Source organism: Rhodocyclus purpureus (genome assembly GCF_016653115.1).
Classification (GTDB): Bacteria; Pseudomonadota; Gammaproteobacteria; order Burkholderiales; family Rhodocyclaceae; genus Rhodocyclus; species Rhodocyclus purpureus.
Genome location: NZ_NHRX01000068.1, coordinates 1 through 55,334 on the forward strand (window position 1 = coordinate 1; position 55,334 = coordinate 55,334).

The 55,334-nt window shown below is 67.5% G+C and carries 46 protein-coding genes and 2 pseudogenes; 24 read left to right on the forward strand and 24 right to left on the reverse strand.

The window, feature by feature from the left end; genetic code table 11:
• The 7 genes and pseudogenes from CCR84_RS16655 to purM all read right to left on the reverse strand — a co-directional run.
• Nucleotides 1-545, reverse strand: a pseudogene (locus tag CCR84_RS16655) (IS1634 family transposase); the annotation flags it as partial.
• A gap of 75 nt (nt 546-620) precedes the next feature.
• A pseudogene (locus tag CCR84_RS16660) lies at nt 621-1,214 on the reverse strand (zinc-binding metallopeptidase family protein); the annotation flags it as partial.
• Nucleotides 1,215-1,404: 190 nt separating this feature from the next.
• Complete coding sequence (locus CCR84_RS15795; RefSeq protein WP_201214467.1) at nt 1,405-2,652, reverse strand: HipA domain-containing protein; 1,248 nt, start codon at nt 2,650-2,652, stop codon at nt 1,405-1,407.
• Nucleotides 2,649-3,029, reverse strand: a complete 381-nt coding sequence (locus CCR84_RS15800) for an XRE family transcriptional regulator (protein ID WP_201214468.1) — start codon at nt 3,027-3,029, stop codon at nt 2,649-2,651. The genes CCR84_RS15795 and CCR84_RS15800 overlap by 4 nt, the downstream gene beginning before the upstream one ends.
• Nucleotides 3,030-3,642: 613 nt before the next feature.
• Complete coding sequence (locus CCR84_RS15805; protein WP_201214469.1) at nt 3,643-6,681, reverse strand: efflux RND transporter permease subunit; 3,039 nt, start codon at nt 6,679-6,681, stop codon at nt 3,643-3,645.
• Nucleotides 6,678-7,901 (reverse strand): efflux RND transporter periplasmic adaptor subunit, encoded by a 1,224-nt coding sequence (locus CCR84_RS15810; RefSeq protein ID WP_338052635.1) that lies wholly within the window; start codon nt 7,899-7,901, stop codon nt 6,678-6,680. Before CCR84_RS15810 ends, CCR84_RS15805 begins: the two co-directional genes overlap by 4 nt.
• 128 nt (nt 7,902-8,029) lie before the next feature.
• Entirely contained in the window at nt 8,030-9,115 is a 1,086-nt protein-coding gene (gene purM / locus CCR84_RS15815; RefSeq protein ID WP_201214477.1) for a phosphoribosylformylglycinamidine cyclo-ligase, read from the reverse strand.
• A 185-nt stretch (nt 9,116-9,300) separates the two neighbouring features.
• Here purM and hda point away from each other — a divergent pair, with 185 nt between their 5' ends.
• From hda to panD, 8 genes are all read left to right on the forward strand, one after another.
• Entirely contained in the window at nt 9,301-9,963 is a 663-nt protein-coding gene (gene hda / locus CCR84_RS15820) for a DnaA regulatory inactivator Hda (protein WP_201214478.1), read from the forward strand.
• A 49-nt stretch (nt 9,964-10,012) separates the two neighbouring features.
• On the forward strand, nt 10,013-10,714 hold the full coding sequence (locus CCR84_RS15825; RefSeq protein ID WP_201214479.1) for a histidinol-phosphatase: 702 nt from the start codon (nt 10,013-10,015) through the stop codon (nt 10,712-10,714).
• 59 nt (nt 10,715-10,773) lie between these two features.
• Nucleotides 10,774-12,135 carry a polynucleotide adenylyltransferase PcnB gene (gene pcnB / locus CCR84_RS15830; RefSeq protein WP_201214484.1) on the forward strand — a complete coding sequence of 454 codons (1,362 nt, stop codon included), beginning with the start codon at nt 10,774-10,776 and terminating at the stop codon, nt 12,133-12,135.
• Between the two features lie 59 nt (nt 12,136-12,194).
• Nucleotides 12,195-12,701: a 2-amino-4-hydroxy-6-hydroxymethyldihydropteridine diphosphokinase gene (folK, locus tag CCR84_RS15835; protein WP_201214486.1), complete on the forward strand. Its 507-nt coding sequence runs from the start codon at nt 12,195-12,197 to the stop codon at nt 12,699-12,701.
• A complete protein-coding gene (locus CCR84_RS15840) occupies nt 12,698-13,045 on the forward strand; it encodes a DMT family protein (RefSeq protein ID WP_338052636.1) in 348 nt (115 codons plus the stop codon). The genes folK and CCR84_RS15840 overlap by 4 nt, the downstream gene beginning before the upstream one ends.
• A gap of 108 nt (nt 13,046-13,153) precedes the next feature.
• Nucleotides 13,154-13,978: a 3-methyl-2-oxobutanoate hydroxymethyltransferase gene (panB, locus tag CCR84_RS15845; RefSeq protein WP_201214488.1), complete on the forward strand. Its 825-nt coding sequence runs from the start codon at nt 13,154-13,156 to the stop codon at nt 13,976-13,978.
• 28 nt (nt 13,979-14,006) lie between these two features.
• The gene (gene panC, locus CCR84_RS15850) at nt 14,007-14,834 is read left to right on the forward strand and encodes a pantoate--beta-alanine ligase (RefSeq protein WP_201214490.1); all 828 of its coding nucleotides are present in this window, start codon (nt 14,007-14,009) and stop codon (nt 14,832-14,834) included.
• A gap of 322 nt (nt 14,835-15,156) precedes the next feature.
• Nucleotides 15,157-15,537, forward strand: a complete 381-nt coding sequence (gene panD, locus CCR84_RS15855) for an aspartate 1-decarboxylase (RefSeq protein ID WP_201214495.1) — start codon at nt 15,157-15,159, stop codon at nt 15,535-15,537.
• A gap of 88 nt (nt 15,538-15,625) precedes the next feature.
• On the opposite strand, the gene CCR84_RS15860 is transcribed toward panD, so the two are convergent.
• The 5 genes from CCR84_RS15860 to CCR84_RS15880 are packed head-to-tail and all read right to left on the reverse strand — an operon-like array spanning nt 15,626 to nt 21,512.
• Nucleotides 15,626-17,218 (reverse strand): NYN domain-containing protein, encoded by a 1,593-nt coding sequence (locus CCR84_RS15860; protein WP_201214510.1) that lies wholly within the window; start codon nt 17,216-17,218, stop codon nt 15,626-15,628.
• 32 nt (nt 17,219-17,250) lie between these two features.
• Nucleotides 17,251-18,429 carry an ABC transporter permease gene (locus CCR84_RS15865; protein WP_201214512.1) on the reverse strand — a complete coding sequence of 393 codons (1,179 nt, stop codon included), beginning with the start codon at nt 18,427-18,429 and terminating at the stop codon, nt 17,251-17,253.
• Entirely contained in the window at nt 18,429-19,583 is a 1,155-nt protein-coding gene (locus tag CCR84_RS15870) for an ABC transporter permease (protein WP_201214514.1), read from the reverse strand. The genes CCR84_RS15865 and CCR84_RS15870 overlap by 1 nt, the downstream gene beginning before the upstream one ends.
• 40 nt (nt 19,584-19,623) lie before the next feature.
• Nucleotides 19,624-20,355: an ABC transporter ATP-binding protein gene (locus CCR84_RS15875; RefSeq protein ID WP_201214516.1), complete on the reverse strand. Its 732-nt coding sequence runs from the start codon at nt 20,353-20,355 to the stop codon at nt 19,624-19,626.
• The gene (locus CCR84_RS15880) at nt 20,352-21,512 is read right to left on the reverse strand and encodes an efflux RND transporter periplasmic adaptor subunit (protein WP_201214518.1); all 1,161 of its coding nucleotides are present in this window, start codon (nt 21,510-21,512) and stop codon (nt 20,352-20,354) included. The genes CCR84_RS15875 and CCR84_RS15880 overlap by 4 nt, the downstream gene beginning before the upstream one ends.
• 168 nt (nt 21,513-21,680) lie before the next feature.
• On the opposite strand from CCR84_RS15880, the gene CCR84_RS15885 reads away from it, so the two are divergent.
• The 3 genes from CCR84_RS15885 to sixA all read left to right on the forward strand — a co-directional run bounded on the left by CCR84_RS15885 (nt 21,681) and on the right by sixA (nt 24,556).
• Nucleotides 21,681-22,373, forward strand: coding sequence for a Crp/Fnr family transcriptional regulator (locus CCR84_RS15885; RefSeq protein ID WP_201214520.1), 693 nt, complete (start codon nt 21,681-21,683; stop codon nt 22,371-22,373).
• Nucleotides 22,374-22,484: 111 nt separating this feature from the next.
• Complete coding sequence (locus CCR84_RS15890) at nt 22,485-24,044, forward strand: CYTH and CHAD domain-containing protein (protein ID WP_201214523.1); 1,560 nt, start codon at nt 22,485-22,487, stop codon at nt 24,042-24,044.
• A 14-nt stretch (nt 24,045-24,058) separates the two neighbouring features.
• The gene (gene sixA / locus CCR84_RS15895) at nt 24,059-24,556 is read left to right on the forward strand and encodes a phosphohistidine phosphatase SixA (RefSeq protein WP_201214582.1); all 498 of its coding nucleotides are present in this window, start codon (nt 24,059-24,061) and stop codon (nt 24,554-24,556) included.
• A 53-nt stretch (nt 24,557-24,609) separates the two neighbouring features.
• Here sixA and CCR84_RS15900 read toward each other — a convergent pair whose 3' ends face one another.
• Both CCR84_RS15900 and apbC read right to left on the reverse strand, forming a co-directional pair.
• The gene (locus CCR84_RS15900) at nt 24,610-25,314 is read right to left on the reverse strand and encodes a TerC family protein (RefSeq protein ID WP_201214526.1); all 705 of its coding nucleotides are present in this window, start codon (nt 25,312-25,314) and stop codon (nt 24,610-24,612) included.
• Between the two features lie 173 nt (nt 25,315-25,487).
• Nucleotides 25,488-26,579 carry an iron-sulfur cluster carrier protein ApbC gene (gene apbC, locus CCR84_RS15905; protein WP_201214528.1) on the reverse strand — a complete coding sequence of 364 codons (1,092 nt, stop codon included), beginning with the start codon at nt 26,577-26,579 and terminating at the stop codon, nt 25,488-25,490.
• A 185-nt stretch (nt 26,580-26,764) separates the two neighbouring features.
• On the opposite strand from apbC, the gene metG reads away from it, so the two are divergent.
• From metG to CCR84_RS15945, 8 genes are all read left to right on the forward strand, one after another.
• Nucleotides 26,765-28,918, forward strand: coding sequence for a methionine--tRNA ligase (gene metG / locus CCR84_RS15910; protein ID WP_201214535.1), 2,154 nt, complete (start codon nt 26,765-26,767; stop codon nt 28,916-28,918).
• Nucleotides 28,919-29,136: 218 nt separating this feature from the next.
• Nucleotides 29,137-31,143: a hydrogenase 4 subunit B gene (hyfB, locus tag CCR84_RS15915; RefSeq protein WP_201214538.1), complete on the forward strand. Its 2,007-nt coding sequence runs from the start codon at nt 29,137-29,139 to the stop codon at nt 31,141-31,143.
• The gene (locus CCR84_RS15920) at nt 31,143-32,108 is read left to right on the forward strand and encodes a respiratory chain complex I subunit 1 family protein (RefSeq protein WP_201214541.1); all 966 of its coding nucleotides are present in this window, start codon (nt 31,143-31,145) and stop codon (nt 32,106-32,108) included. The genes hyfB and CCR84_RS15920 overlap by 1 nt, the downstream gene beginning before the upstream one ends.
• The gene (locus CCR84_RS15925; RefSeq protein ID WP_201214544.1) at nt 32,105-32,794 is read left to right on the forward strand and encodes a formate hydrogenlyase; all 690 of its coding nucleotides are present in this window, start codon (nt 32,105-32,107) and stop codon (nt 32,792-32,794) included. The genes CCR84_RS15920 and CCR84_RS15925 overlap by 4 nt, the downstream gene beginning before the upstream one ends.
• Nucleotides 32,794-34,263, forward strand: coding sequence for a hydrogenase 4 subunit F (locus CCR84_RS15930; RefSeq protein WP_201214547.1), 1,470 nt, complete (start codon nt 32,794-32,796; stop codon nt 34,261-34,263). Before CCR84_RS15925 ends, CCR84_RS15930 begins: the two co-directional genes overlap by 1 nt.
• 31 nt (nt 34,264-34,294) lie before the next feature.
• Nucleotides 34,295-35,920, forward strand: coding sequence for a hydrogenase large subunit (locus tag CCR84_RS15935; RefSeq protein WP_201214550.1), 1,626 nt, complete (start codon nt 34,295-34,297; stop codon nt 35,918-35,920).
• A complete protein-coding gene (locus CCR84_RS15940) occupies nt 35,917-36,504 on the forward strand; it encodes an NADH-quinone oxidoreductase subunit B family protein (RefSeq protein ID WP_201214552.1) in 588 nt (195 codons plus the stop codon). The genes CCR84_RS15935 and CCR84_RS15940 overlap by 4 nt, the downstream gene beginning before the upstream one ends.
• Nucleotides 36,501-36,809 carry an acylphosphatase gene (locus tag CCR84_RS15945; protein WP_201214555.1) on the forward strand — a complete coding sequence of 103 codons (309 nt, stop codon included), beginning with the start codon at nt 36,501-36,503 and terminating at the stop codon, nt 36,807-36,809. Before CCR84_RS15940 ends, CCR84_RS15945 begins: the two co-directional genes overlap by 4 nt.
• Nucleotides 36,810-36,976: 167 nt before the next feature.
• Here the strand turns inward: CCR84_RS15945 and CCR84_RS15950 are convergent, their stop codons facing one another.
• Nucleotides 36,977-38,584, reverse strand: a complete 1,608-nt coding sequence (locus CCR84_RS15950) for a Fic family protein (protein ID WP_242508784.1) — start codon at nt 38,582-38,584, stop codon at nt 36,977-36,979.
• Here CCR84_RS15950 and CCR84_RS15955 point away from each other — a divergent pair.
• Nucleotides 38,583-38,843, forward strand: a complete 261-nt coding sequence (locus CCR84_RS15955; RefSeq protein WP_201214556.1) for a type II toxin-antitoxin system Y4mF family antitoxin — start codon at nt 38,583-38,585, stop codon at nt 38,841-38,843. The genes CCR84_RS15950 and CCR84_RS15955 overlap by 2 nt on opposite strands.
• A gap of 198 nt (nt 38,844-39,041) precedes the next feature.
• On the opposite strand, the gene CCR84_RS15960 is transcribed toward CCR84_RS15955, so the two are convergent.
• From CCR84_RS15960 to aceE, 6 genes are all read right to left on the reverse strand, one after another.
• Entirely contained in the window at nt 39,042-40,229 is a 1,188-nt protein-coding gene (locus CCR84_RS15960; RefSeq protein WP_201214557.1) for a trypsin-like serine peptidase, read from the reverse strand.
• A gap of 291 nt (nt 40,230-40,520) precedes the next feature.
• Entirely contained in the window at nt 40,521-43,964 is a 3,444-nt protein-coding gene (locus tag CCR84_RS15965) for a pyruvate carboxylase (RefSeq protein WP_338052637.1), read from the reverse strand.
• 159 nt (nt 43,965-44,123) lie between these two features.
• On the reverse strand, nt 44,124-44,363 hold the full coding sequence (locus CCR84_RS15970) for a hypothetical protein (RefSeq protein WP_201214559.1): 240 nt from the start codon (nt 44,361-44,363) through the stop codon (nt 44,124-44,126).
• 501 nt (nt 44,364-44,864) lie between these two features.
• Nucleotides 44,865-46,394: a dihydrolipoyl dehydrogenase gene (gene lpdA / locus CCR84_RS15975; protein ID WP_201214560.1), complete on the reverse strand. Its 1,530-nt coding sequence runs from the start codon at nt 46,392-46,394 to the stop codon at nt 44,865-44,867.
• Between the two features lie 10 nt (nt 46,395-46,404).
• Nucleotides 46,405-47,754, reverse strand: a complete 1,350-nt coding sequence (locus tag CCR84_RS15980) for a dihydrolipoyllysine-residue acetyltransferase (RefSeq protein WP_201214561.1) — start codon at nt 47,752-47,754, stop codon at nt 46,405-46,407.
• A 13-nt stretch (nt 47,755-47,767) separates the two neighbouring features.
• Entirely contained in the window at nt 47,768-50,446 is a 2,679-nt protein-coding gene (gene aceE, locus CCR84_RS15985) for a pyruvate dehydrogenase (acetyl-transferring), homodimeric type (RefSeq protein WP_201214564.1), read from the reverse strand.
• 295 nt (nt 50,447-50,741) lie between these two features.
• Here aceE and CCR84_RS15990 point away from each other — a divergent pair, with 295 nt between their 5' ends.
• The 4 genes from CCR84_RS15990 to CCR84_RS16005 all read left to right on the forward strand — a co-directional run bounded on the left by CCR84_RS15990 (nt 50,742) and on the right by CCR84_RS16005 (nt 53,995).
• Nucleotides 50,742-51,965, forward strand: a complete 1,224-nt coding sequence (locus tag CCR84_RS15990; protein ID WP_201214567.1) for a 2Fe-2S iron-sulfur cluster-binding protein — start codon at nt 50,742-50,744, stop codon at nt 51,963-51,965.
• A complete protein-coding gene (locus CCR84_RS15995) occupies nt 51,966-52,544 on the forward strand; it encodes a hypothetical protein (protein WP_201214570.1) in 579 nt (192 codons plus the stop codon).
• Complete coding sequence (locus CCR84_RS16000) at nt 52,541-53,281, forward strand: hypothetical protein (protein WP_201214571.1); 741 nt, start codon at nt 52,541-52,543, stop codon at nt 53,279-53,281. Before CCR84_RS15995 ends, CCR84_RS16000 begins: the two co-directional genes overlap by 4 nt.
• 111 nt (nt 53,282-53,392) lie before the next feature.
• On the forward strand, nt 53,393-53,995 hold the full coding sequence (locus tag CCR84_RS16005) for a peroxiredoxin (RefSeq protein ID WP_201214573.1): 603 nt from the start codon (nt 53,393-53,395) through the stop codon (nt 53,993-53,995).
• 20 nt (nt 53,996-54,015) lie between these two features.
• On the opposite strand, the gene CCR84_RS16010 is transcribed toward CCR84_RS16005, so the two are convergent.
• The 3 genes from CCR84_RS16010 to CCR84_RS16955 all read right to left on the reverse strand — a co-directional run.
• Entirely contained in the window at nt 54,016-54,870 is an 855-nt protein-coding gene (locus CCR84_RS16010) for an EamA family transporter (protein ID WP_201214575.1), read from the reverse strand.
• Nucleotides 54,871-54,903: 33 nt separating this feature from the next.
• Nucleotides 54,904-55,197 (reverse strand): hypothetical protein, encoded by a 294-nt coding sequence (locus CCR84_RS16015; RefSeq protein ID WP_201214577.1) that lies wholly within the window; start codon nt 55,195-55,197, stop codon nt 54,904-54,906.
• A 28-nt stretch (nt 55,198-55,225) separates the two neighbouring features.
• The coding region (locus CCR84_RS16955) for an IS4 family transposase (RefSeq protein WP_201211599.1) at nt 55,226-55,334 on the reverse strand (109 nt) is incomplete at its 5' end.

Genomic DNA, 55,334 nt, shown 5'->3' on the forward strand with positions numbered 1-55,334 from the left:
TCGCCAAAGACCTCTATGGAAGCCTTGCGGCACTGCGCACGATCGAAAGGCTCCAGTAGTTCGGCGAACTCGTAGTAGCGCCGGCCCGGTACTGCGAGGATGAATTCAAGCGGCGCGCCGTGTTCCAGGCGCATGGCCGAAAGGGCTTCGAGGTTGTCCAGACTGAGCAGTCCGCGGTCGGCGATCAGAACGACGCGTCGGATGCTCGGATAGCGTTCGAGAATCTTGGTGACGGTCGGCATCAAGGTGTGCGTCTCGCTCGCGTTGCCCTCGAAGACCTCATGGAACAGGGGCAAGCCTTCCGCCGTCTGGACGAGGCCGAGCATGAATTGCCGGGCAATCAGACCTTCCTTGGCCATCCCGAACTGCCGAACATCATCCTTTTGCTCGCTCTGACCTTCGGCCCGGATCGTGGCCATGTCATAAAACAGCACGGAAAGATCCTGATCGATCAGGGGGCAAAGCAGTTCAGCGACGAGCTTTTCGACGGCTTCGCGACGATCGATGAGCGCATCCATGGCGCGAAGCAGGTGGTCGTGACTGACTTGGCTGGCATTGAGGCCGGCGAGGATCAGCGGCAGCTCGGTCTGCTTGTCGAGCTTCAGACCCTTCTCGTTCACCTCGCGGTTCATGTGGATGGCGAGGTTCGGCAGGCGCAGCAAGGGCTGGTCGAAGCGCAGCAGCCGCGTCCGTGGACCGGCTTCCGAGTTCACGACGACCCGCCCGGCGAGGCTGAGATCGCGGTCGGTGAAGGTCGCGATGATCGGCCCGCCATAGACCTCGACCGCCAGCCGGAGCAGCACGTCGCCACCGAGCGCCGGGCGCGGCTTGACGCGCAGCCCCGGCGAATCGGTGTGCGCACCGACGATGCGGAAGCCCTGCTCCACCAGCGGCTCGCTGCCGACGACGAAGGCGATGATCGACGCACCGCCGCGCACGACGTAATGGCGGCTGCCCGGATTGAGCTGCCAGCGCTCGCCCTCGTCGAGCCGCACGAAGCCCTGTGCCGACAGGCGCTGCGCGCAGCTGGCGACGGCGTGCCACGGGCTCGGGCTCGCGTCGATGAAGTCGATCAGATCAAGCGCGGCGGCGCGGGCGGGCGGGCAGAGGGGACATGGGGGACTCGCGGGAGTTTTGAAGCTGAAAGTTGACCACGAAATGCACGAAAAAACACGCACGAAAAAACACGCACGAAAAAACACGAAATCATTCATCGGCTTCGACGCCGACGGGTTGGACAGCGAGCGACCGCCCCACTGTCTCGTTTCGTGACTTTCGTGTTTTTCGTGGATGAAGTTTTAAGCTTGTATCGAGAGGCAGCGGAGGCAGGACATTATCAGCGCCGCGGCGTTCAGGCGGAAGGGCGCCAACGCTCCTGCACTCGCCGGACCCGGCGGCGTCGCCTCACGCCCACGCACGTCGCTGGTCGAGCAGCGCCGGCCGGTCGATCTGCTGCGCGAGCGCATCGATGTCGGCAGCGCTCACCCCAGCCTCCCTGAAGCGCTGGCGCCAGTGCCCGACGACACCGGCGACGAGCCGGACGTCCTGCTCGGCCTCCTTCATCGTCAAGCCGAACTGCCCGCACTCGGACAAGGCGTTGGCCAGGGTCGAGTCGGCCCCGTCGCTGCCGACGCGCATCTGCTGGTAGCCGAGTGCCTGCCCCGCGGGGAGCACGTCGAAGGCCGGCGACAACTCGTACTCGCCCCGGTCGTTCATCAGCAGCGCATGGTTCTTTTCGTGGTCGTCGGTGTTGTCGATCAGGATGTTGAACAGCATCCGGCGAAACAGCTCGCGTCGCTGCAGCCGGCTGACGCCGCCGGCCACGGGTCCGCGCCGGCGCAAGAGTTGTGCGAGTTCCGGATAGCCCATCTCTTCGCCGGCAGCTTTCAGCGCGACGCAGGCAGAAAGCGCGTGCCGGCGCCGCCCATCTGCGCGATCGAAACGCCTGATGGCGACGGCGTGCCCGCGACCCAGATCGATCGGCCGGGTCGCGGCGACGCGGATTGAACATTCCGCGGCAAGGCGCATCGTCGCGTGCTCGATCAGCGGGCTGTCGGTCGTGTCGCCCTCCTCGCCGAACTTGAGCACCCACTGTGCCCCGTCCATGTCGAGCAAGGCCTTGGGCCGTGCCCCGCCCATGGTGACGCCGGGAGCGACCAGGCGCGCGAGCGCCGGCGCCACCGCTTCGCCGGCAATGACGCTGCGCACGACGCCCTCGATCGCCGTGACATCCCCGAGTTTGGGCAGCGATCCGACCCGCCGCGGCAGGTAGCGGTCGCGCGCGAGCGAAACACCGAGCGCGCCGAAGCGCTCGTCGCCGGCGAAATACAGGTACTCCATCAGCGACAGGCGCGCCGGTCGGTCGAGGTAGCGGATCACTCGCTCGCCCCAACGGTCAGGCCTGGCGTCGTCGACCGCGCCGGCGGCGACATCCTTTTCCGTGGGGATGAACTCGTGATCGAGCAGCGGCAGATCCTCGCTGAGCGGAAATCCTGCGGCGAGCCAGGTGGGCGAGTAGCGCAGCGAAACGCCACGCAGCGACCGCACCAGATGCAGGTCGCCGATGAGGACGGGCGCATCGGGTTGCCCCAGCCACCAGAGGTACAAGGTGTCGCGCGCTTCGTACGCGGCCTGATTCGGCGCCTCGCTCACGGCTCGTCCTTTCCTGGCGATGCCGCCGCCCGGCGCATCCGCTCTTCGATCGACGCCGGCTTGCGCACCGAGCGCAAGCGGGCGGCGCGGACATCGTTCTCCAGCGCGCCACGGTCGAATTCCGGCGCGGCGAGTTCGGCGATCGCCTGCGCGCGGCCGATCAGCCAGAGGGCCGTCGCATAGGTGCCGAAGGCCACCGAAGGATCGCCCTTTTCCATTCGCGCCAGCGTCGGCTCGGTGACGCCGATGCGCTCGGCCCACAGCCGCCGTGCCTCCTTGCGCCGCTTGCGCGCGATGGCCAGGTTCTCGCCCAACTGCTTCAGTTGCGCGAGCACCAGCGGCGGCATCGAGCTGAGCGAGCGGGACTGTTTCGGCATAAGTAGATGCTAGCAAAAAGCCGAAAAATATAAATCTATTTTCTTTCAGTGATCCAGGCTTGATTCACTCCCTTACGCTCGGGCTGAGCCTGTCGAAGCCCTATCGACGCCCGCTGTCGCCAATGCCCTTCGACAAGCAGAGGGCGCAGGGAAGATCAATATTCAAGGGCCGGGCTAACGGTCATGGCGAGTTGCGCCGCCCCGGAGCACTAAACGCGCTGATCAGCTGCCGTCATTGCGAGGCGCGCAGCGCCGTGGCAATCCAGTTCGTTTTCTGTCTCCTCGTCCTTGCCGGCCACCCTATACCAGCCCTACGCACTGGATCGCCACGCCCTACGGGCTCGCGATGACGGTTACGGTCTCAGCCTCTCCGCATGCCCCCCCTGGCACTGCCGACATTGCGAGGCGCGTAGCGCCGTGGCAATCCAGTTCGTTCTTCCGTCTCCTCGCCCTTGCCGGCTACCCTATACCAGCCCTACGCACTGGATCGCCACGCCCTGCGGGCTCGCGATGACGGGCTGCTGCTCCGGGGCCGCGCCTTTGCTTCCCTTCGCAGCTTCACCTTATCCGAAGTCAGCACGGACCGACGCCTGCCGACGGCGGGCGCCGGCCATCAGGCCTGCGCCACACCCTTGCGCTGCGCCAGCAAGGTATACACCGTCGGCACGACGAAGAGCGTGAACAGGGTGCCGAGCACAAGTCCGCCGACGATCACCCAACCGATCGGCTGCCGGCTTTCGGCGCCGGCGCCCTGCGCGAAGGCAAGCGGCAGGGCACCGAGGACCATCGCGCCGGTGGTCATCAGGATCGGGCGCAGGCGCAGCGCCGCCGCTTCCGCCACCGCCTCACGCAGCTCGCGCCCCTGCTCCTGCAGCTGGTTCGCGAAGTCGACGATCAGGATGCCGTGCTTGGTGATCAGGCCGACCAGGGTCACCAGTCCGATCTCGCTGTAGACGTTGAGCGTGCCGCCGGAGAGGAAGAGCGCGAGCAGCGCGCCGGTGATCGACAGCGGCACCGTCAGCATGATGATCAGCGGATCACGGAAGCTCTCGAACTGCGCGGCGAGGACGAGGTAGATGAAGGCGAGCGCGAGCGTGAAGGCGATCGCGAGCGACGAGGACGACAACTTGAACTCGCGCGACTGGCCGGCGTAGTCGACCGCGTAGCCCGGCGGCAGCACGCGCGCGGCGATCTCCTCCATCGCCTGCAAGGCCTCGCCGAGCGTGTAGCCGGGTGCCAGGTTGGCGGTGATCAGCACCGCGCGGCGCTGGGCGAAGTGGTTGAGTTCGCGCGGGCTGACCGTCTCGTCGACCTGCACGAGGCTGGCGAGCGGCGTCATGCTGCCGTCGCGCGCGCGCACCTGGATGTCGCGCAGGTCGGCCGGCGTCACCCGCCCGGCGTCGGCGACCTGGACGATCACGTCGTACTGCTCGCCATCGCGCTTGAAGCGGGTCACCTGGCGGCCACCGAGCATCGTCTCCAGCGTCTGCCCGACCGTGTCGATGTCGACGCCGCTCGCCGAGGCCTTGTCGCGGTCGACGGCGACGGCGACTTCGGGCTTGTTGAGCTTGAGATCGGTGTCGAGGTTGGCGAGTCCAGGGTTCTTTGCCGCCTCGGCGACGATTTTCGCCGCGATCTCCTGCATTTCCGCGTACGGCGCCGAAGACAGGATGACGAAGCTCACCGGCCGCTCGCGCGCTGAGAGGCCGAGCGAAGGCGGCTGCACCGGGAAGGCGAGCACGCCGGGGATGGCCATGAACTTCGGAAACATCTCTTTGACGATCGCCGGCGCCTTGCGCTCGCGCTGGTCCCAGTCGGCGAGGCCGACGAAGGAAATCCCCTGGGTCACCGTCGGACTGCCGACCACCATGTTGTAGCGCTCGACCTCGGGCGTGGCGGCGTAGATCGCCTCCAACCGGCGCGCGTACCTGTCGCTGTAGTCGATGGTCGCGCCTTCAGGGCCGTTGAAGATGCCGATCAGGATGCCGCGGTCCTCGACCGGCGCCAGCTCCGACTTGAGCGACTTGAAGAGGAAGACGCTGGCAGCCGCGACCAGCGCGAAGACGAGCATGACCAGCCAGCGCCGGTCGAGCGCACGCGCCAGCACGCGGCGGTAGCCCTCGCCGAGCCAGCCGAGGAAGTTCTCGACCGCGCCCCAGGCGCGGCCGTGGCCCTGCTCGTGGCGCAGCAGGGCCGCGCACATCATCGGCGACAGGGTCAGCGCGACGAAGCCGGAGACGAGCACGGCACCCGCCAGGGTCAGCGCGAACTCGACGAACAGCTTGCCGGTGCGCCCGGTCATGAACGCCACCGGCGCATAGACCGCAGCCAGCGTGATCGTCATCGCGACGACGGCATACGAGATTTCCTTCGCCCCCTGCAGCGCCGCCTGCAGGCGCGGCATGCCTTCCTCGATGTGGCGGTAGATGTTCTCGAGCACGACGATGGCGTCGTCGACGACGAGGCCGATCGCCAGCACCAGCGCCAGCAGCGTCAGCGTGTTGATCGAGAAACCGAGCGCATACATGAGCGCGCAGGCACCGATTAGCGAGACCGGGATCGTCACCAGCGGGATCAGCGTCGCGCGCAGGTTGCGCAGGAAGAAGAAGATGATTGCCAGCACCAGCAGCACGGCCTCGCCGATGGTCGCAAACACCGACTTGATCGAGCGGTCGATGAACACCGACGAATCGTAGGAGATGTCGGCGCGCATGCCCTCGGGCAGCTGCTTGACGATGGTAGGCAGTTCGGCGCGCAGCGCCTTCGACAGTTCGAGCGGGTTCGCCGTCGCCTGCTTGACGACGCCGAGCGAGACCGCCGACTTGCCGTTGAAGCGGACGATGCTGCGTTCGGACTCGGCGCCGATGTCGACGCGCGCCAGGTCGCGCAGGCGCACCGGGTAGCCAGCCGCCTCCTTGACGATGATGTCGCGGAACTGCTCGGCGTCGTTGAGATCGGTATGCGCGGTGACCGAGAACTCGCGCTGCGCGCTCTCGATCCGCCCGGCCGGCAGTTCGACATTCTGCCGCCGGAGCGCCGCCTCGATGTCCTGCACCGTCAGCGCGTAGGCGGCCAGCCGCTCGCGGTCGAGCCAGACACGCATCGCGTAGCGACGCTCACCGTCGACGCGGACGTCGGCGGCACCGGGCAGCGTCTGCAGGCGCGGCTTGACGATGCGGTTGGCGAAGTCGGTGACCTCGAGCGCCGAGTGCCGGTCGGAAGAGAAGGCGACGCGGATGATCGGATTGGCATCGGCCTCGACCTTGGCGATCACCGGCTCGTCGACGTCGGCAGGCAACTTCTTGCGCACGCGCGAGACGCGGTCGCGCACGTCGGCGGCCGCCGAGTCGGGGTCGCGCTCGAGCTTGAAGCGCACCGTGATCTGGCTGCTCTCTTGGCGCGAGATCGAGGTGATGACGTCTACGCCCTCGATGCCGGCGAGCGAGTCCTCGAGCGGCTTGGAGACGCGCGACTCGATGATCTCGGCCGAGGCGCCACGGTAGCTGGTCGACACATTGACCACCGGCTCGTCGATCTTCGGGTACTCGCGCACCGAGAGGCGCGTCCACGAGACGAGGCCGATCAGGACGACCAGGAGCGACAGCACGGTCGCGAAGACCGGGCGGCGGATGCACAGCTCGGAGACGATCATCGGCCCGACCCGGCCGCGTCGCGCGCCTTTCCGCCCTCCCCGCCGGCCGGCCTGGCGCTCCCGTCGCCGAGCACGCGCACCGGCACACCGTCACGCAACTTGAGCTGTCCGGCGGTGACGACCTCGTCACCTGCCTTGAGAGAGGACACTGCTTCGGCCACCGATCCTGCCTCCGCTCCGGCACCGGATCCGGGTTCCAATCCGCCGACGATCTCGACCAGCCCGTCGCGGCGCAGTCCGGTCCGTACCGGCGTGCGCAGCGCCTTGCCCTCGACGACGCGATAGACGAAAGGTGTTCGCGCGTCGGGGACGATCGCTTCCTCAGGGACGAGCAGCGCGTCCTGGCGCTCGCCCAGTTCGAGCCTGACGCGCGCGAACAGCCCCGGCCGCAACTTGCCGCCGCGGTTGTCGAGCTGCGCGCGGCAGGAGAGCGAGCGGCCGCTCGCCTCGATCAGCGGATCGATCGCGGCGAGCGTTGCCGTGAAGCGCTGGCCGGGCAGCGCGTCGCTGGTCACGGCCAGCGTCTGCCCGCGCCGGACCTGGCCGAGATAGGCGTCGGGCAGGCGGAAGTCCACCTTCAGCGCAGAGATGTCCTCGACATTGACGAGGTCCTGCCCTTCCTTGACGTAATCGCCGACGCTGATCTTGCCGATGCCGACGACGCCGGCAAACGGCGCGCGAATGCGAGTCTGCTCGAACTTCGCCTGCGCCAGCGCCAGCGCGGCCTCCTGCACGGCGAGACTCGCTGCGGCGGAATCGAGTGCCTGCCGGCTGATGAAATTCCTGGCGAAGAGCTCCTGCTGCCGTTTGAAGGTCAGCTGCGCGAGGCCGAGGTTGGCCTTCGCCTGCGCGAGTTCGGCTTCCTGCAGCGACGCTTCGAGGCTGATCAGCAACTCGCCGCGACGCACGACGGCGCCGTCACGGAAGTGGATGGCGGCGATCCTGCCGGCCGTCTCCGGGCGCAGGATCACCGACTCGTTGGCGCGCAGCGAAGCGACCGCGCTCGCCACCAAGGGCAGATCGATCGCCTGCGCGCGCGCCGTCTCCACCGCAACGGGCATGCCGCCCGGGCGTCCTGCTACCGGAGGTCCGCCGGCAGGCTTGTCGCCCACCGTCTGGCCGGCCGGGCCGGGAGGTCCCGAGGGCGCCGCGGGGCCGGCATCGCGCAAGGCGTAGTGCGCGACGAAGCCGAGAGCGAACAGACCGAGGCCAGCGAGCACGCTGACCCATGCACGGCCGCGCCGGGGCCGCAGTGCCGGGACCGCTGGCGTGCTGCTGAGTTCGTCCGCACCCGGCATCAACGAGTCCCCGCCAGCACTCGCGGAATCCGACGAGAATCAGACGAGAATCAGACGACGATCGTCGCCGCTTCGCCTTCGCTGCGCGCCTCGATGCGGCCGATCAGCTGCGAGGGCTGGCCGGCGGCGGCGAGCACGGCCTGCGCCTCCGCCGCCTGCTCGGGGCTGACGATGACGACCATGCCGATACCGCAGTTGAAGACGCGGTGCATTTCGGCGTCGGCAACCTGGCCCTCGCGCTGCAGCCAGTCGAACAGCTTCGGGCGCTGCCAGGTCGAGCTGTCGATCACCGCCTTCACCGCCTCCGGCAGCACGCGCGGAACGTTCTCGGTGAGACCACCACCGGTGATGTGCGCCATGCCCTTGACCGGCATGGCTGCCATCAGCGCCAGCAGCGGCTTCACGTAGATCTTCGTCGGCGCCATCACCGCGTCGGCGAGCGTGCGCGGCTGGCCATCGACTTCGTCGAAAGGCGCGTCGAGGTCGGGCTGCGAACGTGCGATGATCTTGCGTACCAGCGAATAGCCGTTCGAGTGCGCGCCCGACGAGGGCAGGCCGAGGACGAGGTCACCGGCGACGATGTCGCGGCCGGTGATGATCGCCGACTTCTCGACGGCACCGACGGCGAAGCCGGCCAGGTCGTACTCGCCTTCCGGATACATGCCGGGCATCTCGGCGGTTTCGCCGCCGATCAGCGCGCAGCCGGCGTCCTCGCAGCCGCGCGCGATGCCACCGACGACTGCGGCCGCGGTGGCAACGTCGAGCTTGCCGCAGGCGAAGTAGTCGAGGAAAAAGAGCGGCTCGGCGCCCTGCACCAGGATGTCGTTCACGCTCATCGCGACGAGGTCGATGCCGACCGTGTCGTGGCGGTTCAGCTCGAAGGCCAGGCGCAGCTTGGTGCCGACACCGTCGGTGCCGGAGACGAGCACCGGCTCGCGGTAGCGCTTGGGCACCTCGAACAGCGCGCCGAAGCCGCCGATACCGCCGAGGACACCTTCGCGCAGGGTCTTCCTGGCGAGCGGCTTGATGCGTTCGACGAGTTCGTCACCGGCGTCGATATCGACACCGGCATCACGGTAGGAGAGCGATTGAGGAGCGGAGCCCGCTTGCGCAGCGGATTGGAATTCCTGGGTCATCGTGGGAGGCGTCCCGAGCAAGGCTGGCGAGTGATAGAATGCTGCCGCACACGCCGTGGCGGTTGAAGGCAGGCTGCAAACCTGCGATTCTAGCCCAAATGCGCCGCCGCGCCGAGGGCGACACCGCCGCCCATGAACCCTGCCACTCACTCGTCTTTGCAAACCTTCGCCGCCGACCGCGCCCGATGCGCCAACTGATCCTCGAACTGCTGCCCGAAGCTGCGCCCGGCCTCGACAATTTTGTCGCCGGCAGCAATGACGAGGTCATCGCCGGCCTGCGCCGCTGGCTGCAACCGGGCAATGGCGAGACCTGCCTGTTCCTGTGGGGCGACGCCGGCGCCGGCAAGACGCACCTCCTGCGCGCGAGCGGCGCCCACTACATCGACTCGGCCGCGGACCCGGCGCTGGCGACGCTGGCCGAAGACGACACGCGCAGCGGTGGCAGGATCGCCATCGACAACGTCGAAGCGCTCGATGGCAGCGGCCAGATCGCGCTCTTCAACGCCTTCAACCGCCTGCGCGCGAGCGGCGGCGCCCTGCTCGCTGCCGGTAACGAACCGCCGCTGCGCCTCAAGTTGCGCGAGGACCTGCGCACGCGCCTGGGTTCCGGGCTGATGTTCCGCGTGCATGCGCTGACCGACGCCGAGAAGATCGCCGCGCTGGCGGCGCAGGCCAAGGCGCGCGGACTGCGCCTGCCACCGGAAGCCTTCCCCTACATCCTGGCGCGCGCCCCGCGCGACATGCGCAGCCTCGCTGCCATCCTGGTCGCGCTCGACCGCCTCTCGCTCGAACAGAAGCGGCCGATCACGCTGCCGCTCCTGCGTGAAGTGCTGCAGGGACCGCGCTGATGCCGACCCATGCCCGCCTTGCGGGGCGCCTACCTACTGCCGAAAAAAGATGACCGCACTCCAGCACCTGACTCCTGTCGAAGGCCGCGAACTCGCCCTCTTCGACCTCGACAACACCCTGCTCGCCGGCGACAGCGATTTCGAATGGGCCCAGTTCCTGATCGGGCGCGGCAGCCTCGACGGCGAGCTGCACGCCGCGCGCAACCGCGACTTCTACCAGCAGTACGTCGACGGCACCCTCGACATCTTCGAGTTCCTCGAATTCCAGTTGGCGCCGCTGTCGCGTCACGACCGCGCCCAACTCGACGCCTGGCACCGCGAGTTCGTCGCCACGCGCATTCGTCCGATCATGAGCGAGCGGGCACGCGAACTGGTGCGCATGCATGTCGAACGCGGCGCCCTGTGCGCGCTGGTCACCGCGACCAACAGCTTCGTCACCGGACCGATCGCCCACGAGTTCGGCATCCCGCACCTGATCGCGACGGTTCCGGCGCACAGCCACGGCCGCTTCACCGGCAAGCCGCGCGGCGAACCTTCGTTCCGCGAAGGCAAGGTGCAACGCGTCGAAGCCTGGCTCGAGTCGCTCGGCCTGTGGCGTGGCAGCTTCACGAAGAGCTGGTTCTACAGCGACTCGCACAACGACCTGCCGCTGCTGGCCTGGGTCAGCGACCCGGTCGCGGTCGATCCCGACGCGCGCCTCGCCGAGGCCGCGCGCAGCAACGGCTGGCCGACCATCAGCCTGCGCGGCTGATCGCCTGGCCGCTCCAGCGCGTGGCACCAGCCCTCACGCGCATTACCGTCGGACCCATCATGATTCGCAAACTGATCCATCGTGTTTTCGGCGCGCGGGCGGCCAAGCCCGCGCCGGCCGCGCCTGCTCCCGAAGGGCCGGCGCTGATCCAGGCCGCCCGCCACGGCGTCCATCGCGAACGCATCTCCAGCGGCGCCCGCCGCACCGTCGAGACCCTGCAGCAGCACGGCTACAAGGCCTATGTGGTCGGCGGCGCGGTGCGCGACCTGCTCGCCGGCATCCCGCCCAAGGACTACGACGTCGCCACCGACGCCACCCCGGAGCAGGTGCGCCAGTGCTTCCGGCGCGCGCGCCTGATCGGGCGCCGTTTCCAGATCGTGCATGTGCTGATGGGCGCCGAGACGATCGAGGTCGCCACCTTCCGTGCGCCGCACGACGAGGACACGCAGACCGACGCACATGGCCGCGTGCTGCGCGACAACGTCTTCGGCACGCACGCCGAGGACGCCGCGCGGCGCGACTTCACCGCCAACGCGCTCTACTACGACCCGGTCGCCGAGACGATCGTCGACTTCCACCACGGCGTCGCCGACATCGAGCAGAAGACGCTGCGCATGATCGGCGACCCGCTGACGCGCTACCGCGAGGACCCGGTGCGCATGCTGCGCGCAGTGCGCCTGGCTGCCAAGCTCGGCCTCACGATTGACCCGGAAGCGCGGCGGCCGATCCGCGACCTGGCGCCGCTGCTCGAAAACGTACCGCCGGCGCGGCTGTTCGACGAGATGCTGAAGCTCTTGAGTTCGGGGCACGCCCTGCGCTGCCTGAAGCAACTGCGCGAGGAAGGACTGCACCACGGCGTGCTGCCACTGCTCGACGTCGTGCTCGAACAACCGCTCGGCCAGCGCTTCGTCGTCCTCGCACTGGAAAACACCGACCAGCGCGTGCGCGAGGGCAAGGGCATCTCGCCGGGCTTCCTGTTCGCCACCCTGCTCTGGCACCAGACGCTGGCGCGCTGGAAAAAGATCGAGGCCGCCGGCGAGCGTCCGATCCCGGCGCTGTTCCAGGCCATGGACGAGGTGCTCGACGCGCAGTCGGAGAAGCTCGCGATCACCCGCCGCGTCGCCGGCGACATCAAGGACATCTGGGCGCTGCAGCCGCGCTTCGAGCAGCGCTCGGGCAAGCGCCCCTACGCCCTGCTCGAACACGAGCGTTTCCGCGCCGGCTGGGACTTCCTGCAGTTGCGCAGCGCCGCCGGCGAGATCGACCGCGAGATCACCGACTGGTGGGAAGCCTTCCTCGCCGCCGACGGCGACGAACGCGCAGCGCTCCTGCAGCCACCGCGCGCCGACGAGGCGAAGAAGCGCCGCCGTCGCCGGCGCAAACCGGCGGCCGGTGCGCCAGCCGCGCCCGTCGCCGATTGACCCACAGCGCGCATCAACCGGGCGCCGGCATCGAGCAGCGCCCCGCCACAGGCAGCACCATGACCGACACGCATCGCCCCCACCGCGCCTTCGTCGCCCTCGGCGCCAACCTCGACGAGCCCGCGGCGCAGGTGAAGGCAGCAGCCGCCGCGCTCGCCGCGCTGCCGGGGAGCCGCCTGCTGCGCCTCTCCTCGCTCTACCGCAGCGCACCGGTCGGCGTCGGCGCCGAGGCGCAGCCCGACTACGTCAATGCGGTCGCCGAGCTGGCGACCGGACTCGGCGCGCATGAACTGCTGGCGGAGCTGTTCGCCATCGAGCAGCGCTTCGGCCGCCGGCGTTCGACACGCAACGCGGCGCGCACGCTCGACCTCGACCTCCTGCTCTTCGACGGGCAGTGCATCGACGACGCCGTCCTCACCCTGCCGCACCCGCGCCTGCACCTGCGCGCCTTCGTCGTCCAGCCGCTGGTCGAGATCGCACCGGAACTTTCGATTCCGCGCCGTGGGCTGGCCGCCGCGTGGCTGCCGGCGGTCGCCAGCCAGCGCATCGAGAGGATGCGCGGGTGAAGCTGCCGATCCTCTGGCAGACGGCGCTGCTGCTCGCCGCGTCGAACGTGTTCATGACCTTAGCCTGGTACGCGCACCTGAAGAACCTCGCCGACCGGCCGTGGTGGATCGCCGCGCTGATCTCCTGGGGAATCGCGCTGTTCGAGTACATGCTGCAGGTGCCCGCCAACCGCATCGGTTCGAGCGAACTGTCGCTCGCGCAGCTGAAGATCATGCAGGAAGTGATCACGCTGACCGTGTTCATTCCCTTCGTCGTCTTCTACATGCAGCAACCGCTGAAGCTTGACTATCTATGGGCGGCTCTGTGTATCCTTGGCGCCGTCTATTTCATTTTCCGCTCGTGAAACGCCCGCCACCGCCCGCCGTGGCAACGACAGGAGCGCCGAGCGCCGCTGCGCAGCGCCCCGGGATAACCCGGCGGCCTGCGCATCACTGATCAGGGGAGCCCACCCATGTCCGTTCACCCTCCGGCCGACGCGCCGGTCCGCCGCCTCACCCACGTCGACCTCGCGCGCATGCATGCTGCCGGCGAGAAGATCGCCATGCTCACCTGCTACGACGCCGGTTTCGCCCGCGCCTGTGAGGTTGCCGGCGTCGATTCGCTGCTCATCGGCGACTCGCTCGGCATGGTCGTGCAGGGGCACGACTCGACCCTGCCGGTGACCGTCGCCGACATCGCCTACCATGTGGCGGCGGTCGCGCGCGGCAGCCGCAGGCCGCTGATCGTCGCCGACATGCCCTTCGCCAGCTACCAGGAGAGCCCGCAGCAGGCTTACCGCAACGCGGCGACGCTGATGATCGCCGGCGCGCAGATGGTCAAGATCGAGGGCGGGGTCGACATGGCAGAGACGACGCGCTTCCTCGCCACGCGCGGCATTCCGGTCTGCGCCCACATCGGCCTGACACCGCAGTGGGTGCACCAGTTCGGTGGCTACCGCATCCAGGGCCGCGACGAGGCCGGTGCCGCACAGGTGCTCGCCGACGCGCTCGCGCACCAGGAGGCCGGTGCCACGCTGGTCCTCATCGAGGGCGTGCCGGCGGCGCTCGCCGCTGCCACCGCACGCCAGCTGCGCGTGCCGACCATCGGCATCGGCGCCAGCCCCGAATGTTCGGGCCAGGTGCTGGTCCTGCACGACATGCTCGACGTCGCGCCGGGCAAGAAGGCACGCTTCGTCAAGAACTTCATGGCCGGACGCGACTCGATCGTCGACGCCATCTCCGCCTACGTCGCCGCGGTCCGCGACGGCAGCTTCCCCGCCCCCGAACACTGTTACTGAACCGGCGCCTCCCAGGACACCACCGACCATGCAAGTCATCACCTCGATTTCCGCACTGCGCGCAGCCCTCGCCGGACGCCGCGTCGCCTTCGTCCCGACCATGGGTTCGCTGCACGCCGGCCACATCTCGCTGATGGAGGCGGCGCGCCGCCACCCGGCCGCCGACACCGTCGTCGCCAGCATCTTCGTGAACCGCCTGCAGTTCGGCCCCAACGAGGACTTCGACCGCTACCCGCGCAGCCTGGAGGCCGACTGCGCCAAGCTCGCCGCTGCCGGCGTCGATTTCGTGTTCGCACCGGACGAGGCCGAGCTCTACCCCGAGCCGCAGGCCTACAAGGTCGAACCGCCGGCGATGGGCAACGAGATCGAAGGCGAATTCCGCCCCGGCTTCTTCCGCGGCGTATGCACCGTCGTCCTCAAGCTGTTCAACATCGTCCAGCCGAAGGTCGCGCTGTTCGGCAAGAAGGACTACCAGCAGCTCGCGATCGTGCACGGCATGGTCCGGCAGCTCGCGCTGCCGATCGAGATCGTCGGCGTCGACACCCTGCGCGCCGACGATGGCCTCGCGCTCTCCTCGCGCAACCTCTACCTGTCGCCGGCCGAACGCATCGAGGCGACGCAGCTCCACCAGTCGCTGTGCGCGCTGCGCGACGCGATCGGTGCAGGCCAGCGCAACTTCGCCGAACTCGAACGCAGCGCCGCCGCCGCGCTCGACGCACGCGGCTGGAAGACCGACTATTTCGCGATCCGCCGCCGCGTCGACCTGCAGGTACCGCAGGGCGCCGACGACGCGCTGGTGATCCTCGCCGCCAGCCGCCTGGGAACGACCCGGCTGATCGACAACCTCGAGGTCTGAACGGATTACGTGCCCCCCGCGGCAGCGCCGGACGGAAACGCATCGCATGGATCAAGGGCGTGCCCTGCGCCGACAAGAAAGCGCCGCAGAGGGGCAAAGCGACGCACGCAGGCGGCGAAAAAAGACCGAAAAAAGCCGTTGACAGCGGCGGATCAGGGGATAAAATGCGACACCCTACGGCGGGCCGGGCGCAAGTCCGGTCTTTTCACGTGGAAATTCCGCATGAATGGCACCCCTACGGCGCTGGCGGAAACTTACCGATCACTTTTCATGTTTTTCTAACGGCGCCGGAGCCACGGGCGTCCGCGCAGAGGAATCCAGCATGTACAGAACGATGCTCAAGTCGAAGTTGCACCGCGTGACGACGACGCACGCCGACCTTCACTACGAAGGCTCGTGCGCCATCGACGAGGATCTGCTTGAAGCCGCCGACATCTACGAGAACGAGCAGATCGACATCTGGAACGTCAACAACGGCGAGCGCTTCACGACCTACGCGATCCGCGCCGAGCGCGGCTCGGGCATCATCTCGGTCAATGGCTCGGCCGCACGCCGCGCCGCGCCCGGCGACATCCTGATCATCGCCACCTTCGGCAACTTCGATGAAGCCGAAATCGCCAAGCACGACCCGAAGCTGATCTATGTCGACGCGAAGAACCGCATCGTCCGCCGCGGGCATCGCGTTCCGCTGCAGCTCGCCTGACACTGCCGATCAGGCCCGGTCTAACCAGACCCGGCGCCCGCAACAGCTGACAAAAAAGCCGCGTTCGACGCGGCTTTTTTTGTTGCTGTCAAGCGGTGTCCTTCTTTGCCGTAGCGCGCGGTCGCCGCGGGCGCGACGATGCTGCCTTCTTCTTCGCCGCTGCCGGCTCCTCGCCGGCGCTGCCGGCCTCCGCGACCGGCGGCGCGACGGGCGCCGTCTCGCCGCTCGCTGCAGCGGCATCGCCGGTATCGGCTGCCGGCGGCGCGTCCTGAGCGGCCTTGCCGCCCTTGCGCTGACGACCCTTGCCGGACCCCTGAGCTTCTTCCTGGCCAGCGCTCTTGCTCGCGCCCTTGCCCGAGCTCTTCCTGCCCGCCGACTTGCGCGCCTTGCCGGCGACCTCCAGCGGGCGTTCGGTCGTCGACGCGAGCGCCGTGCCACCCTCTTCGACGCCGGCAGCCTCGATTTCACTCTGCAGTGCGGCCGGAGTTTCATCCTGGACCGCGACCGGGCTCGCCGGCAGCTGCGCGGCCGGTTCGGGCACGCGCTCGACGGCTGGCGACTCCGCAGGTGGCGACGCCTCGGCCGCGAACGGCGCTGACGCCAGTTCCGGGACCGTCCCCGCTGCCGGGGATAGTGCTACTGCGGCGGCTTCGGCATCCGGCTCGCTGCGCTGCCCCTTGCGTCCGCGACCGCGGCCACGACCCGGAGTGCGTGCGCTCGCGCCGGCTTCGGCAGCGTCAGCAACAGGTTCCGGCGCTGCTCTCGTCGCGCCGCTTGCCGCATCCGCCGCGGGTGCAGCCTCGGCGACCTCGGCGACAGGCGCTTCGACCTTCGCCGGAGCGGCTTCAGCCGACACTTCCGGACGCTGCGCGCGGCTGACCCAGTTGCCGGACTTCTCGTCGCGGCCGATCTCGAAGAAGCCGCGCAGCTGTGCTTCCTCGAGCAGGTTGCCGAAGGCTCGGAAACCGTAGTAGGACTCGTTGAAGTCCGGCTTGCGCCGCTTGATCGCGTCCTTCAACTGCGAGGCCCAGATCTTGCCGCTGTCGCCGCGTTCGGCGATCAAGGCGTCGAAGGTCGCCACCGCCAGGTCGATCGCCTTGGTCTTGCGCGCGTCCTGCTCTTCCTTGCGCTTCTTGTCCTCCTCGCTCGAACGGCGGCCGTTGCCCGGCGCCTCGCGCGCCTCGCGCTTCGCGTTGGCACGCTGCGTGTCGCGGACAAGGTCGTCGTAGAAGATGAACTCGTCGCAGTTGGCGATCAGGAGGTCGGAACACGACTGCTTGACGCCGACGCCGATCACGCGCTTGGCGTTCTCGCGCAGCTTGGAGACGAGTGGCGAGAAGTCCGAGTCGCCGCTGATGATGACGAAGGTGTCAACGTGCGCCTTGGTGTAGCAGAGATCGAGCGCGTCGACGACCATGCGGATGTCGGCCGAATTCTTGCCCGACTGGCGCACGTGCGGGATTTCGATCAGTTCGAAGTTGGCCTCGTGCATGGTCGCCTTGAAAGCCTTGTAGCGATCCCAGTCGCAGTAGGCCTTCTTGACGACGATGCCGCCCTTGAGCAGGAGGCGTTCGAGGACCGGCTTGATGTCGAACTTCTCGTAATTCGCGTCACGCACGCCGATGGCGACGTTCTCGAAGTCGCAGAAGACGGCCATGCTCGGCGTATCGGCAAAAGCCATGCGGGTTTCTCCGGAAAAAAGATGATGGAAGTCTAGACCGAACGCAGCGCGTCGACGATGTTCATTCGCGCCGCGCGGACAGCCGGCAGCACGCCGCCGACGAAGCCCATCGCCAGCGCGAAGAGCAGACTCTGGACGACGATCGCGGGCGTCATGCTGAAGCCGAAGGCGAGTTCGGAGAAGGACTTGAAGTTGGTCGTCGACAGCGTCACCAGTTGCAGCAAGGAAGCGGCAAGGATGCCGGCGCCGCCGCCGAGCAGCGCCAGGAACAGCGATTCGAGCATGAAGGCGACGAGGATGCTGCGCCGGCGGAAGCCGAGCGCGCGCAGGGTGCCGATCTCGGCGGTACGGTTGGCGACCGACGCGTACATGGTGATCATCGCGCCGATGATCGCCGCCAGCGAGAAGACCACCGACAGCGACAGCCCGAGGATGCGAATGAACGCCGACAGCGTCTCCGACTGCTCGGCATAGAAATCGCGCTCGCGCAGGGCTTCGAGCATCAGGCGCGGATCGCTCTCGATGGCCTCCTTGGCCTCCGCGAACGCGGATGGGTCGGCCAGACGGAAGATCAGCGACGAGTAGACCTGGCGGCGGAAGGACTGCATCAACTGCTCGGCGTCGCCCCAGATTTCCGAATCGAAGCCCGATTCACCGGCGTCGAAGAGGCCGACGATCCGCCACTCGCGACCACCGAAGCGCAAGGACTCGCCGAGGCCCGCGCTCTCGAAGCGCTGGGCGATGCTGCGGGCGACGACGATCTCGGCGACGCCTGGCCGGAACATGCGTCCGGCGACGATCTTCACCTGCGGGCGCAGGTACAGGCCCATCGCGTCGACGCCGCGGATGATGACGTTCGACGGGCGCGGCGCTTGGCCTTCGGCGACGCGCTTGTTGAGCGTGATCAGGACGACCGACTCCTTCGAGATCAGCGGCTGGCCGCCGGCGCCCAATGCCACCTGCGGCAGGCTCTCGACGATCGCCGCCGGGACGCGCTCGACGTTGCTCGCCACCTCGCTGCCCGCCGAGCGACGGATGACGACGACGTTGTCGTCCTCGCCGGTATCGACCAGCGTCTGCTTCAGCCCCGCGTCGAGCATCAGCACCGCGGCGAAGACGAAGACGACCAGCGCCATGCCGCCGGCGGTCAGCGCCGTCGTCATCTTGCGCACCGCGAGGTTGCGCAGCGAGTAGCCGAGCGGTACCTGCATCAGCCGATGCTCCGCAGGCCGTCGACGATCTTCACGCGCGCCGCGCGCCGCGCCGGAAAGAAGGCCGAGACGAGACCGACCGCCAGCGCGCACAGCGCCTGCAGCGCGACCGTGGTGTTGGCGACTTCGAATACGGCGAAGAACTTGCCGAGCGTCGCGGCGAAGGCCGCCGCTGCCGGGAAGGTGGCGGCGATGCCGAGGAGGCCGCCGAGCGCGGCGATCGCCAGCGACTCGCCGTAGATGAGCAGCATCACGAACAGCGGCGCGAAGCCGAGCGCCTTCAGCGTCGCGTATTCGGCGGTGCGCTCGCGCACGGTCATCGCCATGGTGTTGGCCATCACCGCGAGGATGATGAAGATGACGAGGTAGGAGACGATGCGCACGGCGACGACGATAGACTCGGTGCGCGAGACGAAGCCGAGCTGGAAGGCGCGGTCGGTCTCGGTCAGCGTCTCGGCCATGCTGTTCATGAACTGGACGTCGATGGCGCGGCTGATCTCGGCAGCGCGCGCCGGATCGGCGATATCGACGACGTAGGCGCCGACTTCATTGACCCGCGCAGGCGCGCGCTTCTTCATCGTCTCGTTGACGTAATCCCAGTGGAACAGCATCTGGCCGACATCGGTCCTCGCGTCGCGTCCGGTGTAGATGCCGCGAATGACGAAATCCCACTGCCCCGGATAGAGCCTGCCGGACAAGGTGATCGTGTCGCCGACCTTGAAGCCGTAGGTCCGGGCGAGCTTGGCACCGACGATGCAGGCCTTGCGGTCGCGCAGGAACTCGCGCCGCTCGGCGTCGGTGAGACGGTACTCCCGGTAGATGTCGAGGTAGCTCTCCGCCTCGATCGCGAACTGCGGAAAGAAGTTCTTCGGCTCCTTGTACACGCCGCCGAACCAGTTGGTGACGGTCACCGCGCGCACGCCGTCGACCTGGCGGATCTTTTCCCGGTAGGTAAGCGGCAGCGGGAAGATCAGCGAGGTCGAGTTGCGCGTGATCAGCCGCGCCTGCGATGCCCCTTCGGCGCCGGCGTACCAGGCGCTGATGACTGTCGACAGGAGGCCGAAGGCGAGAACGGCGACGGCGAGCCCGGCGATCGTCAGCAGCGTGCGCAGCCGGTGACGGAAGGTGTTGCGCAGGATCAGCGAGAACAGCATGCGGGGTGATCAGCGCCGGCCAGAGCGCGAGGAGAGCGGCTCAGGCACGGACTTCCTCGCGTGCCGAGAGCTCGCCCTTCTCCAGGTGCATGATCGCGTGCGCGTGTTGCGCGGCGCGGCTGTCGTGCGTGACCATGACGATCGTCTTGCCGATCTCGTCGTTCAGCCGCTGCATCAGGCGCAGGATGTCGCTTGCCGATTCGCGGTCGAGGTCGCCGGTCGGCTCGTCGGCGACGATCAGCGTCGGGTCGGTGATCAGCGCGCGCGCGATGGCGACGCGCTGCTGCTGGCCGCCAGACAGTTCGGAGGGCGCGTGCTCGGCACGCTCGGCGAGGCCGACCATTTCCAGCGCCAAGAGGGCGCGCTCACGGCGCTCGCGCTTCCCCATGTCCTTCAGCAGCAGCGGCAGTTCGACGTTCTCGAGCGCCGACAGCACCGGCATCAGGTTGTAGAACTGGAAGATGAAGCCGACGTTGCGCGCGCGCCAGTCGGCGAGTTCGGCTTCGTCGAGCTGGCCGATATCCTCGCCGGCGACGATCAGCTGGCCGGAATCGGGGCGGTCGATGCCGGCGATCAGGTTGAGCAGCGTGCTCTTGCCCGACCCCGACGGCCCCATCAGCGCGAGGAACTCGCCCTTGCCGATGTCGAAACTGATGCCGCCGAGGACCGGGACCTGCTGCTGGCCACGCCGGTAGGTCTTGACGATGTCGCGCAGCGAAATCAGCGGCGAGGCGAGCGCAGCAACGCCGGGAAACGCGAGCGGAGCGCTCATTTCTGCTCCACGCGCACCCGGTCGCCGTCCTGCAGGCCTTCGGCCGGGCGCAGGATCGCCTTGTCGCCCGGCTTGACGCCGCTGACGACGACGAGCTCGTTGATCGTCTGGCCGACCTCGACCGGAACCAGCCTGGCACGGCCGTCGCTGACCAGGAACAGCGCACGCAGCCCGCCGCGCTCGACCAGCGCATCCTGCGCGACCGCGATCAGCGGCTTGCGCTCGTCGGCGGCGGGCTCCTTGTCGAGGAAGGCGATCTTGGCGCTCATCTCCGGCAGCACGTCGGGGTCGCGGTCGAGGAAGCGGACCTTGACCAGCACGCTCGCCTTGCTGCGATCCACCGTCGGCACGGTACGGCTGACGACGCCGCGCAAACGACGGTCGGGGAAGGCGTCGAGCTGGATCTCGCACGGCTGGCCGACGCTGATCTTCGAAAGATTCACTTCGGAGACGTCGGCTTCGACTTCGAGCGTGTCCATGTCGGCCATCGTCACTACCGCCCCCTTGCTTTCCAAAGCCGAGGAGAAGGGCGTGATCACGTCGCCGACGTTGGCCGACTTGGTCAGCACGACGCCGTCGAAGGGCGCACGGATCTGCGTCTGGTCGACCGACACCTGCGCCGCGCGCTGGTTGGCCTGGGCCACGGCGAGTGCCGCACGCGCCTTGTCGAGCCGCGCCTGCGCCGAATCGAGCGCCGACCCGGAGACGTAGTTCTGCGCGGCGAGGTCGCGCGCACGCTGGTAGGCGCGTTCGGCATCGGCGAGTTCGGCGCGCGCCGAGAGCACGTTCGCCGCCGCCTGCTCGACCTGCGCGACCATGTCGCGATTCTCGACGCGGGCGATCAGCTGTCCCTTGCGCACGCGGCTGCCTTCGACGACGCCGAGCCATTCCAGGCGCCCGGTCGCCTTCGACGCGACCGACGCCTTGCGCTGCGCGACGACGTAGCCGGCGGCATTCAACAGCGTCGACGCCTGATACGGATAGGCGGTGGTGACGCTGACCGTGTCGACAGTCTTCTCGCCGGACACGTAAGTCATCGCCACAGCGACCGCGGCGAGCACGGCCGCCCCGATCGCCCATGGCTGCCAGTTGAAGCGACGGGTCCGCACAGGCGAATTGCGGTCGATGGTCAGACGGGAAATATCCGTTTCGGACATGGGTGAGCGATCACTCTGAGGCAGGATTGCACGATTATACGCTAGTGCCCATGGGCATTTCCGCGGCCGGCCAATCGCTGCCGGGGAGGCCCGCAGCTTGCCCAGGCCCCCGCGCTGGTGCGAAGATTGGCTGCCCGCTTCCCATCATGCCCACCAAGGAAGGCCCGCATGCACGGACACCGTCCTGCCATCAACATCGAGGCGCTGCTCGCGCACGTACCGCTGTTCAAGGGGCTCTCGCCCGAAGAAATCTCCCGCCTCGCCCGCGGCACGCGCGACCTCTCCGTCTTGCGTGGCGAACTGCTGTTCAACAAGGGCGACATCCCGACCGGCATGCACCTCGTCGTCTATGGGCAGGTCAAGCTCGCCTTCACCTCGCCGCAAGGCGGCGAGAAAGTCGTCGAGATCCTGGGCCAGGGCGAGACCTTCGGCGAGGCGGTGATGTTCATGGACAAGCCCTACATCGTGCACGCGCAGGCCCTGTGCGACTCGCTGCTGCTGCACGTGTCCAAGTCCGCGATCCTCGACGAGATGGACAAGGACCCCGGGCTCGCGCGCAAGATGATCGCCGGACTGTCGCTGCGCCTGCATCAGGTGATCAGCGACGTCGAGTCCTTCTCGCTGCAGTCGGCGCGCCAGCGGATCATCGGCTACCTGCTGCGCGACGTCGCCGACGACGCGACGGAGACGGCGACGATCACGCTGCCGACGCAGAAGGGGGTCATCGCCTCGCGCCTGAACGTCACCCACGAGCACTTCTCGCGCATCCTGCAGGAACTGTCGCAGCAAGGCCTGCTCAAGGTCGACGGCCGCCGCATCGACATCGCCAACGTCGCCGCCCTGCGCCGCTACGAAGGATGATTGCGGCCAGTCTATACTTGATGAATCCCTATCTTCCGGACAAGCGCGGTGCCGGATCTGTCACGTCGGCGAGGTGACGGCAAGAGCCTCTCTTTGGTTAGAATCGCGCGCATGGCACTCGAAACCGAAATCAAGCTCGCGCTGCCGCCGCGCGCCGCAACCCGGCTGCTGCGCCACCCGCTGCTCGCCGCGACGACGCCGCGGCGGCAACGGCTGGACAACGTCTATTACGACACCCCCGAGCTCGCACTGCTCAAGGCGCTGGTCGCCGTCCGCCATCGCCGGCAGGGGCGCCAGCACCTGCTGACGGTGAAGAGCGCCGCGCCCGCGGTCGGCGGTCTCGCCCGGCGCAACGAATGGGAGGCGCCCTGCACCCCCGGCGAATTCGACTTCGGCGGGATCGACGTCCCCGAACTGCGGCAACGGCTCGAAGCGCTGCGCGAGTCGCTGCTGCCGGCCTTCCGCACCGACTTCACCCGGCTGGCCTGGATCGTCGAACCGCGTCCCGGCGCGCGCGTCGAGATCGCCTTCGACCGCGGCGACATCCGTGCAGGCGACCGCCGCGAGGCGATCTGCGAACTCGAACTCGAATTGCTCGACGGCGAGGTCGCCGACCTGTTCACGCTCGCGCAGACGCTGCAGGAAACGCTGCCGCTGCACCCGGCGACGGCGAGCAAGGCCGAACGCGGCTACCGCCTGTTTGTCGGCGAGCGCGCCGCGCCGACACCGGTCAAGGCCAGGGCCGTCGCACTCGACGGGAGCATGAGCAGCAGCGACGCCTTCGTCGCCGTCGCACTGTCCTGCCTCGCACACCTGCAGGGCAACGAAGCCGGCGTCGGCAGCAGCGACGACCCCGAATTCATCCACCAGGCACGCGTCGCCATCCGCCGCCTGCGTTCGGCGCTGCGCGTCTGGCGCCCCCTCCTGCCCGCAAGCTTCGTCGATCTCGACGCGCGCTGGCGAACGCTCGCCGTCGCGCTCGGCGACGCGCGCAACCTCGACGTCTTCGTCGGCGAGACGCTGCCGCCGCTGCTCAAAGCCTTCCCCGAGTGCAAGGCCACGGCCCGCCTGCGCCGGCACGCGGAAAGCTGCCGCGAGGAGAGCCGCAAGGCGGCGCGCAGCGCGCTCTCCGCCAGCGAGTACTCGCGCCTCCTGCTCGACACCACCGCAGCGGCGCTGGCTCTGGCCGGCGGGCAAGCTCGGGGCAGTGAAACGCAGCCGGGAAATGTGCCGGAGCGTAAAGGCGCGCCGGAGTCCAAAGCCGTCAGGCTGAAGGACTTCGCGCGCGACTGCCTCGGCCGCAACGCCCGCCGCGTCAGCCGCCTGGCAGCGACGGCGCAGGGTGGCGACGCGGCGACGCGTCACCGTCTGCGCATCGCGCTCAAGCGCCTGCGCTACGCGACCGAGTTCTTCACCCCGATCCTCCCCGACAAGAAAGTGCGGCGCTACGTCAGCGCGGCCGCCGCGCTGCAGGAACTACTCGGGGAGATGAACGATCTCGCCGTCGCCAGCGAACTCCTCGCCCGCTCGCCGAGTACCGCGCACAGCCCGCTCGCGCGTGGCTGGCTCGCCGGACGCAACGAACTCATGCAGCGCGAAATCGACACCGCGATCACCGCCTTCGTGCGCAAGGCACGGCCGTGGAAGAAGGCGAAGAAGCGCTCCGGCTGAACAAGGAGAAGACGATGGACTTGCTGCTGTGGCGTCACGCCGAAGCCGAAGATGGGTTTCCCGACCAGGAGAGGCGGCTGACGCCGCGCGGCGAGAAGGAGGCGCGGCAGATGGCTGCCTGGCTGAAGGCGCACGCGCCGAAGCAGCTGCACATCATCGTCAGCCCGGCCGTGCGCTGCCAGCAGACGGCCGGCGCGCTCGGCCTGCCGTTCGCGACGAGCGCGCAGCTATCGACCGACGCCGACGTCACCGACCTCCTCGCCGCAGCCGGCTGGACCGGGAACACCGGGCAGGATGCTGCCGGAAAACGCGCCAGCGACGAGGGGAGGCGCGCCGTGCTCGTCGTCGGCCACCAGCCCACCCTCGGCCGCGTCGCGGCGCTGCTGCTCGGCGGCAGGGAAAGCGAGTGGTCGGTGAAGAAAGGCGCGGTGTGGTGGCTGTCGCGCCGCGTCCGGCAGGGCGAAGCGCAAACGGTGCTGCGCGCCGTCGTTGCGCCGGAACACATAAGTTAGGGGGACGGCATACGCAATCAAGTATGCCGTCTCCTTACGCTACGCCCCCACGCTCACTCCAGGGTGATGTCGCGCTCACTGGCTTTCTGACGCTTCGCCAGCCAGAGGCCGGTGCCGACCACCAGCAGCACGCCGGCGACCGGGGCTGCATGCGACGCCAGCGGTGCGGTCGCGGCCAGCCACTCCTTCCAGAAGTTGTCGGCGACGATCATGTCGCCGGCGACCCAGCCGAGCAGGCCGGCACCGCCGATGACGATCCACGGGTGCTTTTCCATGAGCTTCAGGATCAGCTGGCTCGACCAGACGATCAGCGGGATGCTCACCAGGAGGCCGAAGATCAGCAGGTAGATGTTGTCCTTGGCGGCAGCGGCGACGCCGACGACGTTGTCGAGGCTCATCACGAAGTCGGCGATGATGATCGTGCGGATCGCACCGAACAGGTGGTTGGCCGGCTGGATGTCGTGCCCCTCCTCGTCCTCGGGCAGGAGCAGCTGGATGCCGATCCACAGCAGCAGCAGTCCGCCGACGATCTTCAGCCCGGGGAAGGCGAGCAGGCCGACCGCGAAGAAGGTGAGCACGACGCGCAGGCCGATCGCACCGGAAACGCCCCAGAAGATACCCTTCTTCTTTTGCTCGGGCGGCAGGTTCCGGCAGGCGAGCGCGATCACCACCGCGTTGTCCCCGGAGAGGACAAGGTCGATCAGGATGATTTGTACGACGGCCGTCCAGAAGCCGGGGTCGTTGAACATTTCGAGCATGTTGCGGTCACCGACGCGGCGCCGCGGCGCCACGAGAAGGGAAGAGGAGTTTCATTGCGGGCGGATTCTACAGGGAAGTTTCGTGGGTCGGGTTGGCGCAACGTAACCCGAGATGATGACCGGCACTTGTCACCGGCACGGCACCGCTGCGCCGGTACGGCAGCTGACGGCGATCAGGTGTTCTGCACGACGATGTTCGGGAAGCGCGCGCTCATGTCCTTGGCGCGTTCGCCGACCTTGACCGCGACGCGGCGGGCGATCGCACGGTAGATGTCGGCGGCCTTCGACTCGGGGGCGCCGACCACCGTCGGCCGGCCGGCGTCGGCGAGTTCGCGGATCGAGCGGTCGAGCGGCAGCGAGCCGAGCAGTTCGACCTTGTAGTCGGCGGCCATGCGTTCGCCGCCGCCCTCGCCGAAGATGTGCTCGGCGTGACCGCAGTTCGAGCAGATGTGGATGCTCATGTTCTCGACCAGGCCGAGGATCGGGATGCCGACCTTCTCGAACATGGCCAGCCCCTTGCGCGCGTCCAGGAGTGCGATGTCCTGCGGCGTGGTGACGATCACCGCACCGGTGACCGGGAACTTCTGCGCCAGGGTGAGCTGCGTGTCGCCGGTTCCGGGTGGCATGTCGACGATCAGGTAGTCGATGTCCTGCCAGCGCGTCTGGCGCAACAACTGCTCCAAGGTCTGCGCCACCATCGGCCCGCGCCAGACCATTGGCGCGTCCTCATCGACCAGGAAGCCGATCGACATCGCCTGCAGGCCGAAGGCTTCGAGCGGCTCCATCGTCTTGCCGTCGACGCTCTCGGGCTGCTGGCCGCCGAGACCGAGCATCTGCGGCAGCGAGGGGCCGTAAATGTCGGCGTCGAGGACGCCGACGCGGGCGCCTTCCTGCGCCAGCGCGAGCGCCAGGTTGACCGCGGTCGCGCTCTTGCCGACGCCGCCCTTGCCCGAGGCGACGGCGACGATGTTCTTGACGCCGTCGAGCGGCTTCAGGCCGCGCTGCACCGCGTGCGCGACGATCTTCGTCCTCACCACGACTTCGACCTCGCTGACGCCGGGCAGTGCCGCGACGCGCTCGCGCACGGCAAGGCGGATCGCCGCGTGCCGCGACTGCGCCGGGATCGGCAGCTCGATCTCGAGCGCGACGTTGCCGCCATCGACGCGGACGTTCTTCAGCGCGCGCGCGGCGACGTAGTCCTTCTGCAGATCGGGGTCGATCAGTCCGGCGAGCGCCGCGGTGACGGTTTCGGGGGTGACGGTCATGTTTTCCTCTCGGGATTCGTCGGGCTAATGAAATACCTGATCATTTTACTCCGGTTTAGTTCCTCGATCACCTGCAGACTTGCGCGCGCGGGCGACGCGCCGCAAACCGCTCCCACACGCAGCGACGGCAGGCGGCCGCAGTTTGTTAGAATGACCCTTTCGTAACATTCGGCATCGTCACGCCCATGACCCGCAAGATCCTCGTCACCTCCGCCCTGCCCTACGCCAACGGCTCGATCCACCTGGGTCATCTCGTCGAATACATCCAGACCGACGTCTGGGTGCGCTTCCAGAAGATGCGCGGCAACGCGTGCTGGTACGTCTGCGCCGACGACACGCACGGGACGCCGGTGATGCTGCGCGCCGAGAAGGAAGGCATCAGCCCCGAGGCGCTGGTCGAGCGCGTGCGCGGCGAGCACATGCGCGACTTCGCCGGCTTCCACGTCGGCTTCGACAACTACTACAGCACGCACTCGGAAGAGACGCGCCACTTCGCCAACGAGATCTACCGGCGCCTGAAGGACAAAGGCCTGATCGAGGCGCGCACCATCGAGCAGTACTTCGATCCGGTGAAGTCGATCTTCCTGCCCGACCGCTTCATCAAGGGCGAGTGTCCGCAGTGCCACGCCAAGGACCAGTACGGCGACAACTGCGAGGCCTGCGGTGCCGCCTACGCGCCGACCGACCTGATCGAACCGTACTCGGCGGTGTCCGGCGCCAAGCCCGAACTGCGCCATTCCGAGCACTATTTCTTCCGCCTGTCCGACCCGCGCTGCGAGGAATTCCTGCGCGCCTACACGGGCAAGGACTCGGGCGTGCTGCAGACCGAGGCCGGCAACAAGATGCAGGAATGGCTCGGCGAGCCCGGCGAGCACAAGCTGACCGACTGGGACATCTCGCGCGACGCGCCCTACTTCGGCTTCGAAATCCCCGACGCCCCCGGCAAGTACTTCTACGTCTGGCTCGACGCGCCGATCGGCTACATGGGCTCGTTCAAGAACCTGTGCGACCGCCAGGGCATGGACTTCGACGAGTACTGGAAGAAGGACTCTGCCGCCGAGCTCTACCACTTCATCGGCAAGGACATCCTCTACTTCCACGCACTGTTCTGGCCGGCCGAACTCGCGCACGCCGACTACCGCACGCCGACGAAGATTTTCGCGCACGGCTTCCTCACCGTCGACGGCGCCAAGATGTCGAAGTCGCGCGGCACCTTCATCACCGCCGAGAGCTACCTCGCGCAGAAGCTCGACCCGGAATGGCTGCGCTACTACTACGCGGCCAAGCTGTCGGCGAGCATGGAGGACATCGACCTCAACCTCGACGACTTCATCGCGCGCGTCAATTCCGACCTGGTCGGCAAGTTCGTGAACATCGCCAGCCGCTCGGCCGGCTTCATCAGCAAGCGCTTCGGCGGCCGCCTCGCGCCCTGCGACGTCGAGCTGCCCGCCTGGCAGGCGGTGGCAAAGCACGCGCCGTCGATCGCCGAACACTTCGAGGCACGCGAGTACGGCAAGGCGCTGCGCGAGATCATGGCGCTCGCCGACGCCGCCAACCAGTACGTCGACAGCGTCAAGCCCTGGGAACTCGCCAAGCAGGAAGGCCGCGAGCTCGAACTGCACGCCGCCTGCAGCAACGCGCTCAACCTCTTCCGCCAGATCGCCATCCTGTTGAAGCCGGTGCTGCCCGCGCTGGCGAGCAAGGTCGAGGCCTTCTTCAACTGCGCCCCCTTCGCCTGGAACGACGTCGGCCAGCCGCTCGCCGCCGGCCACGAGATCAACCCCTACCAGCACCTGATGACACGCGCCGACAAGAAGCAGATCGACGCGCTCGTCGCCGCCAACCGCGAGTCGCTGGCACCTGCCGAGGCGCCGGCCGAGGTGGCGGCCGAAGCCATCGCGAGCGGAAAGGCCGCTGCCACCTCTTCCACCACCTCTTCCGCCAAGACCACCATGACAGAATCTGCCGCCACTCCCGCTGCCGCCGCTCCTTCAGTCTCGCCGACCATCGCCATCGACGACTTCATGAAGCTCGACCTGCGCATCGCGCGCATCGCCGACGCCGGACCGGTCGAGGGCGCCGAGAAGCTGATCCGCCTGTCGCTCGACCTCGGTCCGCTCGGCACGCGCCAGGTCTTCGCCGGGATCAAGTCGGCGTACGACCCGGCGAGCCTGATCGGCCGGATGACCGTGATGGTCGCCAACCTGGCACCGCGCAAGATGCGCTTCGGCCTCTCCGAAGGCATGGTGCTGGCCGCCTCCGACGGCGAGGGCGGCGCACCCGGCATCTACCTGCTCGCCCCCGACGCCGGCGCGCAGCCGGGGATGCGGGTCAAGTAAGCGCTTCGAGTAAGCCAGCGGTAAGCCCGATGCGGTCATTGCGAGGCGCGCAGCGCCGTGGCAATCCAGTTCGTTCTTCCGTCTCCATGCCCTTGCCAGCCATCCACGGGCGACCCGAGAGCAGCCTCAGGCACTGGATCGCCACGCCCTGCGGGCTCGCGATGACAGGCTGCAGTTCCTGCCAGCACTTCGCGGTTTCACGGTAACGAGGAACGACGATGTCGCCGCTGACGCTGATCCTGACCTGCCTCGCCGGCTGGCTGGCGGTCGGGCTGGCCGGCGTCTTCTTCGCGCGGCGCTTCTTCTTCGTCGCGCGCATCCTCTTTCCGGCTGGCGCCGCGCTCGCCATCGGCGTCGCGGCAGCGGCGCTGGCCAGCATCTTCTCGGATCCCGAGACGGCGATCCTGCCGCTCGGGCTGCCCGGACTGCCCTTCCACCTGCGCCTCGACGCGCTCTCCGCCTATTTCCTCTGCCTGCTCGGCGCGGTCGCCGCCGGCGTCTCGATCTACGCCGCCGGCTACCTGCGCCGCCGGGAAGGCAGCGCGACGCCCGGCCAGCAGTGCCTGCTCTACCACCTCTTCCTCGCCAGCATGTGCGTCGTCCTGCTCGCCGACGACGCCTACGTGTTCATGGTCGCCTGGGAATCGATGGCGCTGTCCTCGTACTTCCTCGTCACTTCCGACCACCGCATCGCTGAAATCCGCCGCGCCGGCTACCTCTACCTGATCGTCGCGCACATCGGCGCGATCGGCATCCTGCTCTCCTTCGGCGCGATGAGCGGCGGCGAGGCCGACGGCTACACCTTCGCGGCGATGCGCACGCACGAACTCGGCGGCTGGCTGCAGTCGGCGGCCTTCCTGCTCGCGCTCGCCGGCTTCGGCGCCAAGGCGGGCCTGCTGCCGCTGCACGTCTGGCTGCCCGAAGCGCACCCGGCGGCGCCCTCGCCGGTATCGGCGCTGATGAGCGCGGTGATGCTGAAGACCGCGATCTACGGCCTGCTGCGCGTCGCCTTCGACCTCCTGCCCGAACAGCAATGGTGGTGGGGCGCGCTGCTGCTTGGCCTCGGTCTCGCCACCGCGGTCTTCGGCGTCGTCTTCTCGACGGTGCAGAGCGACATGAAGCGCCTGCTAGCCTATTCGTCGATCGAAAACGTCGGCCTCATCTTCGCCGGGGTCGGGCTGTCGCTGGTCTTCGCCGCCAATGCGATGCCGCTGCTGGGCGCGCTGGCGCTGACCGCGGCGCTCTACCACTGCGTTAACCACGCGTTCTTCAAGAGCCTCCTCTTCCTCACCACCGGCTCGGTGCTGCACGCGACCGGCCAGCGCAACCTCGGCCGGCTCGGCGGGCTGATCCACCCGATGCCCTGGGTCGCGTGGCTGGCGCTGGTCGGCGTGATCGCCTCGGCGGGCCTGCCGCCCTTGAACGGCTTCGTCTCGGAATGGCTCCTGCTGCAGAGCTTCCTGTTCACGCCGCAACTGCCCCACGGCTACCTGAACATGCTGCTGCCGGTCGCCGCCGGTGCGGTGGCGCTGATCGCGGCGCTGGCCGGCTTCGCCATGGTCAAGTTCTTCGGCGTCGTCTTCCTCGGCCAGCCGCGGGAGGAGGCGCTCGCGCAGGCGCACGACGCCGGCACCCTCGAACGTATCGGCCTCGTCTGGCTCGCCGCCGGCTGCCTCGCGCTCGGCGTCCTGCCCAACTTCGTCATCGCCACGCTCGACCCGGTGACGCAGCTCCTGGTCGGCTCGGGCTTCGCCAACAGCGCCGGAAAGGGCAACTGGCTGCTGCTGGCGCCGATCAGCGAGGAGCGCGCCAGCTACAACGCGCTGATCTTCCTGGGCGGCATCGTCGCCTGCACCGGCGCCGTCTTCGTCGCCGTGCGCAGCCTGTTCCACGGCCGGCTGCGCCGCGTCGATACCTGGGACTGCGGCCATCCGGTCGCCGGCGGGCGCACGCAGGACACCGCCGAGGGCTTCGGCCAGCCGATCCGCCAGGTCTTCGCGCCCTTCTTCCGCATCACGCGCGAGCATCCTTCGCCGTTCGACCGCGAGCCGCATTACCGGATCGTCGTCGAGGACCCGCTCTGGCACCTCCTCTACCTGCCGCTGGCCCGCCTGGTCGAGTTCGGCACCCGCCTCGTCGGCCTCTTGCAGCGCGGTCGCATCGCGATCTACCTGATGTTCAGCTTCGTCACCCTGCTCGCGCTCCTGATGTTCACGACCCGCTGATGGATATCGACGCCCTCCTCCCCCAGTTCGCCGCGCAGCTCTTCGAGCTGTTCGCGGCACTCGCGCTGGCGCCGCTGCTCACGGGCTGGGTCAACCAGTGGCGCGCGCGCCTGCAGGGGCGCACGCCGCCGCCGCTGCTCTTGCCCTACCACACGCTGATGAAGCTGTTCGGCAAGGAGCCGCTGCTTGCGCACAACGCGTCCTCGCTGTTTCGCGTCGCACCCTACCTGATCTTCTCGTGCATGGCGCTGGCCGCGGCGATCGTCCCCACCCTGTCCTCCGAACTGCTGTTCGCGCCGGCCGCCGACGCGATCGCGCTGGTCGGCCTGTTCGCGCTGGCGCGCGTCTTCATCGCGCTGGCCGGGATGGACATCGGCACCGCCTTCGGCTCGCTCGGCGCACGGCGCGAGATGCTGATCGGCTTCCTCGCCGAACCGGCGCTGCTGATGGTCTTCTTCACCGCGTCGGTGATCTCGGGCTCGACCTCGCTGGCGACCATCGTCGATACGCTGGCGCACCGCGAATTCCACATCTACCCGAGCCTCGCCTTCGCCGGCGTCGCCTTCACCATGGTATCGATCGCCGAGAACGGCCGCGTCCCGGTCGATAACCCGGCCACCCACCTCGAGCTGACGATGATCCACGAGGCGATGATCCTGGAGTACTCGGGCCGCCACTTGGCGCTGATCGAATGGGCGGCGAGCCTGAAGCTGTTCGCCTACTCCTGCCTCGGCATCGCGCTGTTCTTCCCCTTCGGCATCGCGCAGACGCTCGGCCCCGGCGCGCTGGCGATCGCCGTCGCGTTGATGGTCGGCAAGCTCGCCCTCGGCGGCTTCCTGCTCGCGCTGATCGAGACCTTGTCGGCCAAGATGCGCGTCTTCCGCACGCCGGAATTTCTCGGCAGCGCCTTCCTGCTCGCGGTGCTGGCGGTGCTCGTGCATCTCCTCCTGGAGGGCAGCCGATGAACGCCTGGCTGTCCACGCTGCCGGGCCTGCCCTTTGCCGGCCAGCTGATCAACCTGTGCGCGGCGATCATGCTGCTGATCGCCTTCGCCATGCTGTCGCAGCGGCGCATCAGCAGCTTGATCCGGCTGTTCGCGCTGCAGGGCGCGGTGCTCTGCCTGTCGACGGCAGTGGTCGCGCAATCGACCGGGCAGGACCATCTATGGTGGTCGGCGCTGATCACCCTGCTGCTCAAGGTGCTGCTGCTGCCGTGGGTGCTGCGCCGCCTGGTGCAGCGGCTGTCTGTGAAGTGGGACGTGGAGACGCTGATCAACATCCCGACGACCATGCTGGTCGGCATCGGGCTCGTCATCGTCGCCTTCAACGTCGCGCAGCCGATCTCGGAACTGGCCGGGACGATCACGCGCTCGACCATCGGCATCGCGCTCGCCTGCGTGCTGCTCGCCTTCCTGATGATGATCACGCGCAGCAAGGCGGTGCCGCAGGTGGTCGGCTTCATGTCGATGGAGAACGGGCTCTTCTTCGCGGCGACCAGCGCCACCTACGGCATGCCGATGGTGATCGAGCTCGGCGTCGCGCTCGACGTGCTGGTCGGCATGGTCGTCTTCGGCGTCTTCTTCTTCCACATCCGCGAGAAGTTCGACAGCCTCGACATCCGCCACGTCGAAGAGAAAGCGAGGCACGACTGATGGGCGCGTCGATCGAAGTCCTGTTCGCCTGCGTGCTCGGCCCGTCGGTCATCGGCGCCGCAGTGCTCGGGCTGATCGGCGACCGCCGCCACGCGGCCGAGATCAACATCGCCGCCAGTCTCCTGACCCTGCTCGGCGCCGCGCTGCTCACCGCGCGCGTGATCGGCGCGGGCCCTGCCAGCTTCTTCGGCGAGCAGTTCTTCGTCGACCCGCTCAACGTCTTCCTGATCGCGCTGACCGCCTTCGTCGGCTTCACCACCGCGCTCTTTTCGCGCCCCTACCTGCGCACCGAGGTCGAGCGCGGCAAGCTCGACGGCGGTCGCATGCGCCTCTACCACAGCATGTTCCAGGCCTTCATGGCGGCGATGCTGACTGCGCTGGCGACCAACAACCTCGGCATCCTGTGGGTGTCGATGGAAGCGGCGACACTGGCGACCGTGCTGCTCGTCTCGCTCTACCGCACGCCGGAGAGCATCGAGGCCGCCTGGAAGTACTTCATCCTCTGCGGCGTCGGCATCGCGCAGGCGCTGTTCGGCGTGATCCTGCTCTACTTCGCCGCCGAGCGCGTGCTCGGCGCCGAGGGCAGCGGCGCGCTGCTGTGGACGCACCTCGACGCGATCAAGGACCAGCTGGAGCCGACCGTGCTCTCGATCGCCTTCGTCTTCCTGCTCGTCGGCTACGGCACCAAGGTCGGTTTCGCGCCGCTGCACAACTGGCTTCCCGACGCGCACGCCGAAGGGCCGACGCCGGTGTCGGCGGTGCTCTCGGGGCTCCTGCTCAACGTCGCGCTCTACGCCGTGCTGCGCTGCAAGACCTTGGTTGACGGCGCCCTGGAGACCGACTTCGCCGGCAACCTGATGATGGGCTTCGGCCTGTTCACGGTCCTCGTCGGCGCCTTCAGCCTGGCGCGGCAGAAGGACATCAAGCGCCTGTTCGGCTATTCGTCGATCGAGCACATGGGTCTGATCGGCTTCGCCTTCGGCATGGGCGGGCCCGCCGCAAGCTTCGCCGGCCTGCTGCACATGACCGTGCATTCGCTGGTGAAGTCGGGGATCTTCTTCGCCGTCGGCCACGCCGTGCAGAAGGTCGGCAGCGCGCAGATCGACGACATCCGCGGCCTGTTGCGCGCGTCGCCGCTGCTTGGCTGGAGCCTCATGCTCGGCGCGCTGGCGATCCTCGGCATGCCGCCCTTCGGCGTCTTCGCCAGCGAATTCCTGATCCTGACCACGGCGATGCGCGAGCACGCGTGGGCGGTGCCGATCCTGCTCGTCGCCCTCGGCGTCGCCTTCGCCGCAGGACTGGCCAAGGTGCAGGGGATGGCCCAGGGCGACGCCGTCCCCGTCCTGCCCGGCGTCAAGCCCGCCTCGCTGCCGGTCTTCGTGCATCTCGGGCTCGCGCTGCTGCTCGGCCTGTGGATCCCGCCCGAACTCGCCGCCTGGTACCACGCGGCCGCGCAGTTGCTCGGCTGAGCGCAAGGACAAAAAGCTGAAGGACCAGAGCATGAGCACGCGACGCTTCCTCGACCAGCCGATCGACTTTTCCACGCTGCCGGGACAGGCTTTCCCGGTATGGACGGCGCGCGTCGATGCCGGAGAACTGCTCGCCTTCTGCCGGGCGGCACGCGACGCCGGGCGCTGGCTGGTGACGCTGTGGACGAGCCTCGCGCGCGAAGGCGATAACAAAGCAGGCGAACTGCGCGGCGAACTGCACCTCGCGCTCGACCTCGCCGAAGGGCTCGTCTGCCTGACCCTGCCCGCCGGGCAGGGCGGATTTCAGGACCTGGCGCCGATCTTTCCGTCTGCGGGAAGGCTGCAGCGCGCCGCCTTCGACCTCACCGGGATCGGCCCCGAGAGCGGCGACCGGCGGCCCTGGCTGCGTCACGCCAACTGGCCGGCCGACTGGTTCCCGCTGCGTGACGATTCTCATGACGCGCCACGCTTACCGACCCGGCATGAGGACTACGCCTTCGTCCGCGTCGAAGGCGAAGGCGTGCACGAGATCCCGGTCGGCCCGATCCACGCGGGGACGATCGAGCCCGGGCACTTCCGCTTCTCGGTGGTCGGCGAACTGGTGATGCGCCTCGAAGAGCGGCTCGGCTGGAAGCACCGCGGCATCGCCCGGCGTTTCGCCAAACTCTCGCTCGCCGGCGACGGTGCATCGGGCGGCTCTGGAGTCAACGCCGCGGCACGCCTCGCCGGCCGCATCGCCGGCGACAGCACCGTCGCGTGGACCTGGGCGTTCTGTCAGGCCGCCGAAGCCGTCGCCGGCGTCGAACCACCGCCGCGAGCGCTGCTGCTGCGCGCGCTGCTGCTCGAACGCGAGCGCGTCGCCGCCCACCTCGCCGACCTCGGCGCGATCGGCAACGACACCGCCTTCGCTTTCGGCCTGATGGAATTCCTGCGCCTGCGCGAGGACTGGCTGCGCGGCAACGGCCGCGTCTTCGGCCACCGCCTGCTCTTCGACTGCGTCGTCCCCGGCGGCGTCGCGCTGGACTTGTCAGCTTCTGACGCCAAGGCGCTGCGCGACGAATGCGCGACGCTGGCGAAGGAAGTGGCGCAGCTGCACGCGATCTACGACGACCACGCCGGCATGCAGGATCGCCTGCTCACGACCGGCCGCGTGACGAAGGAACTCGCACTGCAACTGGGGCTGATCGGGATGCCCGGCCGCGCCAGCGACGTCGCGCGCGACCTGCGCTGCCGCGGCGACCACGAGCCCTGGGCGAAACTGTCGCCGCAGCTCGTCACCCACCCGAACGGCGACGTCGCCGCGCGCACCCTGCAGCGCTTCGCCGAGATCGACGAGTCGCTGCGGCTGATCGGAACCATCCTCGACCGGCTGCAGGGGACGCCCGCGGGCGGCTGCCGCGCCGCATGGCCGGCTACTGGCAGTGCTGCGGACGGCACGGGCGCCCGTCACGGCTTCGGCTGGGTTGAAGGCTGGCGCGGCGACGTCTTCGTCGCGCTCGAGGTAGACAAAGACGGGCGCATCCGCCGCTGCCACACGCACGACCCGTCCTGGCACAACTGGCCGGTGCTCGAACACGCGGTGATCGGCAACATCGTCGCCGACTTCCCGCTGATCAACAAGTCGTTCAACCTCTCCTATGCCGGAGCGGATTCATGAAGCTCCCCTTCCTGCCACCGATCTTCGGCCTGCTGCTGCGCCCGCGCCGCGCCGCCGATCCGGCGCCGGCCGCAGAAACCTCGTCGCCGGCAGCGGGTGCAGGCGACCTGCCGCCGCGCGCCGCCTACTCGCGCGCGCAGCTCGACAGCCTCGGCAAGGCTCTGGTCATCCGCCACGTCGATAGCGGATCGTGCAACGGCTGCGAGATGGAGATCGCCTCGCTCAACGGCCCGCATTACCGGCTGGAAGCGCTCGGCGTGCGCTTCGCGGCAAGCCCGCGCCACGCCGACGCGCTGCTCGTCACCGGCCCCGTCGCGTCGAACATGGAGGTGCCGCTGCGCCGCGCCTGGGACTCGGTCCCCGAACCGAAGCTGCTGATCGCCGTCGGCGACTGCGCCTGCAACGGCGGCCTCTTCGCCGAGAACTACGCCTGCCGCGGCGGCGTCGGCAAGGTGCTGCCGGTCGATGTCGCCATCCCCGGCTGCCCGCCGACTCCGGAACGCATGCTCGCCGGCATCCTCGCCGCGGTGGCACCGCGCACGGACGATGCTGCGCCAAGCACCGGCACGACGGAGGGGGAATGATGCCTGCGCCAACCCCGGTCACCCTGAGACTCGAAGTCCGCGGCATCGTGCAGGGCGTCGGTTTCCGTCAGTCGCTGGCGAACCGTGCCAACGCGCTCGGCCTCGCCGGCTGGGTCCGCAACCGCCGCGATGGCAGCGTCGAAGCCATGCTCTGCGGCGACCCCGCCAAGCTCGAACTGGTCAAGGAATGGGCGCACCACGGCCCGCCGCTGGCGCGCGTTATCGAGGTGAAGGCGAGCACGGCGGAATGGCCGGACTCGGATCCCGAGCCGTCGATCCCGGTTGCGATACTGCCGACGGCTTGAGCGACGAGCCTCTGGTGTGGGCCAGGGCGGAGCGTCATGAGAACCGTCCGCGCCGGAGCTGACAGCAGCCGCCAAAAATGCTGCCGCTGCGGGAGCAGAGCCTGCGATAGGCGTACATCTTCGCGTACAACGCCAACAGTTCAGCGCTGTCCGCCAGAGTAGCAAGGCTAATGAATGCCGTGGCCCATCGAACTGCTTGGCGCTGCACGCCCCTGCCGCGCCTTCCACGCCGCATACTCCGACAGCCGTAAACCGTAGCGCGCCAGCACGCCCTCGTGCAAGCGACGGAGCTCTTCGACGATCAGTGCCTGTACATCCGGCCGCGCTTCCGCAGGAACGCGCTCGGCCACTGCTCGTTGAATGCAGGAAAGCGGGTCAAGTTCCGGATGCGTGACGACCTCGCGCAGGGTCTGCTTGATGAAGTCGCGCCACGCCAGACGAAGCGGGTCGGGCTCCGCAAGGTCCTGTTTGATGGCGAGATATTCCTGCGTCGAGCGTTCGTAGGCCCAGACGTAGAGGTCGCGCAGCAGTTCCACTCGGGTCATTTCGTACACGCCGAGCGTGGCACGGCTGTAGGCCTGCTCCGGCACATCCAGAAAAGTCAGCGGACAGAGATTGGCGCGGAACAAGGGCAGATTCGCGGCCAGTCGAGAGCTGCGTTTGTTGATGTCGGCAAAGGGTTGCAGGTAGGGCAAATGCACCATCATGAAGAAGGACTGCTCGAACGGGTCACGAATCAGGCTCGCCTTGAGCATCAGCGCGTCCAGCGCCTCCTCGATTTGCTGTGGCGTGGAGAGCGGACGATAGACGCTTTTGCCGATATCGACAGCGTGCTGACGAATTCGCCCCTCGTCGGCCGGATTGGGCAGCAGGTTTTCCGCCAAGGCGCTGTGCAGGTTCATCAATGTGTAGCGATTGAACTCGGCACTGTCGATGTTCTCGACCAGCATTTCGATCGCGGTCTTATGGTTCAGAATCATCTGCGTTTCGATGGCGGCCTTGCCACGTGCGGCCTTGCCGTGCTCGATGAGTTCCAGCGTGTCGAGCCGGGAGTAGGTGTTGCCTTCCAGGTGACTCGACGCCCAGGACAAGTCGATCAGCAGCCGGTTGAGGATGGCGCGACTGTAGGTGCCGGCAGGCGCCTCGACATCGGTGGTCTTGCCCATCCTGTACAGCTGGCGGCGCAGCGACTCGGACAAATACCAGGTTTCATTCGGGCGATAGGCGTCGAGAAAATCACGCTGGTAGCCGACTGGCTTGCGCGCTTCCGGAGGCTGGTCGATGTAGGCGAGGATATCCTGGCTGTCGGCAGACAAGGGAATGAAGGGGGGGAAGCTGTCGACGCTGGCGAGCCGTGGAGCGGGGCCTGACTCGGCGCCAGCCGCGAAATAGCGCCTGGCCCTGCCCTCCCCCCGCGCGACAACGTGGCCGCTGTCGATCAGCGCTGCGATCTGGCGCTGCGCCGTCCGCCTGGGAATGCCCGGATATCTGGTCAGGAGTTCAGCCAGCGAGACTCCGTTCCCGGATGCACGGATGGTATTCAGTAAGTCAGTGACGGATGACATGGCAGTGTTGGCGCGGTTCGTGAGTCTGGTGGCGCGATTATGGCGCAGTTTTTTTCGAACTGCGCCATAATCGCGCCACAACGCAAGGATATGAGAACGGACAGCAAGCCCGATCTCACCACAGAAGGATATTTCCCGATCGGGAAACAAAACCTGTCCAGAGGCGGATCCCAGCCGATAATTTCCCGATCGGGAAACCGAGACGGCCATGGCATCCGTAGGATCCCCTCGACAGCTCGGTGAGTCTCGTCGCTCAGCTCGCAAGCAGCTCCGCCTGACGCAGCCTCAGTTGGCCCTGGCCGCAGGAGTTGGCGTGCGCTTCATCGTCGATCTTGAAGCCGGCAAGCCCACCGTGCGACTGGAAAATCTGCTGAGCGTCATCGATGTCCTGGGTAGCAAGGTCCGGTTGATCGGCCTGCCGGAAGTTGCGGGCAAGGATCTAAGCGAGGGCACCGACCATGGCGCATGACAGACGCCTTTGACGCCCTTTGCAGAGACGGCGTCCTGTCGCGGAACCGCCCGTCCCCTTGCGTGACGGGCGGTTTCTGCATTTTCACCGTGGGCCAGCTTCAGCCCTGGGGCGATGCATACAGGCCGTGCCGCACCCGATTCGCACCGGCGACAACGGGGATCGGGGCAGCACGGCGAGCAGCCGCAGCCTGGACCGCTACTTGCAGGCCGGCAGCGCGGGCGAGCCGCAGGCAGTGTTTACCAGACTCACGATGTTGTTGCTGGTGAACGAGGACGCCCCCTGCAGCTTCACTGCCGGGTCGGTGTATCCCCAACTGGTGACGCCGACGACCACGTTCGGGTTCGGGAAGGTGCCGGTAGTCGTGCCGCTCAGCACCGGCGGGACGCCGAGGTTGAGCAGTTCCGGTCCCCCGCTCGATCCGCCCGTCTGCTGCGAGCCCCACACCGTGTTGTTCGACAGGTTCGCCTGCACGGCGCCCTGCGAGTCGGTCCGCTGCTGCTTGTTGCCCGAATCGTGGGAAACCGGGTAGCCCAGCTGGTTGATCAGCGTCGTCCCGTTGTAGAAGCCCCACTGGTTGTAGGCATAGCCGAACCAGCCCGTCGCCGTCCCCGGATACGCACCAGACTTGTCCTGCAGCCTGATGACCGCGACGTCGTTGCTGCAGACGACGCCCTTGGCGGCGCAGGCATCGCTGCCGTCGTAATAGGAAGTCTTCACGCTGGCGCTGGCGGCGTTCCAGACACCGTAGGGAGCCAGGGTCCCGGACAGCGCGGGAACGAACACCCAGTTCGAGTAGAAACGTTTTTCTCCGAAGGCTGCGACGCAATGCGCCGCGGTGACGATGAGGCCGCGCTTGATCAGCGAGGCGGAACAGACGTAGGTCGAGGCGCCGTCCTTGAAGTACAGCTTGCCGGCGGCGCTATAAGGGTACCAGCCGGACGGATTGCTGCCGCTCAGGTCGACGCGCATGGTCGTGTAGGGGACATGCCCGCTGCCGAATGCGCGCTGTGCGCCGCCGGTTTCTGCAGAGGCTCCTCCATCCTGCTGCTGCGGCGAGAGCTCACGCGCTGCCGGAATCCTGACCGGAGACTTCTTGCCGTTCCCCGCATGGCCGGGTTCCACTCCAGGCGCTCCGACCGCCGGCGCGGGCGCCACCTCGCCTTCCCTCGGCGCAGCGGGCAGGGACTTGAGCCTCGGCAAGGGCATCGGCTTGGCGTTCTCGAAGTCCGGCAGCTCCCTGGCCTGGGTCGTCCTGGCCGGCACCGTGTAGGTGCTGTTGCCGTCCTTGTTGATGACGCCCTCCTGCTCGGCCAGTGTTGCACCCGAGAAGGACAGGGCCGCCGCCGTCGTCAGAACTGCAGCATTCGTGGTCTTTGCATTCATTCAGCAGTACTCCCATCTTCAAGAAGAGAATCGAACCGGAAAGTCGGCAAACGCGACCAGGGTCTTTGCCACGCACCGAAACTTCCCGATGTCATGACAGGAATTGATGCTATTGACAACTTACGGGGAATGCAAGAGGAAAGATTTCTGCCCGTACCTGTCGCGGGCAGCAAGCTTGCGGCCCGCGCATGGGGCCGGACAAGGCAGCAACGGAGGAAGTCGCCAAGCAGAATGACAAAGCGGGGAGGTGGAGCGCTCGCCCCACCTCCCCGCTCGTATCGGCAGCCGGAACTACGCGAGTTCGATCAGCAGATCCTTCGCCTCGATCTTGTCGCCGGAAGCGACATGGACGTGTGCCACCGTCGCGTCGCGGTCGGCGGTGATGACGGTTTCCATCTTCATCGCCTCGATCGACAGGAGCGGGCTGCCCTTGCTCACCGACTGGCCGCTCTTCACCATCACCGTGCCGACCATTCCCGGCATCGGCGCGGCGACGTGGTTGGCGTTGCCGGCTTCGGCCTTGCGCCGGGCGACGTGCGAGACGAGCGCGCCCTTCTTCGGTACGCGCACGGTGCGCGGCTGGCCGTTCAGTTCGAAGAAGAGCTTGACCATACCCTCCTCGTCCGGCTCGGTGCGGCCGATAAGGCGGATGATCAGCGACTTGCCGGGATCGATCTCGACGGTGATTTCCTCGCGTTCCTTCATCCCGTAGAAGAACAGCGGCGTCGGCAACAGCGAGACATCGCCGTTGTGGCGGTGGTGCTCGGCGAAGTCGGTGAACACCTTCGGGTACATCAGGTACGAGGCCAGATCGTTGTCGCTGACGTGGCGGTCGATCTTCTTTTCGAGCTGCGCGCGCGTTGCTTCGAGATCGACCGGCGGGATGTCGGCGCCGGCGCGGCCGGGCAGCGGCGTGCGTCCCTTGAGCACCTTCGCCTGCAGTTCCTTCGGGAAGCCGTCGGCGGGGTAGCCCATCTCGCCGCGGAAGAGCGAGATGACCGACTCGGGGAAGGCGATCTCCCTGGCCGGGTCGGCGACTTCGGCCGGGGTCAGTTCGTTGGCGACCATGTACAGCGCCATGTCGCCGACCACCTTCGAGCTCGGCGTCACCTTGACGATGTCGCCGAAGAGCTGGTTCACGTCGGCGTAGGCCTGCGAGACCTCGTCCCAGCGCTGTTCGAGCCCCATCGAGCGCGCCTGTTCGCGCAGGTTGGTGTATTGGCCGCCGGGCATTTCGTGGCGATAGACGTCCGATGTACCGGAGCGGATGTCGGCCTCGAAGGGCGCGTAGAAGCGGCGCACGCCTTCCCAGTAGCGCGCGAAGGGCTGGATCCGCTTCGCGTCGAAGCCGGGGCTGCGCGCGTCGCCTTCGAGCGCGGCGACGAGAGCGCCGAGACTCGGCTGCGCGGTGAGCCCGCTCATCGAATCCATCGCCAGATCGACCGCGTCGACGCCGGCCTCGACCATCGCCAGCACGGTCGCGATCGCCCCGCCCGAGGTGTCGTGCGTGTGGAAGTGCAGCGGCAGGCCGACTTCTTCCTTCAGTGCCTTGACCAGCGCGCGTCCGGCGCGCGGACGGCAGACGCCGGCCATGTCCTTGATGCCGAGGATGTGCGCGCCGGCCTTCTCCAGCTGCTTGGCCATGTCGACGTAGTACTTCAAGTTGTACTTCGGCCGGCTCGAATCGAAGATGTCGCCCGTGTAGCAGATCGTCCCCTCGCACAGCGCCCCGGATTCGATCACCGCGTCCATGCCGACGCGCATGTTCTCGACCCAGTTCAGCGAATCGAAGACGCGGAAGACGTCGATCCCCTCCTTCGCTGCGCGGTCGACGAACTGGCGGACGACGTTGTCGGCGTAGTTCGAGTAGCCGACCGCGTTCGAGGCGCGCAAGAGCATCTGGAAGAGGATGTTCGGCGCCGCCTGGCGCAGCTTGGCGAGGCGCTCCCACGGGTCTTCCTTGAGGAAGCGCATGGCCACGTCGAAGGTGGCGCCGCCCCAGCATTCGAGCGAGAAGAGTTCAGGCAAAGCGCGCGCGTAGTGCGGCGCGATCGCCAGCATGTCGGCGGTACGCATGCGCGTCGCGAACAGCGACTGGTGCGCGTCGCGCATGGTCGTGTCGGTGATCAGGATGCGTTCCTCTCCGCGCATCCACTCGGCGAAGCCCTTGGGCCCGAGTTCCTGCAGGCGGTCGCGGGTGCCGGGGGGCGGCGGCACGGCGAGGTCGGTGGTGGGCAAGAGCGGTGCCGCCAGCGGCAGCTTCGGCAGCGTGCGCCCCTTCATCTCGTCGTTGCCGTTAACGATCACGTCGCCGACGAAGCGCAGCAGGCGCGTCGCGCGGTCGCGCCGCTTCGGGAAGTGGAAGAGTTCGGGCGTCGTGTCGATGAAGCGCGTCGAACATTCGCCGCTGACGAACAGCGGGTGATTGATGACGTTTTCGAGGAAGTGCAGGTTGGTCGCGAGGCCGCGCACGCGGAACTCGCGCAGCGCGCGGTCCATCTTGTGGATCGCCTCGGTGCTGGTCGCGCCCCAGGCGGTGACCTTCACCAGCAGCGAGTCGTAGTAGGGCGTGATCACCGCGCCGGCGTAGGCGGTGCCGGCGTCGAGACGGATACCGAAGCCCGCAGCGCTGCGGTAGGTCATGATCTTGCCGTAGTCCGGCGTGAAGTTGTTCTCCGGGTCCTCGGTCGTCACCCGGCATTGCAGCGCGAAGCCGTTGAGCCGGATGCCTTCCTGCTGCGGCACGCCGCATTCGGGCGTGCCGATCTTCGCGCCCTCGGTGACGCGGATCTGCGCCTTGACGATGTCGATGCCGGTGACCTGCTCGGTGACCGTATGCTCGACCTGGATGCGCGGGTTGACCTCGATGAAGTAGAACTTGCCCGTGTCGCCGTCCATCAGGAACTCGACGGTCCCCGCGTGCGTGTAATTGACGGCGCGCGCCAGGCGCAGCGCCGCGTTGCACAGTTCTTCGCGACCGGCGTCGTCGAGGTAGGGCGCCGGCGCGCGTTCGACCACCTTCTGGTTGCGCCGCTGCACCGAGCAGTCGCGCTCGAAAAGGTGCACCGCCTGCTGGTACTTGTCGCCGAGGATCTGCACCTCGACGTGGCGCGCGTTGCGCACGAGTTTTTCGAGGTAGACCTCGTCGTTGCCGAACGCGGCGCCAGCTTCGCGCCGGGCGACGTCGAGCAGCGCCGCAAGGTCGGCCTCGGACTCGATCACGCGCATGCCGCGTCCGCCACCGCCCCAGCTCGCCTTCAGCATCAGCGGGTAGCCGATTTCGGCGGCGAGCTTCGCGGCCTCTTTGAAGTCTGCCGGCAGCGGGCCGGTCGCCGGCATCACCGGGACGCCGGCGGCGACCGCGGCGTTGCGCGCGGCGACCTTGTTGCCGAGCGTGCGCATCACTTCCGGCGTCGGGCCGATGAAGGCGATGCCGTTGTTCGCGCAGGCCTCGGCGAAGTCGGGGTTCTCGGAGAGCAGCCCGTAGCCGGGGTGGATCGCGTCGGCGCCGGTCTCGCGCGCAATGCGGATGATGTCGTCGATGTCGAGGTAGGCCTGGATCGGCTTCTTGCCGGCACCGACGAGGTAGCTCTCGTCGGCCTTGAAGCGGTGCAGCGCGAAGCGGTCCTCGTTCGAGTAGATAGCGACCGTACGGATGCCCAGTTCGGTCGCCGCGCGCATCACGCGGATGGCGATCTCGGAACGGTTGGCGATGAGAAGTTTGCGGATTTTCACGTTTGCAGCGTCCTGGAGATGGGTTCGACGGCCGACTTCGGGACGGCACGCTCCCGGATCGATTTCGGCGAGGTCAGCACTTGGAACAAAGTGCAACATAGTGCCACAAATCAGCGACTGGTAGCGAAAAGAGTATACGGACTTTTCCGGCAGCTTCGCTCAGTGCAACATCAGGTGCACGCGCACCCTGCGCCCGTCGCGCCAGGGATTGGAGGGCTTGCTGATCAGCTCGAAGGCCTTTTCGTCGCTGACGTCGAGCTCGGCGATGACCAGCACCACCTCGGGGCTGCCCGCGCGCAGGATGGTCACCTCCCCTACCGGACCGAGCGGTGCCAGCGCCTGTCGCGTGCTGTCCTCGGAGACGTCCGGTGCGACGCCGACGAACATGAACTTCTTCATTGCAGCCAGCCTTTTTTGTGCAAAGCAGCAATGATAGTCCCGATGGCGGCCCGTAGGTTGGGGTGGCGCGCAACGGCAATTGGCTTAAGCACAGCCGCTGCCAGGAGCCCTCGCATTCATGGGGTCAGGTCCCGAATTGTTGCATTTAGCCAATCAGCAGCACGTCATCGCGAGCCCGCAGGGCGTGGCGATCCAGTGCGTAGGTCTCGTTTCGGGTTACCCGTGGATAGCTGCCCTGTGCGCTGAGACAGAAAAACGAACTGGATTGCCACGGCGCTGCGCGCCTCGCAATGACGCATTGGCCGTCCTCGATTCGCAACATTCATGGGGTCAGGTCCCGAATTGTTGCATTTAGCCGATCGGCAGCACGTCATCGCGAGCCCGCAGGGCGTGGCGATCCAGTGCGTAGGGCTGTCATCCTGTCGCCCGAACTGGCGAGGCCGCGAAAGAACGAACTGGATTGCCACGGCGTTGCGCGCCTCGCCGCGTCGGCTGTCCCCGTTATTGCTGGCGCTTCCTTGGCGGCGGCAGGTCGGTACAGCTGCCGTGCGCCACTTCGGCGGCCATGCCGATGCTCTCGCCGAGGGTCGGGTGCGGATGGATGGTCTTGCCGATGTCCACCGCGTCGGCGCCCATCTCGATCGCGAGACAGATCTCGCCGATCATGTCGCCGGCGTTGGGGCCGACGATGGTGCCGCCGACGATGCGTCCGCCGCCCTCTTCCGAGGCGTCGAAGACGAGCTTGGTGAAGCCGTAGTCGGCGCCGTTGGCGATCGCGCGGCCGGAAGCCGCCCACGGGAACCTGGCGACGCTCAGCTTGCGCCCGCTCTTCTTCGCCTCGTCCTCGCCGAGCCCGACCCAGGCGATTTCCGGATGCGTGTAGGCGACGCCGGGGATCACGGCAGCGTCGAAGTGCGCCTTCTGCCCGGCCGCGGACTCGGCGGCGACGTGACCCTGATGCACGGCCTTGTGCGCCAGCATCGGCTGGCCGACGATGTCGCCGATCGCGAAGATGTGCGGGACATTGCTGCGCATCTGGCTGTCGACCGCGATGAAGCCCTTTTCATCGACGACCACGCCGGCCTTCTCGGCGCCGATCTTGCTGCCGTTCGGCACGCGTCCGGCTGCCTGCAGGATCAGGTCGTAGCGCTGCGGCTCCGCCGGCGCATGTTCACCGGCGAAGCTCACCCACAGGCCGTCGTCCTTGGCGTCGACGGCGATGGTCTTCGTCTGCAGCATGATCCGCGCGAAACGCGCGGCGTTCTGCTTCTCCCAGACCTTGACCGCGTCACGGTCCGGCCCCGGCATCAGCGCGTCGAGCATCTCGACGACCTCGACGCGGGCGCCGAGCGTCGAATAGACGGTCGCCATCTCGAGGCCGATGATGCCGCCGCCGATGACCAGCATGCGCTCGGGAACGCTGCCGAGCGCCAGCGCACCGGTCGAGTCGACGATGCGTGTATCCCTGGGCAGGAAAGGCAGGTGCACTGCCGCCGAGCCCGCGGCGATGATGCACTGCTCGAACCTGATCAGCTTCGTGGCGCCGCTCTTCTCCTGGCCCGCGCCTTCGGTGACTTCGACCTCGACATGGTGCGAGTCGATGAAGTGCCCGTAGCCGCGCACGACCTCGACCTTGCGCGCCTTCGCCATCGCGGCGAGACCGCCGGTCAGCTTGCCGACGACCTGCGCCTTGTGCGCGCGCAGCCGGTCGAGATCGACCTGCGGCGGCGCGAAGGCGACGCCGAAACCGGCGGCGTGGCGCGCCTCGTCGATCACCGCGGCGACGTGCAGCAGCGCCTTCGACGGGATGCAGCCGACGTTGAGGCAGACGCCGCCCAGGGTCGGGTAGCGCTCGACGATCACCGTCTTCAGGCCGAGGTCGGCGGCGCGGAAAGCCGCGGAGTAGCCGCCCGGTCCGCCACCGAGGACGAGCAGCGCGCATTCGGCGTCGGCCTGGGCAGCCCGGCTCGCCGCTTCCTGTTCCGCGACGGCGCCGCCGGCGGCAAGCGTGATTTCCTCAAGCATGTTCATGACCTCCCCCTCACAAGCTGACGCGGCGGAAGTCCGCCAGCAGATCCGCGAGAAAAACGTTGAAGCGCGTCGCCAGCGCGCCGTCGATGACGCGGTGGTCGGCGGAAAGCGACAGCGGCAGCATCAGACGCGGGACGAAGGACTTGCCGTCCCAGACCGGCTTGGTCGCCGCCTTGTTGACGCCGAGGATGGCGACCTCAGGCGCGTTGATGATCGGCGAAAAGCCCGTGCCACCGATGCCGCCGACGCTGGAGATGGTGAAGCAGGCGCCCTGCATGGCCGCCGGAGCGAGCTTGCCGTCGCGCGCCTGGCGCGCGAGTTCGGCCGCTTCCTGCGCCAGTTCGACGACCGACTTCCGGTCGGCATCACGGATCACCGGGACCATCAGGCCGTGCGGCGTGTCGGCGGCGAAGCCGATGTGGAAGTACTTCTTCAGCACCAGGCTCATCTCGCCATTCTCGTCGCTCGTCAGCGAGGCATTGAATTCCGGATGCTTCTGCAGCGCCTTGACGACGGCCTTGATCAGGAAGGCGAGCAGGGTCAGCTTCACGCCGCTGGCGGCGTTCTCCTGGTTGATGCGGACGCGGAAGGCCTCGAGCTCGCTGATGTCGGCGTCCTCGTGGTAGGTCACCGCGGGGATCATCACCGCGTTGCGCGCGAGGTTCTGCGCGGAAATCCGCCGGATGCGCGGCAGCGGCTTCACCTCGATCTCGCCGAACCTCGCGAAATCGACCTTCGGCCACGGCAGCAGTTCGAGCACGCCGCCACCGCTGACGCCACCGCCGGGGCAGGACAGCGCGCCGCTCATGACACCCTTGACGTAGCGGGTCAGATCCTCGCGCAGGATGCGCCCCTTCGGCCCGGACGGCGTGACCAGCGACAGGTCGGCGCCGAGTTCGCGCGCGTAGGCGCGGACCGAGGGGGAGGCGTGGATGCCGGCGCCGGCGGCGCGGTCTTGTACGGACGGCGCGGCAGCGGCAAGCGCGGCTTTCGCGACTGACGCCGCTCCCACAGGCGCGGGTGTCGCGGGAGGCGCGACAGCGGGCTGTCCGGCGGATGGCACAGACCTTCCGGCTTCGCTGCCCGGGATGTTCGCGGCTGACGCCGCTCCCGCCACCGGCTCGCTCGCCACCTTGATCAGCACCACGCCTTCGCCGACGCGCGAACCGACGCGGACCAGCACTTCGCTGACGACGCCGGTAACGCTGCTCGGCACGTCCACGGTCGCCTTGTCCGACTCGAGGGTGACGATCGGGTCGTCTATCTTGATCGCATCGCCGACCTTGACGAACAGGTCGATCACCGGCACATCGGCGAAGGCGCCGATGTCGGGGACCTTGACTTCGATGATCTCACTCATGGCTCGCTCCCCTTCAAACCGTCAGCGGATTGGGTTTGTCCGGGTCGAGCCGGTACTTGAGCAGCGCCGCGGCGACCTTGTCGCGGTCGATCTCGCCGTCGTCGGCCAGCGCTTTCAACGCGGCGAGCGTCACCCAGTGGCGGTCGACTTCGAAGAAGTGGCGCAGCTTCGCGCGCGTGTCGGAGCGGCCGAAACCGTCGGTACCGAGGGTCACGTAGCGCCCCCTGACGAAGGGCCTGATCTGCTCGGCGTAAAGCCTGACGTAGTCCGTGGCGGCAACCACTGGGCCACGGCGCTCCTTGAGCTTCGTCTCGACGTGCGATAGCCGCGGCGGCTCCAGCGGGTGCAGCAGGTTCCAGCGCGCGGCCTCGTTGCCCTCGCGCGCGAGTTCGGTGAAGCCGGGACAGCCCCACAGGTCGGCCTCGATCCCCCAGTCTTCCCTGAGCAGTTCGGCGGCGGCGATGACTTCGCGGAAAATCGTTCCCGAGCCGAGCAACTGCACGCGCAGCCTGCCCTCACCGCCCTGGCGGAAGAGGTACATCCCCTTGAGAATATCGGCCGCGGCGCCCGCTGGCATTTCCGGGTGCTCGTAGTTCTCGTTCATCGCCGTCAGGTAGTAGAAGACGTCCTCCTGCTCGGCAAACATGCGGCGCATCCCGTCGTGCACGATGACCGCGACTTCGTACTGGAAGCAGGGGTCGTAGGCGACACAGTTCGGGATAAGTCCGGCGAGGATCAGGCTGTGGCCGTCCTCGTGCTGCAGGCCCTCGCCGTTCAGCGTGGTGCGGCCGGCGGTGGCGCCGATAAGGAAGCCGCGCGAACGCTGGTCGCCGGCGGCCCAGCACAGGTCGAAGGTGCGCTGCAGGCTGAACATCGAGTAGGAGAGGTAGAAGGGGATCATCTGCACGCCATGCACCGAGTAGGCGGTGGCGGCGGCGATCCAGTCACTGATCGCGCCGGCTTCGTTGATCCCTTCCTGCAGCACCTGCCCGGTCTTCGATTCCTTGTAGAACATGAGCTGGTCGTGGTCTTCGGGAACGTAGCGCTGGCCCTCCTGGCTCCAGATGCCGACCTGGCGGAACATGCCCTCCATGCCGAAGGTGCGCGACTCGTCGGGGACGATCGGGACGACGCGCTCGCCGAGCGTCCTGTCCTTGAGCAGCAGGTTCATGATGCGTACGACCGCCATCGTCGTCGACAGCTCGCGCCCCTCGCCGGAGGCCTTGAGCAGCGAGGCGAAGGCCTCCAGCGGCGGCAACGGCAGCGGCGCCGCACGCTGCCGGCGCTGCGGCAGGTAGCCACCGAGCGCGGCCCGGCGCGCGTGCAGGTAACGGGACTCCTCGGAGTCCTCGGGGAATGAGAGGTAGGGCAGTTCGGCCAGCCGCTCGTCGGCGACCGGCAGCTTGAAGCGGTCGCGGAAGTAGCGGATCTGCTCCAGGTCCATCTTCTTCTGCTGGTGCGAGATGTTCATCGCCTCGCCGGCCTGGCCCATCCCGTAGCCCTTGATCGTCTTGGCGAGGATCACGGTCGGCTGGCCCGGGTGCTTCACTGCACTGTCGTAGGCGGCGAAGATCTTGAACAGGTCGTGACCGCCGCGGTTGAGCTGCCAGAGCTGCTCGTCGGTCCAGTCGGCGACGAGTTCCTTGAGTTCGGGGCTGTTGAAGAAGTATTCGCGGATGTAGGCGCCATTCTTCGAGCGCAGGGTCTGGTACTCGCCGTCGCACAGCTCCATCATCCGCTTCTTGAGCAGGCCCTTCTTGTCACGCTGGAACAGCGTGTCGAGCGTGGTCCCCCAGATCAGCTTGATGACGTTCCAGCCGGCGCCGCGAAACGAGGATTCGAGTTCCTGGATGATCTTGCCGTTGCCACGCACGGGACCGTCGAGGCGCTGCAGGTTGCAGTTGACGACGAAGATCAGGTTGTCGAGCTTCTCGCGGCCGGCCATGCCGATCGCGCCGAGCGACTCGACCTCGTCGGTCTCGCCGTCGCCGACGAAGGCCCAGACCTTGCGTGCCTGGGCGCCCTCGCCGGCGCTGATGATCCCGCGCGAGTCGAGGTACTTCATGAAGCGCGCCTGGTAGATCGCCTGCAGCGGCCCCAGCCCCATCGACACGGTCGGGAACTGCCAGAAGTCGGGCATCAGCCACGGGTGCGGGTAGGAGGAGAGTCCCTTGCCGCCGGTCTCCTGGCGGAAGTTGTCGAGCTGTTCGGCGGAGAGTCGTCCGAGCAGGAAGGCACGCGCATAGACGCCGGGGATCGAGTGGCCCTGGAAGAAGATCAGGTCGCCGCCGTGCTCGGGTCCCGCCACCCGCCAGAAGTGCGAGAAGCCGACGTCGTAGAGCGTCGCCGCCGAAGCGAAGGAGGCGATGTGGCCGCCGACGTTGGTCTCCTTGTTGGCACGCACGACCATCGCCATCGCGTTCCAGCGGATGTACGAGTGGATCTTCAGCTCGAGGTCGGGATTGCCGGGGTAGCTCGGCTGCTGGTCGGCAGGGATCGTGTTGATGTATTCGGTGGTGGCCGAGTAAGGGATGTCGATCCCCTCCTCGCGCGCCTGCCCGATCAGCTTCTCGATCAGGTAATGTGCCCGCTCGCTGCCTTCGCGGCTGATCACGCTGGCGATGGCGTCGAGCCATTCCTGGGTTTCCTCGGGATCGACATCGACCGGATTGACGTTCGCCTGCTTGGCCATGGGCTGCCTCCTCGTGATGGGTGCCGCGAAGATTTGGGATGCGCTCGTTTCGACAGGATCGGGATGGCGTGGTTCGCTCGACCCCACGCCATCGTCAGCGCACCGCCCCCCATGATAACATATGATTGCCCTGTGCGCCTTGCGGCGGCGCATCGCCTTAAGCTTCCATTAAGCATTGCGGCGCAGACTGTCGCTTCACCACGCGGAGGAAACAGCGTGCTTGTTAGCCCGAATGACCGATCGATGCGCAAGACGCCCGACGCCTATCGCTGCGTCCGTAGGGAGGTGTGAGCGCATGACCTCGCTGGCGCTGCTGCTGTGGATCGTCGGGGCGATCGTGCTGCAACTGACCGTCTTTCTCGGTATCGCCTTCTGGCGTCACTGGCAGGATTACCGCGCCTTGCGGGTTGGGGCCGGGCCGGCGGTGCCGACGCTTCTGCCCGCGGAGGGCGCCGCCTGGCAGGGATGGCGCAGCTTCCGCATCGAGCGCAAGGAGGTCGAAGACGTCGACGGCTGCGTCTGCTCGTTTTACCTCCAGCCCGTCGACGGCGAGCCGCTGCCGCCCTTCCGGCCGGGACAGTTCCTGACGCTGCATCTCGAACCGCCGGCCGGAGAGGCGCTGGTCCGCTGCTACTCCTTGTCGGATTCGCCTGCTGCCGATCACTACCGCATCAGCGTCAAGCGCGTGCCGGCCACTGACGTTACTGCAGCCACGCCGGCGGGGCGGGCTTCCAGTTTCCTCCACGACCGGATCGGGGTCGGCAGCCTGTTGCAGGTACGCGCGCCCGCCGGGCACTTCTGCCTCGACGGCAGCGACGATCCGCTGGTGCTGCTCGCCGGCGGCATCGGCATCACGCCGCTGCTCTCCATGCTCGCCTGGAGCCTGGAACGGCAGCCGGGTCGCGAAGTCTGGCTGTTCTACGGCGTGCGCAACGGGCGCGAAGTGGTGAGGCGAGCGCAGCTCGAAGCACTGGCTGAAAAACACCCGAACTTCCACCTCCACTTGTGCTTCAGCGCTCCGCTGCCGCAGGAAATGCCTGGCCGTGACTATCGTCACCGCGGGCGCATCGAGCTGCCGCTCTTGCGCCTGGAACTGCCGCTCGCGCCCGCGCACTTCTACCTGTGCGGACCGACCGCGATGCTGGAGAGCCTGGTCCCGGCGCTGGAGGACTGGGGCGTGCCGGATGAGCGCATCCACTTCGAGGCCTTCGGCCCGGCCTCGGTCAGGCGCAAGGCGCCGCAGCCGCCGGGAGAGAGCGCCGCCGGGCTCGTCGTCAGCTTCGTCCGCTCGGGCAAGGAAGTCCGCTGGCAGCCGGAGGCCGGCAGCCTGCTCGCCTTCGCCGAGGCCAACGGCGTCAGGATCGACTCCGGCTGTCGTGCCGGCGGCTGCGGCACCTGCCAGACGAAGATCGTCGCCGGCGAAGTGGCTTACCGGCAGGCGCCCGATTTCGACCCGCAGCCGGGCAGCTGCCTGCCCTGCGTCTGCACTCCCAAGACCCACCTCAGCCTGGAGGCGTGAATGGACAGATCGCTGTGGCGCCGCCATCTGCTGCCCTTCTTCTCGCTGCTCGGCCTGCTCGCCCTGGCGACGCTGGCCAGCGACCAGATCCTGCACCAGTTCGACCTCGTCTGGGTCGGCCGCTATCTGGGAATCCCCGGCACGCTGCTGATCCTGGGCTCGCTGATCTACTCGCTGCGCAAGCGCAAGCTGATCGCCTCGGGCAACCCGAAAACGCTGCTGCAAGCCCATGAAGTCAGCGCCTGGCTCGGCTCGCTGATGGTGCTGATCCACGCCGGCGTGCATTTCAACGCCATCCTGCCGTGGCTGGCGACGCTGGCGATGGGCATCAATGTCGTCAGCGGACTGGTCGGCAAGCTGCTGCTCGATCGTTCGCGCAGCCACCTGCAGGGGCAGCGCGAGCGCTTCCAGTTGCGCGGCATGTCGCAAACGGAGGTCGAACAGGCGCTGTTCTGGGACGCGGTGACGCTCGACGCGATGACCCAGTGGCGCAAGCTGCACATCCCGATCTCGGTCGCCTTCGCAAGCCTGGCGCTCGGCCACATCGTCAGCATCCTCCTGTTCTGGGGCTGGGCATGAACAGGATCGTCAAGCTCGTGCTGGCGATCAACCTGATCGCGCTCACCGTCCTCGTCTTCATCTACCCGCAGCTGATGGTCGGCCCCGGCAAGCTGATTCCCGGCCATGCGCAACTCGAAACCGACTGCTTCGTCTGCCACGCGCCGTTCACCGGCGCCAGCTCGCCGCGTTGCGTCGTCTGCCACAAACCCGAGCAGATCGGTCGCCTGACCAGTCTCGGGCTGCCGATCACCAAGCCGCTGACCGCGACCCCGTTCCACCAGAAGCTGATCAGTCAGGACTGCGTCGCCTGCCACAGCGACCACGCGGGCGTCAGACGCTACCGGCAGCATGGGCACTTCAACCACGCGCTGCTGCAGGACGCGACGCGCCGGCAGTGCCAGACCTGCCACCAGGCACCGGGCGACGCGCTGCACCGCGACATCGGTGCCAATTGCAGTCAGTGCCACCGCGAGGACAAGTGGTCGCCGGCTACTTTCGACCACGACAAGTATTTCGTGCTCGACCGCGACCACAACGCGCGCTGCGTCACCTGCCATGGCGGCAACGATTACCGCCGCTATACCTGCTACGGCTGCCACGAACATACGCCGGCCAACATCCGCCGCGAGCATCTCGAGGAAGGCATACGCAAGTTCGACGACTGCGTCGAGTGCCATCGCAGTGCCGACGAACACGACATCCGCGGCGGCCGCGAGGGCCGCGGGGGCAAGCGCCGGCATGACGATGACGACTGAGGGAAGATCTACAATGGAATAATCGGCGTTTTGCCGGAACCCGCCGCCGCTGACGATGCATCCGGCGTTCGCTGCACCGCCCGCCCAACCCCAGCGCAAAGGAGATTCCCGATGTCCGTTCTCGTAGGCAAGCCCGCCCCCGACTTCACCGCCAACGCGGTCACCGCCGACAACCAGATCCGCGAGTTCTGCTTCTCCGCAGAGACGCGCGGCAAGTACGTCGTGCTCTTCTTCTACCCGCTCGACTTCACCTTCGTCTGTCCGTCCGAACTGATCGCCTTCGACCATCGCCTGGCCGAATTCAAGGCGCGCGACGTCGAGGTCATCGGCGTGTCGATCGACTCCGAATTCACCCACCTGGCGTGGAAGAACACGCCCGTGGACAAGGGCGGTATCGGGCAGGTCGGCTATCCACTCATCGCCGACATCAAGCACGAGATCTGCCGCGCCTACGACGTCGAATTCGACGCCGCCGGCGTCGCCTTCCGCGGCTCCTTCCTGATCGACCGCAACGGCATCGTCCGCCATCAGGTGGTCAACGACCTACCGCTCGGGCGCGACGTCGACGAGATGCTGCGCATGGTCGACGCGCTGCAATTCACCGAGGAACACGGCGAGGTCTGTCCGGCGGGGTGGAAGAAGGGCAAGGCCGGAATGACGGCCACGAGCGAAGGCGTCGCCACCTATCTGGCGACGCACGCCGACGAACTGTAGGACTGCACGCCCGAGCGCACTCAGCGCTGCGCGCGTCCCAGGCGGAGCAGCAGGAGCGAGGCCAGGATGACCGCGCCGCCGAGCGAGAGCCGCACGAGGTCGGCGTCGCGGTTCCAGATCAGCACATTGACGAGCAGTCCGGCGGGGACGTGCAGTTCGTTCATCACTGCCAGCGTTCCGGCATCGACGCGGGTGCTGCCTTTCACCCACCAGAACATGCCGAGCGCGGTGGCGAAGAATCCCATCCACGCGAGCACACCCCACTGCACGGCGGCCTGTGGCAGTTTGCCGGGATCGCCGAAGAGCAGGAACGAAGGCAGCGCCAGCAGCAACGCGCCGAGGAAGAAGTGCCCGAACAGGTGCTGGAGCGGCACTGCGGTCGGGTAGCGCACGAGCAGGCGGCGGCACAGCACCTGCCCCGCCGCGAAGCTCGCGTTGGCCACCTGCAACAGGATGAAGCCGGTCAGGTACTCGCCGGCGAGCGGCTGGAAGCGGATCAGGACGCCACCGCCGACCGCGACCAGCGCGGCGGCGAGCGCCCAGCGGTTGAAGCGCCGCTCCAGGGCGTCGTCGAGCAGGGTCACGTAGATCGGCGTCAGCACCGTGAACAGCAGCACCTCCGGCACCGTCAGCACGCTGAAGCTGCGATAAAGGCACAGGTAGGTGACGCCGAACTGCAGGGCGCCAGCGAACCAGAACCCGCGCAGCAGGGGCGCCGGCAGCCCGCGCCAGCGCAGCAACGGGACGAAGACGAGCGCGGCGATGGCAACGCGGATGAGGACGGCAAAATCACTATCGACCTTGCCGGCCAGGTACTGGCCGATCAGGCTGAACGAGAAGGCCCAGAGGATGGTGACGATGATCAGGTAGGGCATGGGGTTCCGCCGGCTCGGCTGCGACCGAGCGAATTACCGGGCTGGCGCTTTCCTGAAGTAAAAGATGGCCTGGTCACCCCTGCCCTGCGCATTCAACTGCCGCGCCAGCTTGCGGTACTCTTTGTACCGGCTTCTCGTCAGATGGCTCGAATCGAGCGCATTCGAGTCTTTCAGCGAAATGTCCTTTGCGTACAACTCGCTGCCTTCGAACTGGAAATAGCTGGAATCGTAAGCCACATCAAAAAGCTCGAGCCCGGCATTCTTCGCCAGCAATTCCAGGCTCTTGGCGGTATGCAGGTAGTAATGCCTCGGCGCGTCGAGCTGCACCCAGTTAACGCATAGCGTTACACATAACTCATATCGCATGAAGCGCTCGCATATGCTCGACGCCCTGAACAAAATCCCTGATGCGCTGGTATCCCAGCCAGAGGGTTTTCACGCCAGGTTCGCCGTCGCCCTTCCTG

What these genes read in the sequence shown, in the direction of transcription:
- hda (WP_201214478.1), top strand. Translation starts at nt 9,301, where the DNA reads ATGCGCCAACTGATCCTCGAACTGCTGCCCGAAGCTGCGCCCGGCCTC.
- CCR84_RS15870 (WP_201214514.1), bottom strand. Translation starts at nt 19,583, where the DNA reads ATGCTGTTCTCGCTGATCCTGCGCAACACCTTCCGTCACCGGCTGCGC.
- CCR84_RS15940 (WP_201214552.1), top strand. Translation starts at nt 35,917, where the DNA reads ATGAAGCTCCCCTTCCTGCCACCGATCTTCGGCCTGCTGCTGCGCCCG.
- CCR84_RS15945 (WP_201214555.1), top strand. Translation starts at nt 36,501, where the DNA reads ATGATGCCTGCGCCAACCCCGGTCACCCTGAGACTCGAAGTCCGCGGC.
- CCR84_RS15950 (WP_242508784.1), bottom strand. Translation starts at nt 38,584, where the DNA reads ATGGCCGTCTCGGTTTCCCGATCGGGAAATTATCGGCTGGGATCCGCC.
- CCR84_RS15875 (WP_201214516.1), bottom strand. Translation starts at nt 20,355, where the DNA reads ATGAGCGCTCCGCTCGCGTTTCCCGGCGTTGCTGCGCTCGCCTCGCCG.
- CCR84_RS15860 (WP_201214510.1), bottom strand. Translation starts at nt 17,218, where the DNA reads ATGGCTTTTGCCGATACGCCGAGCATGGCCGTCTTCTGCGACTTCGAG.
- purM (WP_201214477.1), bottom strand. Translation starts at nt 9,115, where the DNA reads ATGACCCAGGAATTCCAATCCGCTGCGCAAGCGGGCTCCGCTCCTCAA.
- CCR84_RS15955 (WP_201214556.1), top strand. Translation starts at nt 38,583, where the DNA reads ATGGCATCCGTAGGATCCCCTCGACAGCTCGGTGAGTCTCGTCGCTCA.
- CCR84_RS16000 (WP_201214571.1), top strand. Translation starts at nt 52,541, where the DNA reads ATGAACAGGATCGTCAAGCTCGTGCTGGCGATCAACCTGATCGCGCTC.
- lpdA (WP_201214560.1), bottom strand. Translation starts at nt 46,394, where the DNA reads ATGAACATGCTTGAGGAAATCACGCTTGCCGCCGGCGGCGCCGTCGCG.
- apbC (WP_201214528.1), bottom strand. Translation starts at nt 26,579, where the DNA reads ATGACCGTCACCCCCGAAACCGTCACCGCGGCGCTCGCCGGACTGATC.
- aceE (WP_201214564.1), bottom strand. Translation starts at nt 50,446, where the DNA reads ATGGCCAAGCAGGCGAACGTCAATCCGGTCGATGTCGATCCCGAGGAA.
- CCR84_RS15825 (WP_201214479.1), top strand. Translation starts at nt 10,013, where the DNA reads ATGACCGCACTCCAGCACCTGACTCCTGTCGAAGGCCGCGAACTCGCC.
- CCR84_RS15925 (WP_201214544.1), top strand. Translation starts at nt 32,105, where the DNA reads ATGAACGCCTGGCTGTCCACGCTGCCGGGCCTGCCCTTTGCCGGCCAG.
- sixA (WP_201214582.1), top strand. Translation starts at nt 24,059, where the DNA reads ATGGACTTGCTGCTGTGGCGTCACGCCGAAGCCGAAGATGGGTTTCCC.
- panB (WP_201214488.1), top strand. Translation starts at nt 13,154, where the DNA reads ATGTCCGTTCACCCTCCGGCCGACGCGCCGGTCCGCCGCCTCACCCAC.
- CCR84_RS15805 (WP_201214469.1), bottom strand. Translation starts at nt 6,681, where the DNA reads ATGATCGTCTCCGAGCTGTGCATCCGCCGCCCGGTCTTCGCGACCGTG.
- CCR84_RS15935 (WP_201214550.1), top strand. Translation starts at nt 34,295, where the DNA reads ATGAGCACGCGACGCTTCCTCGACCAGCCGATCGACTTTTCCACGCTG.
- CCR84_RS15885 (WP_201214520.1), top strand. Translation starts at nt 21,681, where the DNA reads ATGCACGGACACCGTCCTGCCATCAACATCGAGGCGCTGCTCGCGCAC.
- CCR84_RS15880 (WP_201214518.1), bottom strand. Translation starts at nt 21,512, where the DNA reads ATGTCCGAAACGGATATTTCCCGTCTGACCATCGACCGCAATTCGCCT.
- CCR84_RS15800 (WP_201214468.1), bottom strand. Translation starts at nt 3,029, where the DNA reads ATGCCGAAACAGTCCCGCTCGCTCAGCTCGATGCCGCCGCTGGTGCTC.
- panC (WP_201214490.1), top strand. Translation starts at nt 14,007, where the DNA reads ATGCAAGTCATCACCTCGATTTCCGCACTGCGCGCAGCCCTCGCCGGA.
- CCR84_RS15980 (WP_201214561.1), bottom strand. Translation starts at nt 47,754, where the DNA reads ATGAGTGAGATCATCGAAGTCAAGGTCCCCGACATCGGCGCCTTCGCC.
- CCR84_RS15970 (WP_201214559.1), bottom strand. Translation starts at nt 44,363, where the DNA reads ATGAAGAAGTTCATGTTCGTCGGCGTCGCACCGGACGTCTCCGAGGAC.
- panD (WP_201214495.1), top strand. Translation starts at nt 15,157, where the DNA reads ATGTACAGAACGATGCTCAAGTCGAAGTTGCACCGCGTGACGACGACG.
- folK (WP_201214486.1), top strand. Translation starts at nt 12,195, where the DNA reads ATGACCGACACGCATCGCCCCCACCGCGCCTTCGTCGCCCTCGGCGCC.
- CCR84_RS15990 (WP_201214567.1), top strand. Translation starts at nt 50,742, where the DNA reads ATGACCTCGCTGGCGCTGCTGCTGTGGATCGTCGGGGCGATCGTGCTG.
- CCR84_RS16010 (WP_201214575.1), bottom strand. Translation starts at nt 54,870, where the DNA reads ATGCCCTACCTGATCATCGTCACCATCCTCTGGGCCTTCTCGTTCAGC.
- CCR84_RS15930 (WP_201214547.1), top strand. Translation starts at nt 32,794, where the DNA reads ATGGGCGCGTCGATCGAAGTCCTGTTCGCCTGCGTGCTCGGCCCGTCG.
- metG (WP_201214535.1), top strand. Translation starts at nt 26,765, where the DNA reads ATGACCCGCAAGATCCTCGTCACCTCCGCCCTGCCCTACGCCAACGGC.
- pcnB (WP_201214484.1), top strand. Translation starts at nt 10,774, where the DNA reads ATGATTCGCAAACTGATCCATCGTGTTTTCGGCGCGCGGGCGGCCAAG.
- CCR84_RS15920 (WP_201214541.1), top strand. Translation starts at nt 31,143, where the DNA reads ATGGATATCGACGCCCTCCTCCCCCAGTTCGCCGCGCAGCTCTTCGAG.
- CCR84_RS15995 (WP_201214570.1), top strand. Translation starts at nt 51,966, where the DNA reads ATGGACAGATCGCTGTGGCGCCGCCATCTGCTGCCCTTCTTCTCGCTG.
- CCR84_RS15865 (WP_201214512.1), bottom strand. Translation starts at nt 18,429, where the DNA reads ATGCAGGTACCGCTCGGCTACTCGCTGCGCAACCTCGCGGTGCGCAAG.
- CCR84_RS15890 (WP_201214523.1), top strand. Translation starts at nt 22,485, where the DNA reads ATGGCACTCGAAACCGAAATCAAGCTCGCGCTGCCGCCGCGCGCCGCA.
- CCR84_RS15960 (WP_201214557.1), bottom strand. Translation starts at nt 40,229, where the DNA reads ATGAATGCAAAGACCACGAATGCTGCAGTTCTGACGACGGCGGCGGCC.
- CCR84_RS16005 (WP_201214573.1), top strand. Translation starts at nt 53,393, where the DNA reads ATGTCCGTTCTCGTAGGCAAGCCCGCCCCCGACTTCACCGCCAACGCG.
- hyfB (WP_201214538.1), top strand. Translation starts at nt 29,137, where the DNA reads ATGTCGCCGCTGACGCTGATCCTGACCTGCCTCGCCGGCTGGCTGGCG.
- CCR84_RS15900 (WP_201214526.1), bottom strand. Translation starts at nt 25,314, where the DNA reads ATGCTCGAAATGTTCAACGACCCCGGCTTCTGGACGGCCGTCGTACAA.